The sequence below is a fragment of the Pseudoduganella sp. jia 9 genome, from assembly GCF_055502615.1.
The window spans coordinates 1-57,671 of sequence record NZ_JBUPWE010000025.1 but is presented as its reverse complement, the minus strand read 5'-3'; the positions used below and the strand labels follow the sequence as shown (position 1 = coordinate 57,671).

Genomic DNA, 57,671 nt, shown 5'->3' with positions numbered 1-57,671 from the left:
CGCCAGTAGCGCCACCGCCGAGACCAGCGCGCCGCGGCGCGTGAAGCGGTAGCAGTCGCGGTACAGGTAGAAGCAGCCGCCGGCAAAGAACAGCGAACCCAACCGTACGATGGGGTCGTTCAGCAGCAAGCCCAATGGTGCGAAGGGCAGTGGCAGGCCGAAGGATGCGTACAGGTACGCCGCAAAGCCCGTCACCGTCAGCGCCAGCCACACGCGCCGCTGCCGGATGCCGCCGGACACGCCCAGCAGCATCACCGCCAGGTAACAGGCGAATTCCCGCATGATGGTCCACATCGAGCCATTCACCTGCGGTTCGGGCAGGCTCTCGAAAACCGGCGGGGTGATCGGCCCGTGCAGCACGGCCAGGCACAGCGCGACCGTGCTGGTCGATAATTCCCGGAAATAGCGCCCTGCATCCGCGCCGAGTGGCGCCACGATATACACACAGACCAGGCTGGCGACGATGAAGCCGGGATAGATGCGCAAGACCCGCTTGCGCAGGAACCGGACCGGCACTGGCTCGAGATCCCAGCTTTGCACGATCAGGTAGCCGCTCAGCAGGAAGAAGCCGTCCACCGCAAGCTCGCCGAACGACAGCGTGTGGAACAGTTGCGTCAGCAGCTCGCGGTGACGGTTGCCATCCTGCAGTTCCGGTGCGTGCGACAGCAGCACGAGCAGCGCGAGCAGCAGTCGCAACAGGTTGAAGTTATTCTGATGCCGCAACATCCCCATAAGCGCCTCGAAGTTTTAGTTATAAAATTTATATGCATTTTTTATAACCAAATGTACGTCGGTAGCGGTCGGGAAGCAAGGCGAGGCTGTGGAGATGGCGGCCTGGAACAACAGTGCAGGTGAAAACGCCCGTCAGGCCGAGTGTCGCACCGCCGGGATTTCGGCGCGGGCCGCCGCAGCCAGCGCTGCCGCATCGATACCGATCGCTTTCAACGCCCGTGCCGCGGTACCTTGCGGGCTGGATGCGATCACGGCCGCCACATGCGCGCCCGTCAGCGGTTCTCCGGCCGCGCGGGGCCAGGCGGCCAGCGACCGCATCACCTCTTCCATCGCACCTTTTGCACGATAGACGCCGTTTCCCGGCAGTACCGGTGCATCGTCGGCCAGCAGGGCGGGATCGGCGCCGGCGGCTGCCAGCGCAGAACCATGGGCGGCCGCGATGCCGGCCCGCAGCCGGGATGGATCGGCGCCGGCACGGAGCAGCGCGCGCCGCGCCAGGCCATCAGGCAGGTCGAGCGCCGCCAGCAGGAAATGTTCCGGGCCGGGTTCCGGCTCGCCCATCGCATTGGCCTGCCGTTCGGCACCCTCGCAGAGGGCCTTGATGGTGCGCATGTCGGCGATGCGCTGTTTCAGACGCTGCAGCATGATGCTCCTTTCTAGGATTGAATCAACGGTGCCAGGCGCTTGTGCGCGGCCTGTTTCGATACGCCCAGCGCATCGGCCACATGGCTCCAGGACCAGCCCTGGGCAATGGCAGCCGCCACGGCCTTGCGTTCGAGCTTGTCCGCGGCCAGGCGCAGCGCAACGACCGCCGCCAGCGCTTCAGCGGGATCGTCGGGGCGGGGGAGGGTTTGGAGATCGATCATGCGTCAAGCTTAGTTGACGATGTCAATGGCGTCAACAAAAGATGACGAGCCGGTGGCGAGCCAAAACGGTGACAGGCTCCTTATTTTTGCAACTGGAACCCATTACTGGTTTTGTCACCGGTTGCGGCAATAAAAAACCCCGCGCGCGGCGGGGTTCTGCGGGGATGCCGGAGCTGCTTACTCCGCGGCGACGGCTTCGACCTGGATTGCCAGCTTCACTTCCGGCGCGAAGTTCGGGATGCCGAAGTTGATGCCGAAGTCGGTGCGCTTGAATTCGGCGGTGGCGTTGGCGCCGCACACTTCGCGCTTCAGACGCGCATCCTGCACGCACTTGAAGCGGTCCACTTTCAGCTCGACCGGCTTGGTCACGCCGTTCAGCGTCAGTTCACCGTCCACGCTCACCAGCTGGTCGCCGTTGAACTTGAACGACTTGCCCTTGTAGGTGGCGGTCGGGAATTTCTCGACGTTGAAGATGTCCGCCGATTTCGCATGCGAATTCATTTTCTCGTGGCCGAAGTCGATCGACGTCGTGTCGATCGTGATGTCCAGGCTGCCGGTCTTGGCGGCGCGGTCCATCGTGATCGTGCCCTTCGTGCTGTTGAACTTGCCGCGCCACAGCGACAGTCCTTTGTGGTCGGCCTCGAAGCTCGGATACGTGTGGCTCGGGTCGATGTTGTACGTGGCGGCGTTGGCCAGGCCGGCCATGGCGAGCATTACAACGAGCAGCGTGGATTTCATGCGTTCTCCTTCGGGTTGATGGGTGCTGCAGGGTTACTGCGGAATTACCGCAAGATTACCGCGAATTTACTGCGAGACGACGTGGAACTTGATCGTCACTTCATCGGCCACCATGCTCGTGTCCTTCCACTCGCCTTCGCCGATGTTGTAGGTCAGGCGCTTGATCGGCACCGCGCCGTCGAACACCTGCTTGCCGCCCTCTGTCTTCACGGTGACGGGGAAGGTGACATCGGCCGCCTTGCCCTTGATGGTCAGCTTGCCGGTCACGTTCAGCTTGCCGGCGCCGGCGCTCTTGATCGATGTCGAGACAAAGGTGGCTTTCGGGAACTGAGCGGAGTTGAACCACTCCTTCTTGGCCACTTCCCGGTTGTATTCGGGGTCGCCCATGTCCAGGCTGGCCGTGTCCACTTCCACGGTGGCTTTCGACGCGTCCGGCTTCGCGGCATCGTAGTCGATGACCACGCTGTGTTTCTTGAACTTCGATTCGACCGGCACGTTCATCTGCTTGAACGTGGCGGACACGGAAGTCTTGGCGGGATCGGTCTTCAGCACGGCGGCGCCGGCCGCCAGCGACAGGCCGGCCAGGGAGGCCAGCAGGATCGGTTTCAAATGCGTCTTCATGAGTGAGGCTCCGACAGGTTAGGGAAGCATGCGTTTCAGGACATCGTCCCGATCGACGAAATGGTGTTTCAGCGCGGCGGCCACGTGCATCACCACGAGCGCGGCCAGCGCCATGTTCAGCCAGTAGTGCACCGGTTTCAGCGTCGCTTTCAGGGCGGTATCGGCCTCGAACGCGGCGGGAACCTGCCACAGCCCGAGGTAGACGACCGGCACGCCGGCCGCGGTGGTGTACAGGTAGCCGGACAGCGGCACGGCAAACATCAGCACGTACAGCAGCACGTGCGTCGCGTCCGCGGCCTTCGCCTGCCAGGGCGCGATGCCGGCCGCATGGGCCGGCGGCCGGTTCCGGCGGCGCCACAGCAGGCGCAGCGCGGCCAGTGCCAGCACGGTCACGCCCAGCCATTTGTGCCAGGAATAATATTTCAGCTTGGTCGGCGTGAAGCCGGGAATGTCGACCATCACCAGCCCCATTGTGAAGGCGGCAATGACCAGCAGCGCGATCAGCCAGTGCAGCACCATCGCGGTTCTCGTATAACGTTCCATCTGGAGCACCCCTGTTTTTTAGTACGTATTAGGACTAACGGCTCGTCACTGTAGCAAAGAAACGAAGATGTTGCTGGCCACATGTAAAAACGGCAGCCCTTACCCTACAGGATAAGGAGCTGCCGTCATAGGGGCCGATGGTGAGAGGATACTTAAAGGTAAGGAATGCCTGAACCTTCAAGCCCGTCCAGGGCGCCCTGCATGGCCCGGGATCCGGCCCTGGATCCTGCTCAGATCGCCTTGGCCAGTTGCGCCGCGATGCCCGTGTAGTTCGCCGGCGTCATCGCCAGCAGCAGGTCTTTTGCTTCCTGCGGAATGGCCAGCTTGCCGATGAATTCCTGCAGCGCTTCCCTGGTGATGCCCTTGCCGCGCGTGAGTTCCTTCAGCTGTTCATACGGATTCTCGATGCCGTAGCGGCGCATCACGGTCTGCACCGGTTCTGCCAGCACTTCCCAGCTTGCGTCCAGGTCGGCCGCCAGGCGCGCCGGGTTCACTTCCAGCTTGTTCAGGCCGCGCAGGCAGCTGTCATAGGCCAGCAGCGTGTAGCCCAGGCCCACGCCGATATTGCGCAGCACGGTGGAATCGGTGAGATCGCGCTGCATGCGCGACACCGGCAGCTTTTCGGACAGGTGCTTCAGCACGGCGTTGGCCAGGCCAAGGTTGCCTTCCGAGTTCTCGAAGTCGATCGGGTTGACCTTGTGCGGCATGGTCGACGAACCGATCTCGCCGGCTTTCAGCTTCTGCTTGAAATAGCCCAGCGATACGTAGGTCCAGATATCGCGGTTCAGGTCCAGCAGGATCGTGTTGGCGCGGGCGAAGGCGTCGAACAGCTCGGCCATGTAGTCGTGCGGTTCGATCTGGATCGTGTACGGATTGAACGTCAGGCCCAGGCGCTGTTCGATCACGTTCTTCGAGAATGCCGGCCAGTCGAACGACGGGTAGGCCGACAGGTGGGCGTTGTAGTTGCCGACCGCGCCATTCATCTTGCCGAGGATTTCCACGCCGGCGATGCGCACCACGGCACGTTCCAGGCGCGCGATCACATTGGCGAATTCCTTGCCCAGCGTGGTCGGGCTGGCGGTCTGGCCGTGCGTGCGCGACAGCATCGGCAGGTCGGCATTCGCATGGGCGATGTCCTTCAGCTTCGCGACCAGTCCGTTCAGGGCCGGCACCATCACGCCGTCGCGCGCGGCCTTCAGCATCATGCCGTGCGAGGTGTTGTTGATGTCTTCGGAGGTGCAGGCGAAGTGGATGAATTCGGAAGCGGCCACCAGCTCCGGCACGTCCTTCACCTGTTCCTTCAGCCAGTACTCGACAGCTTTGACGTCGTGGTTCGTGACGGCTTCGATTTCCTTGATGCGCGCGGCGTCGGCTTCCGAGAAGTCGGCGGCCAGCTTGTCCAGCAGCGCGGTGGCGCTGGCCGGGAAGGGCTTGATCTCGGCAAAGCCAGCCTGCGACAGCGCCTGCAGCCACGCGATCTCGACCTTCACACGGTGGTGCATGAAGCCGGCTTCGGACAGGATGGGGCGCAGCTTGTCGGTCTTGGACGCATAGCGGCCGTCCAGCGGGGAAAGGGCCGACAACGTGGAATATGGAGTGGTCATGGTGAAGAGGGAGGCAGGAAAAAGAGCGATTTTACCATCGCTGTGCCCACGTTTTGATCACCGGCCGGCCACGCTCCGGCCACGGGGCCCGATGCTATACTGGGCCACACTCCCATCCGGTGCCTTCCCATGAAACTGATCGGTTCGCTCTCCAGCCCCTATGTGCGCAAGGTGCGCGTCGTGCTCGCGGAAAAAAAGCTCGAGTACCAGATGCAGCTCGAGAATGTGTGGAGTGCCGAGACCAGCATCCACCTCGTCAATCCCCTCGGCAAGGTGCCCTGCCTGGTCATGGAAGACGGCTACGTGATGTACGACTCGCGCGTGATCGTCGACTACCTCGATACGTTGACGCCCGTCTGCAAGCTGTTGCCGCCGAATGGCCGCGAGCGCATGGAAATCAAGAACTGGGAAGCCCTGGCCGATGGCGTGCTCGATGCCGGCGTGGCGGTGCGCCTGGAGCGCACGCAGCGTCCGCCCGAATTGCAGAGCAGTGCCTATATCGACCGGCACCTCGGGAAAGTCGCGCGCGGCCTGGCATCGCTGTCCGACCGCCTCGGCGATACGCCATGGTGCGCCGGCACCCACTACTCGCTGGCGGACGTTGCCGTGGGGTGCGCGCTCGGCTGGTTCGACCTGCGCTTCCCGGAGATCGACTGGCGCACGCCGCACCCGAACCTGGCGCGCCTGTACGACAAGCTGCATGAGCGGCCATCGTTCCGCGATACGCTGCCTCAGGCATGATCCAGCAGGCATGATCCAGCAGGCATGAACCAGCAGGCATGAACCAGCAGCGTGATCCCGCAAACTTCATTCCACGTGGCCACTGTCCGGGCCTGAACCAGGCACAAACCGGGCAGCGCGAACGTCGGCCCTGAATTCATTGCGCTACACTGTGGCGTCACGATAGAGCGGGGCGGCCATGGAACAATCTGTAGCGGTTTTCGGCGAAGCACTGGTGGATGATTTCAGCAGCCAGCGGGTGGTCGGCGGTGCGCCGTTCAACCTGGCACGGCACCTGGCCGGCTTCGGCCTGCCCGTCACGATGGTCACGCGCATCGGCGACGACGACAACGGCGCCCTGATCCGCAACGAATTCACGCGCTATGGCATGTCCGGCTCGGGCTTGCAGTCCGGCACCGGCGAGGCCACCGGCAGCGTTCACGTGGAAGTGGGCGCCGACGGCAGCCACCGCTTCACGATCGTGCCCGACCAGGCCTATGACCACATCGACGGCGTCGCCGCGCTGACCGCCGTGCAGGCAGCCCATCCCGGCATCTTCTGTTTCGGCACGCTGGCGCAGCGCGACCCGGTATCGCGCGCTGCCCTGCACGGCCTGCTGGAGCAGACCGAAGCGGTGCGCTTCCTCGACCTCAACCTGCGCGCCGGCCACGTGGACGAAGCCATCGTATTCGACTCGCTGCAGCAGGCCGATATCGTCAAGGTCAACGAAGAGGAATTGCAGCAGCTGTTCAAGTGGTATTGCCACACCTGCCCGGATACGGTGAACATGGAATGCATTTCGGTCGATACCGAGTGCCGCGCGATGATGCACAACTTCTCGCTATCGGCCCTGGTGGTCACGATGGGTGCGCGCGGCGCGCTGTACCTGTCCGCCGATGGCGCGCACCTGGCCGATCACGGCACGGGCAGCAGCGATTGCTTCGTCGATTCGGTGGGGGCGGGGGATGCGTTCAACGCCGTGTTCCTGCTGGGCAGGCTGCGCGGCTGGACGATGGAACGGACGCTGGCACGCGCGAATGCGTTCGCGGCGGCATCCTGTGGCTACGCGGGCGCGGTGCCGCAGGATTTGTCGTGCTACGCCCGCTGGCTGGACCAATGGGCGCGTGAACCAATGGGCGCGTGAGCCCGTGAATGCGTGAACCCGAGGGCGCGTGACGGCTGACCCGTGCGGGCCAGCCAGGCTGTTACTCGTCAGTGCGCCTCGTCTGCCGGCGCCATCTGCGTCTGCAGGTAGTTCTGGATACCGACCTTGCCGATCAGGTCCAGCTGGGTTTCCAGGAAGTCGATGTGTTCCTCGGTGTCTTCGAGGATCTCCAGCAGCAGGTCGCGCGACACGTAGTCGCCCACTTTTTCCGCTTGTGCGATACCTTCCACTACCGTCACGTGCGCGCCGCGTTCCAGCTTCAGGTCCGCTTCCAGCATTTCCTGGGTGTTTTCACCGATCAGCAGCTTGTGCAGCGCCTGCAGGTTCGGCAGGCCATCGAGCATCAGGATGCGGTCGATCAGCTTGTCGGCGTGCTTCATCTCGCCGATCGATTCTTCGTATTCCTTTTTCGCCAGCCGTGCCAGGCCCCAATGCTTGTACATCCGCGCGTGCAGGAAATACTGGTTGATCGCGGTGAGCTCGTTCGTCAGCTGTGCATTCAGCAAACGAATGACGTCTTTATCGCCCTTCATGGGAAAGCCTTTTCTTGATGTTTGTCGATCGTGGCATTTTGCCACAGATGCGCCACAAACCCAAGGCAAACCCCTTGCATTCGTGGCCAAAATGGTGTAATGGCGTTGCGAAGGCAAATGAAAACTATTATCATTCACGTTTTATGCCAACGCTACAATAAGGAAAACATGTCGTTCATCAAGAGCCGCAAGCATTCGCCAGCCACGCTCGCCGCCATCGCCACCCTGGCGATGCCGCTCGCACTGCATGCTGAAGTCAACGGCGCCAACGCCGAACCCGTCGCCCAGCAAGGCGACAGCAAGATGCCGGAGGTAACGGTCACCGGCCGTGCCGCGAACAACGAATTCCAGATCCCGCAGCGTTCCGCGTCCGAGAAGTTCACGGCGCCACTGCTCGACACGCCGAAATCCGTCACCGTCGTTCCGAGCGAAGTGATCGCACAGACCGGCGCCACGTCGCTGGCCGATGCGCTGCGCACGGTGCCCGGCATCACGATGGGCGCGGCCGAAGGCGGCAACCCGGTGGGCGACAACCTGTTCATCCGCGGCTACAACGCCCAGACCGACACCTATATCGACGGCATCCGCGACAGCGGCTCGCAATCGCGCGAAGTGTTCGCGATCGAGCAGGTCGAAGTCGTCAAGGGCCCGAACTCCGCATACGGCGGCCGTTCGTCCGCTGGCGGCGGCGTCAACATCGTCACCAAGACGGCAAAGCTGGACAACTTCTACAACGGCAGCGTGGGCTTCGGCACCGACAACTACAAGCGCGTGACGGCCGACGTGAACCGCCAGATCGGCACCGACTCCGCGTTCCGCATCTCGGTGATGGGGCATGAGAACGATGTGGCCGGCCGCGGCCCGGTGGGCGGCGACCGCTGGGGCATCGCGCCCACGATCGGCTTCGGCCTGTCGGGCCCGACCCAGGTCAACCTGTCGTACTACCACATGGAATCGAACGAACTGCCCGATACCGGCATCCCGTTCAACAACCCGATCACCAGCGGTGTCAACGTGGCGAAGAACGGCAACGGCACGCCGATTTCCGTGCCGCGCGACAGCTTCTGGGGCCTGACCAACCGCGATTTCCGCGACACCGAAACCGATATCGGCACAGTCGACGTCAAGCACGACTTCGGCAACGGCCTCACGCTGCGCAATGTGACGCGCTACGGCAAGACCAGCCAGGACTACGTGTGGACACAGCCGGACGATTCGAAGGGCAACGTGGTGCTGTACGGCACCGTGTGGCGCCGCGCCAATACCCGCGTGACGGATACGGAAACGCTGGCCAACAGCACCGCGCTGTCCGGCGAAGCCCGCACCGGCACCCTGAAGCACAACTTCAGCACCGGCATCGAGTTCTCGCGCGAGCAGACCGACCGCGGCACCTATCTGTTCACGCCAGGCACCAACAACCCGCTGACGAAGACGTTTACCTGCCCGACCTCCGGCGCCGAGACGCTGTACAACTGCGCGCCGCTGGCTGGCGCCAACCCGGACGACCCATGGGCGTATAACCGCGCGCTGTCGCCGGCGCAGACGAGCGTGCGCACCAACACCCGCGCCGCCTATGCGATCGACACGATCGAGTTCACGCCGCAGTGGCTGGTGAACGTGGGCGTGCGCTGGGACGACTTCACGTCCACGCTGAACGTGCCGCAATACACGCTGAACGGCACCACCACCGCCGCCCAGCACGCCGAGGTGAATTCCACGTTCACGAACTACCAGGCGGGCGTGGTCTACAAGCCGGCCGCGAACAGCAGCGTGTACCTGTCGTACGGTACGTCGTCAACGCCGCCGGGCAACGATGGCGGCGACGGCCTCGATGCATTGACCGCCGTGGTGCAGAACCTGAAACCGCAGGACAGCAAGAACTTCGAGCTGGGCACCAAGTGGGAAGTGCTGTCGCGCCGCCTGTCGCTGTCGGCCGCGATCTTCAAGAGCGAAATGAACAATGCGCGCGTCACGGCGCCGGACGGCACCACGCAAAACGTGGGCAAGAAGAGCGTGCGCGGCGTCGAATTCGGCGCATCGGGCAGCATCACCACCGCATGGCAGGTCTTCGGCGGCTACACCTGGCTCGATGGCAAGGTCGACGACAACGGCTTCGTGAACACCGGCACCAACGCCGCGCCGGTATGGGCGGCATCGCCGTTCAATGGCAACGTGTTCCCGACCACGCCGAAGCACAGCGCCTCGCTGTGGACCACCTACAAGGTGTTGCCGAACCTGACGGTGGGCGGCGGCTTGAACTCGATGTCGAAGGTGTACGCCAACGTCAACAACAACAAGTGGGCGCCCGGCTATACCCGCTTCGATGCGATGGCGAACTACATCGTCAACCCCAACGTCAGCCTGCAGCTGAACGTGCAGAACCTGTCGGACAAGCTGTACTACGACAAGGTCTCCTCGCCGCACTACGCGGGCGTGGCGGCCGGCCGCAGCGCATCGCTGACCGCCAGCTTCAAATACTGAGGAACCAGCGTGATACTGCACATCCCCGGCGTACTGACACCTGAACAAGTCCGGCAATTCCGCGACCGCCTGGCCGAGGCGGACTGGATCGACGGGCGCGCCAGCGTCGGCTCGCAGGGGGCGGCAGTCAAGCGCAACCGCCAACTGGCGGAAGGTTCCCCGCTGGCCGTCGAGCTGGGTGGCATCGTTGCCCGCGCCCTGACGGCCAACCCGCTGTTCTTCGCCGCGGCGCTGCCGCTGCGCATCCTGCCGCCATACTTCAACGGCTACGCCGGCGGAGAAACCTATGGCGACCATATCGACGGCGCCATCCGCGTGGCGTCGCCCGGTGTCGCGCCGCTGCGGGCGGACGTGTCGACCACCGTCTTCCTGTCCGACCCGGAAGAGTATGACGGCGGCGAACTGATCGTCACCGACGCCTATGGCACGCACGAAGTAAAGCTGCCGGCCGGCGACGCGATCGTGTACCCGTCGACCACGGTGCACCGCGTCGAGCCGGTGACGCGCGGCGAACGCCTGGCCTCGTTCCTGTGGACGCAAAGCATGGTACGCGACGACTGGAAACGCACGATGCTGTTCGAGCTGGACCAGAACATCCAGTCCGTGCGCGCCGCCCACGGCGACAGCCCGGCCACCGTCGGGCTGACCGGGCACTATCACAACCTGTTGCGCATGTGGGCGGAGACCTGAACCGCAAAACCGGGGACGTACCCCTGTTATCAAGAAAAACTGGGGACGTACCCCTGTTTCCAAGAACTATTGCCTGGAAACAGGGGTACGTCCCCAGTTTTGATATCAGGACAGCTTGAAGTTGATCGGTACCAGCACGTACACCGGCACCGGCTTGCCATCTTCCATATAAGGTTTGAACAGGCTGCGCAGTGCCGCCTGGCGGCCGGCCTCGTCAAGGTTCTGGGAACCGGAGGTTTTCTGCACCGTCGCCTGTTCCGGCGTGCCCTTCTCGCTGACCAGCACGCGCAGGGTGACGACACCGGTTTCGCCCAGCCGCCGCGAGATCGACGGGTACACCGGCTGCGGCTGGCGCACGTATTCGACGCCCGTCACCAGCTTCGGCGCGGCCGGTGCCGGCGGCGCTGCCACCGGCGGTGCCGGTGGGGCGGGCGCGGCGGCGACGACCGGTGCCGGTTCGGCCGGCTTGACCGGTGCCGGCGGCACGGTGATCGTGTTTTCGATGACGATCGGCAACTGCGGAATGACCGGCGTGAACACGGGCGGCGGCTTGATGGCCACTTCAACCACTTTCGGCGGCGCGGGTGGTGCCGGCGGCGCCGGCGGCGCGACGAACCTCACGTCGACGATCTGCGGCATCTTCTTCACCACATCCATCACCATGCCGTTCTGCATGGCCCAGAAACCGGCCAGGTGGAGAGCGACGATGACGGCGATCTTGCCGGACTTGTTGCGGCTGCTGCCGAGCGTGAAATCATGGGCCGCTTCAGTGGGCGCGGCAGGCGGTTTGGACGTGAGTCGGGGCAGGCTCAGAGAATCCAGCCCGAGCCGCGACACGCCAGGCCCTGGCAGGCCGGGCAGGGTTTGCATGAGTATCCTCAGGTAGTGAGGGTGGGGCGCTTCAGCACCGTTTCCTGGATGGGCGCGGCCACATGTTCATTCAACACTTCAACGGCATAGTCCAGGCAATTACCGCAGCACGTGGACACACCCAGTGCCTCGCGCAGCCCGTCCATGGTGCTGATACCAAGGTCGATGGCTTGACGGATTTCTCGATCGGAGATGTTGTTGCAGACGCAAACGATCATTGAAACACCTTCTGGCTGAATAACAGGAACCCGCACGGAGGCGGTCTCATCAAGAAAGCTGGCCGGGAACCTGGCTCGAATTTCCGGTCCGAAGACCTGGTTCCGCGCCTATGGCAAAGCTGCCAATCTTAACGCCTTCTTAATGAGAATCATTATCATTACGGTTCCTATTCTGCCGCAACAGCGCGTACAATGCAAGCGTTACCTGCAAATACAAACCATTCGCATTTGCCTCTATAATGAACAGATTGATTTTCCTCAGAGAACTGCCATGACACCTGCCCCCTCCCTGATCAATCTCGACGCCCTGGCGACCGGGAAAAGTGGCACGGTGGTCCATGTCGCGCCGGGTAATCCGGCCGATACCGAGGATGGCGCCGACCTCGCGCGCCGCCTGATGGAGCTGGGCTTCGTGCCCGGCGAAAAAATCCGCATGCTCAAGCGCGGCATGCCCGGCGGCGAGCCGCTGGCGATCCGGGTCGGCAACTCGACCTTTGCATTGCGCCGTTTCGAAGCGGCCCTGGTCGCGGTCCAGCCTGAATAAAACGAGGTCCTAGATAGCATGGGTGTTACCGAAAAAGTGGTGCAGGCCGTGAGCCGTGCGCCGATGATTGCTTTGCTGGGCAATCCGAACTGCGGCAAGACCGCGCTGTTCAACCGCCTGACGGGCGCGCGCCAGAAAGTGGCGAACTACGCAGGCGTGACGATCGACCGCAAGGAAGGGCATTTCACGTCGCCCGCCGGGCATGCATTCAAGGTGCTGGACCTGCCGGGAGCGTACAGCCTGAAGGCGCACACGCCGGACGAGGAAATCACGCGCGACGTGGTGGCCGGCCTGCGCGCCGGCGAGACGCCGCCCGACCTGGTGGTGTGCGTGGTCGATGCCACCAACCTGCGCCTGAACCTGCGCCTGGTGCTGGAAGTGCAGCGCCTCGGCCTGCCGATGATCCTGTGCCTGAACATGATGGACGTGGCACGGCGCCGCGGCATCGAGATCGATGCCGACAAGCTGGCCCGCGAACTGAACATGACCGTCGTCGAGACGGTGGCGGTGCAGGGCGGCGGCGAGAAATCCCTGCTGCGCGCGCTGGACGAACTGGGGCCGGTGCCCGCCACGAAGGCGCGCCCGCTGGCCGCCATCGAGGCGGTCTCGGTCGAGGAGACGCAGCGCGAAGTGCGCCGCATCCTGGGCGTGGCAACCAACAATATCCAGGGCAGCGACACGGGAACGGACAAGATCGACAACGTGGTGCTGCACCCGGTCGCCGGCCCCGTCATCCTGGCCGTGCTGATGTTCCTGGTCTTCCAGGCGGTGTTCAGCTGGGCCGAAGCGCCGATGGAAATGATCGAAGGCACGTTCGGCGCCATCGGCGAAGCCGTGCAGGGCCTGATGGCCGAAGGCGTGCTGCGCAGCCTGCTGGTCGATGGCGTCATCGCCGGCGTCGGCGGCGTGATCGTGTTCCTGCCGCAGATCCTGATCCTGTTCTTCTTCATCCTCGTGCTCGAGGATTGCGGCTACCTGCCGCGCGCCGCCTTCCTGCTCGACCGGATGATGGGCGGCGTCGGCCTGTCGGGCCGTGCGTTCATCCCGCTGCTGTCGTCGTTCGCCTGCGCGATTCCCGGCGTGATGGCCGCGCGCACGATCCAGAACCCGCGCGACCGGCTGGTGACGATCATGATCGCGCCGCTGATGACGTGCTCGGCGCGCCTGCCCGTGTATGCGCTGCTGATCGCCGCGTTCATCCCGGACCGCGAAGTGGCCGGCATCTTCAACCTCCAGGGCCTGGTGCTGTTCGTGCTGTATTTCGCCGGTATCATCTCGGCGATGGTGGTGGCCTGGGTCATGAAGCGCACCATGGGTGCCAAGCGCAAGCACGCGCTGATGATGGAGCTGCCGAACTACCACGTGCCGAACCTGCGCAACCTGGCCATCGGGCTGGTGGAGCGCGCCAAGATCTTCCTGCTGCGCGTGGGTACGCTGATCCTGACGCTGACGATCCTGCTGTGGGCACTGTCGAGCTTCCCCGGCGCGCCGGAAGGCGCCACCCAGCCGCCGATCTACTACAGCGTGGCCGGCATGATCGGCCGCGCGCTGGAATTCGTGTTTGCGCCGATCGGCTTCAACTGGCAGATTTGCATCGCGCTCGTGCCCGGCATGGCGGCGCGCGAAGTGGCCGTCGGTGCACTGGGCACCGTGTATGCGCTGTCCCAGACCGGCGACGAAGTCGCCACGGCGCTGGCGCCGCTGCTGGCCAGCACGTGGTCGATGGCCACCGCGCTGTCGCTGCTGACATGGTACGTGTACGCGCCGCAGTGCCTGGCCACGCTGTCGGTGGTCAAGCGCGAGACCGGCCACACCCGTTATGCGCTGATGATGGCCGGCTACATGTTCGGCCTGGCCTACGCCGCCTCGTTCATCGTTTACCAGACCGCCCGCCTGCTGGGGGCATGAGGAGTTCGCCATGTGGCAGGAACTGATCGTTGCATTGATAGTCATCGCCGCCGTGCTGCAGGCGTGCCGGAAATTCCTCCCTGCCGCGCTGCGGCAGCGGATGGTCTACGCGCTGTCGAAGAAAGGCTTCGACCAGGACCGGTTGGCAAAGCTGTTCAAGGTGCAGTCGGACTGCGGCAGCGGCTGCGGCTCATGCGGCTCGTGCGAGACCACGCCGGCGCCGATCGATACCTCGGACGACGGCGGCGCCAAGCGGCGCGTGATCATGTTGAACGTGCAGCGCTGAACATGCAGCGCTGAACGACCGGCTGGCCGGCGCCAGCGCTTCGGTTGGCGAGGAAGCATTCAACGGACCCGGGTTTGCCCCGGGTTTTCTTTTTGGTACACCAGCAGCGATTCGATACCCCAGGCGAGCGCGATTACACCAGCCATCCATGCCGCATTCGATCGCAGCAATGGCCAGGATGCCATTGCCACGACACCGGCGCCCATTACGCATTTGATCATCGTATTACTGGAGACGCCGAAAATGCTGTCCGACCCGGGCCCCATGGCGGCAATGCGCCACTCGAACAGCAGCCCCGCAATGCTGTAGGCAAGGTGCGCGAACAAGGTGCCGATCGTCAACGGCAGCAGGTCGCTGTGGAACGGAAGAGTGCATAGCGCAGCAATCAGCACCACTTCGCCCAGGTAGAACACGGTACGCTTGCGGAAAGGTTTCATGGACGGCGCCTCGTCGTGGGATCGTTATCATTCTAATCCTCGAGGCACCGCCAGACCCGCGGCCCCCGAAAAAAAACGCCACCCGAAGGTGGCGCGAAGTCTGAAGGATAAAGCGATGAAACTCGTTGCGCGCCTTAGAAGCGGAAGTTCGCCGTCAGGCTGGCCGAGCGCGGGGTGCCCGGCGTGTAGCGGTAGCCGCTCTTGTTGATGGCCGCGACGTATTCCTCGTCCGCCAGGTTGTACACGTTCAGGCGCAGGTCCACGTTCTTCGTGATGGCATAGGATGCCATCGCATCGGCCACCCAGTAGCTCTTCGAGAAGGCCGGGGTGCCGACGGCGCCGTCGGTGCCGCGCAGCAGCTTGCCGTTATAGCGCACGCCGCCGCCGACCGTCAGGCCGAACGGGAAGCTGTACGTGGTCCAGCTGGTGAAAGCGTTCTTCGGCGTGTAGGTCAGGGAATCCTCGCCGTTGGCGGTAACCGCGCGGCCCGATTCCACGCTGGTCTTCATGTGCGTGTAGCCGGCGCTGACCATCCAGTTCGGCGTGATCTGGCCCTGCACGCCCAGCTCGATGCCCTCGACGCGCTTCTTGCCGGTCTGGAAGTAGTTGGCGGCATTGGTCGGATCCTGCTCGACTTCATTCTTCACGTCGGTACGGTACAGCGCCGCGGTGAAGGCCAGCTTCTGCTCCAGCAAATCCCACTTGGTACCGATTTCCTTGGTAGTCGTTTCCTGGGGATCGAATTGTGCGTTGGCGGCGCTGCTGGCCGACGTGGACAGGCTGAACGACGCGCCGCCCGGTGGCTGCTTCGAGCTGGCAACGGTGGCGTATACGCTGCTGTTCGCGGTCGGCTTGTACAGCACCGACAGCTTGCCGGTGGTCAGCGTGTCGCTGTCGGACAGCACGGTCGGCACGAACACGTTGTTGGTCAGCGTGGTAGCCACGTAGTCCAGATTGTAGTGGTCCACGCGCACGCCGCCGTTGACGATCCACTGTTCGCCGATCTTGACGGTGTCGAACAGGTACAGCGACTGCGTGTCGGTACTTCCCTGGGAAACGGCGCCCGTGCGCACCGGGTTCAGGCCGGTGATCGGCGCGCTCGGGTTCGGCGCATACAGCGGCGTATCGGTCAGCGTGCCGCCGCCGGTGCGGCCGAACGAGGTCTGCTTCTCGTCCACGAACTCCAGGCCACCCACGATCGTGTGCTGCAGGGCGCCGGTTGCCACGTCCCACGTCATTACGGTCTGGTTGGCAACGATGCGGTTCTCCACATCCTTGAATGTGCGGTTGTTACGGCGCAGCAGCCACGTCGACGGGTCAGCCGGGTTTGGCGTAATCAGGTTGGAGGGTGTCACTGCGCCGGTGGTGGCGTTGGTGGTGGTGGCGTTGGCCATCAGGAAGGTCAGCAGGTAATCCTGCTTCGTCTTGCCGTAGCGCGAGGTATTCTGCAGGCGCAGGTTCGGCGAAAAATCATGGTCGATACGCACAGTGGCCATGTCGGCCGTTACGTCGTCATGGTCCGTCACGTGGCCATAGAAGCCTTTCGGGTCGACCATTGGTGCGCTGTTCAGGAATTCTCGGCGCAGCGCCGGATTGGCGTTGCGGCTGTCCGGGCTCGTGTAGCCGGGCAGGCCGATGGTCGGTACGCCGCCGTCGGGAATATTGTCCTGCTTGATGTGCAGGTAGGACAGGTGCGCGCGGGTCTTGCCACCCAGGCCGAAGGCAACCGTCGGCGCCACGCCCCAGCGCTTGTTCTTCACCACGTCGCGCGCGGCGCTTTCGGAATCCTGCGCCATCACGTTCAGGCGGAAGGCGATGCCGCTTTCCGCGTCCAGCACGCGGTTGATGTCGGCCGTGGCGCGCTTCTGGCTGCCGCTGCCGCCGGTGATCGAACCGCCGATGGCGTTTTCCAGGTTGGCCTGCTTCGACTGCAGGTTGATCGAGCCGGTCGGTGCGCCGCGGCCGGTGTCGGTACCGGCAGGACCTTTCAGTACGTCGATCTGTTCGATGTTGAACACGTCGCGCGAGATCGAGCCGATGTCGCGCACGCCGTCCACGTGGATGCTGGTGGACGTGTCGAAGCCGCGCAGGAAGATCGCGTCACCCGTGTTGGTGTTGCCGTTTTCGCCCAGGAAGAAGGTGCCCACGCCCGGCGAATTGCGCAGCGCCTCGGTCAGCGTGGTGGCGTTCTGCTGTTCGAACAGTTCCTTCTTGATCACCGTGATGGTCTGGGGCGTATTCACCAGCTTTTCCGTGTACTTCGGCGACGACGCGCGTTCCGCCTTGAAGTCGTTTTCCTTGCCTGCTTCGGCGACGACTTCGGCCATTTGCTTTTCCTGCGGATCGGCCGCGTGCACGGCGGCGGCCGGCAACAGCAGCGAAGCCAGCACAGTGCTCATCTGCAAACGGGTAGGGTGTTTACGACTCTTAATCTGGGTCATTTCTCAACAGGTCCGTGTAAGTTTTTGTAAAGACTGTCGAGTGTAGCAATTGTGGCAAAGTATGTAAACGAGAATTGTTATCATTCGCATTCTTTACAACAGACGAATGGCGCGGCGTGATGGTGCTTCCCTGCCAGATTCCGTTGCGCCAGGAAATGCCGCCTGTGCCTGGCAGCAGTGCTAAGCTGCGCTTTCAGCCAACTTGCATCGAACTAGCCCAACATGATCACTGTCCACCACCTGAACAATTCCCGCTCGCAGCGCGTGCTGTGGCTGCTGGAAGAACTGGGCCTGCCATACCAGGTCGTGCGTTACCAGCGCGATGCGCGCACGATGCTGGCGCCGCCGGAACTGAAGGCCGTGCACCCGCTGGGCAAGTCGCCGGTGATCGCCGATGGCGACTGTGTCGTGGCCGAATCCGGCGCAATCATCGAATACCTGATGGACCATTACGACCAGGGCCGCCTGCGGCCGCCAGCGCGCACGCCGGAGAAGCGCCGCTGGACGTATTTCCTGCATTACGCGGAAGGTTCGATGATGCCGCCGCTGCTGATGAAGCTGATCTTCGACCGGGTGGAAACGGCGCCGGCGCCGTTCTTCGTGAAGCCGATCGCGCGCGGCATCGCGCAGAAGGTGAAGGGCAACTACATCCTGCCGCAGATCCGCCAGCACCTCGATTACCTGGAGGGGGAGCTGGGCCGGCACGAATGGTTTGCCGGCGATGCGTTCAGTGCCGCCGATATCCAGATGAGTTTTCCCCTCGAAGCGGCGGCATCGCGCGGCGGGCTCGATGCGGCGACCCATCCGAAGCTGGCGGCATTCCTCGAACGCATCCATGCGCGGCCAGCCTACCAGCGCGCGCTGGAGCAGGGCGGGCCCTACGAACTGCTGCGTTGAGGGGTGCGGTAGAATCGGGATTTTGCCATGGGACGCCTGCTTGCCATCGACGGCCTGAACATCGTGCGGCGCGTATACGAAGCCAGCCCCGAACCCGACTCGGACCTGAAGGCCGAGATCGCGCTGCGCCATGCCCTGAATTCCTTCCGCACGCTGGTCAACGGTCACGAACCCACCCACGTGCTGCCCGCGTTTGATTTCGGCGGCCGCACCTGGCGCCACGACCTGTATGGCGGCTACCGCGAATCGCGCGCACCGATGCCGGCACCGCTGCGCGAGGCATTGCCGGGCTTTTACGCGAAGCTGGAAACGTTCGGGCTGCGGCCGGTATCGCTGCCGGAAGTCGAGGCGGACGACGTGATCGGCACCGTCGTCATGCGCTGGCTGGGCCAGGGCCGGGGCGAGGCCGTGGTGGCCACCACCGACAAGGACCTGCATTGCCTGATTGCCCACGGCGCCCGCGTGTGGGACCATTTCAAGAGCGAATGGCACGACCACGCCTGGGTGGAGAACAAGTGGGGCGTGCCGCCCGCCCAGTTGCCGGACCTGCTGGCCCTGATGGGCGATGCCACCGACAGCATTCCCGGCGTCTCGAAAGTAGGCTTGAAGACGGCGGCGAAACTGCTGCGCACCTACGGCACCCTCGATGCGATCATGGCCGGCGCCGGCATCCTGAAGGACGCGGTCGGCGAGGCACTACGAAAGGAGCGGGAGATGCTGTATCTTTCCCGTCAGCTCGTGGAACTGAAGACAGACGTCACGGTGGGCGTCAGCTGGAACATGCTGGCATGGGAGTCATAATGGAAGAACGACAATGCTGAAGGCAGTGATCATCGATGGCAGCGCAGTGGCGCGCGGCCTGCTCAACACCGTACTGATGGATGGCGGCTACGACGTCGTCGGCCAGGCGCACACCTGCGCGGCCGGCGCCGCGCTGCTGATCAAGCTCAATCCGCAGATCGTCTGCATCAACCGCGACCAGGTCGAGCAGGACATTCCCGCCGTCGAGGCGATGCGCCGGCAATGGCCGAAGGCGCTGATCTTCATGGTCTCCAGCGAGTTCGATGCCGCCACCGTGCAGAACGCCCACGCGATGGGCTTCAACGGCTTCATCGTCAAGCCGTTCAATGCGGGTACCGTGCTGAAGACGATCCGCAACACCGTCATCGCGATGGTCAAGCGGCAGCAGAAGATGCAGGCGGACAGTGGCGGGCAGGAGCCGGCTGCAGACAAGTAAATTCTCTAGAAATTAGGGACAGACCCTGTTTTCCAGGAAATAACAGTAAAAAACGGTGACAGGCACCAGTTCTCAGGAAATATTCCAAAAGAACCGGAGCCTGTCACCGGTTTTGCAGTAACTTTCGAGACTCAGGCGGTGCGCGGGCCGGCGATGATGCCGCCGCCCAGGCATACGTCGCCGTCGTACAGCACGGCCGACTGCCCTGGCGTCACGGCCCACTGCGGGTCCATGAACGACAGCGCGAAGTCCGAGGCGCCCTGCGGCGCCACGTCGCAGGCCACGTCGGCCTGCCGGTAACGGGTCTTGGCGGCGATGCGTCCCGCTTCGGGCGGCACGCCGGCGATCCAGCTGGCCTGGTCGGCGGACAGGTCTGGCGACAGCAGCCACGGGTGATCGTGACCCTGCACCACCCACAGCGTGTTGGTGGCCACGTCCTTGCGCGCCACGTACCACGCGTCGCTGCTGCCGTCGGCCTTCTGGTAGCTCTTCACGCCGCCGATGCCGATGCCCTTGCGCTGGCCCAGCGTGTAGAACGACAGGCCCACGTGCTCGCCGACGGTCTTGCCGTCCGGCGTCTTCATCGGCCCCGGTTTGTACGACAGGTAGCGGTTCAGGAATTCGCGGAACGGCCGCTCGCCAATGAAGCAGATGCCGGTCGAATCCTTTTTCGCGGCGTTCGGCAGCTTCAGCTTTTCGGCGATCTGGCGCACTTCGGTCTTCGGGATCTCGCCCAGCGGGAACAGCGTCTTTGACAACTGCGCCTGGTTCAGGCGGTGCAGGAAATAGCTCTGGTCCTTGGTGTGGTCGACGGCTTTCAGCAGTTCGTGGGTGCCGGTGGCGGCGTTGTGCCGCACGCGCGCATAGTGGCCGGTGGCGATCAGGTCCGCGCCGAGCAGCATTGCATGGTCGAGGAAGGCCTTGAACTTGATCTCGGCGTTGCACAGCACGTCCGGGTTCGGCGTGCGGCCGGCCTGGTATTCGCGCAGGAATTCGGCGAACACGCGATCCTTGTATTCGGCGGCGAAGTTGACGGCCTCGATATCCACACCCACCACGTCGGCCACGCTGGCCGCGTCGATCCAGTCCTGGCGCGTGGAACAGTACTCGGAATCGTCGTCGTCTTCCCAGTTCTTCATGAACAGGCCCACCACTTCGTAGCCCTGTTCCTTCAGCAGCCATGCCGACACCGAGGAGTCCACACCGCCGGACATGCCGATCACGACTTTTTTCTTGCTCATTTCATCCATCCGATCTTCATCGCGCTTGCAGTCACACTTCCTCGTATACCGAGACGTGCGTATGCAGCAGTTCGAGCGGGGCGCGCTTGCCCGCCAGGTATTCGTCGACGCACGTCATCAGCAGGGGGCTGCGGTGGCGCTCGCGGCAGGCGGCGATTTCGTCGCGTGTCAGCCACATCGTGCGCAGGATGCCGTCGTCCAGCGGGCGGTCCGGGTAGTACTCGCCCGCCTCGCCGCAGAACGCAAAGCGCAGGTAAGTCACCAGTTCGCCGGTCCGGGCCGAGCGGTAACGGGACATGTACATGCCGACCAGCGCCGTCGGCGTGAAGTCGTAGCCGGTTTCTTCCAGCGTTTCGCGCACCACGGCCTGCTCCAGCGATTCCAGCGGATCCAGGTGGCCCGCGGGCTGGTTCAGGCGGATGCCGTCACTGGTCTCTTCTTCGATCAGCAGGAATTTGCCGTCGCGCTCGATGACGGCGGCAACGGTCACATTGGGTTTCCAGGTACGCGGCATGAGGGTCATCCTTGAAAGAGCCGGTATTTTAGCCTGTTCCGCCAGGACACATGTGACTGCCGCGTGACAGCACACCTCGCTTGTTGTACGCAAGTCTAGGTTGTCTTATCAAAAACATTTTTCAACAAGATTTCCGTGCTAGTGTTGAGCCAGTCTCGTAGTCACTCCATCAACAAACACGGGAGGCGGTTCATGAGGATAGGAATACCGGCCGAAACGCGGCCGGGCGAAACACGCGTGGCCGCAACGCCCGAGACGGTCAAGAAGCTCGCCGGCAAGCACCAGCTGATCGTGCAATCCGGTGCCGGCATGGCCGCTTCCATTCCCGACGATGCCTATGCGGCCGCCGGCGCCACGATCGGCAGCGCGGCCGATGCCTGCGGCGCCGAGATCGTGCTGAAGGTGCGCGCGCCGGATGACGGCGAGCGGGCGCTGATGCAGCGTGGCGCCGTATTGATTGGCATGCTGAACCCTTTCGATGCGGACAACATCGCCGCGATGGCCGGCGCCGGCCTGTCCGCCTTCGCGCTGGAAGCCGTGCCGCGCATCACGCGGGCGCAATCGATGGACGTGCTGTCGTCCCAGGCCAATATCGCGGGCTACAAGGCGGTGATGGTGGCGGCCAATACCTACCAGCGGTTCATGCCGATGCTGATGACGGCCGCCGGCACCGTGAAGGCGGCGCGCGTGCTGATCATGGGCGTCGGCGTGGCCGGCCTGCAGGCGATCGCCACCGCCAAGCGGCTGGGCGCCGTGATCGAGGCTTCCGATGTCCGCCCGCCGGTGAAGGAGCAGGTCGAGTCGCTGGGCGCCAAATTCATCGACGTGCCGTTTCTCACCGACGAGGAAAAGGACATCGCCCAGGGCGCCGGCGGCTATGCGCGGCCGATGCCGGCGGACTGGATGCGGCGGCAGGCCGAGCTGGTGCACGAACGCGCCAGGCAGGCCGACATCGTCATCACCACCGCGCTGATCCCCGGCCGCAAGGCGCCGGTGCTGATCTCGGAAGAGACGGTGCGGGCCATGAAGCCGGGTTCCGTGATCGTCGACCTGGCGGTGGAGCAGGGCGGCAACTGCCCGCTCTCCGAGCTGGGGAAAACGGTGATCAGGCACGGCGTGGTCATCGTCGGCGAACCGAACCTGGCCTGCCTGGTGGCGGCCGATGCCTCCGCGCTGTATGCCCGCAACGTGCTCGACTTCCTCAAGCTGATCATCGACAAGGACGACCGGCTGGCGATCGACCGCGAGGACGAGATCATCAAGGCCACCCTGGTGGCGCACGCCGGAGAAGCACTAAGAAAATAAGTTGTCAAATAAGGGGGAGCGTCATGGAAGCGAGCCACACCGTCATCGAAACAGGGAGAGCGTCGTGGAAGTAAGCCACACCGTCATCAACTTGATCATCTTCGTGCTGGCCATCTATGTGGGCTACCACGTCGTCTGGAACGTGACGCCGGCGCTGCACACGCCGCTGATGGCGGTCACCAACGCGATATCGGCGATCGTCATCGTCGGCGCCATGCTGGCAGCCGGGCTCACCGAAGGGCTGGTCGGCCAGGTCGCCGGCACCGTGGCCGTGGCGCTGGCCGCCGTCAACGTGTTCGGCGGCTTCCTCGTCACCCGCCGCATGCTGGAAATGTTCCGGAAGAAGGACAAGAAAGAGGGAGGCAAATGATGGCCTTCATCTCGATGAACCTGGTGACGATGCTCTACCTCGTTGCCTCGGTGTGCTTCATCCAGGCTTTGAAGGGCCTGTCTTCTCCCGCCAGCGCCCGGCGCGGCAACGCCTTCGGCATGGCCGGCATGGCGATCGCCGTGCTGACGACTATTGCGCTGATCGCCAGGCTGCAGGCCGGCAGCACAGCCTCTGGCGGCATGGGGTTCGGGCTGGTGGCCCTGGGCGTGATCGTCGGCGGGGCCATTGGCGCCTACCTGGCGAAAACCGTCGAAATGACGAAGATGCCGGAACTGGTGGCGGCAATGCACTCGCTGATCGGCCTTGCCGCCGTGTGCATCGCCGTGGCCGCGGTGTCCGAGCCGCAGGCGTTCAATATCGCCGCGCCGGGCGAAGCCCTGCCGCTGGGTAACCGCATCGAGCTGTTCATCGGCACCTTTGTCGGCGCGATCACGTTCTCCGGTTCCGTCATCGCGTTCGGCAAGCTGGCCGGCAAGTACAAGTTCCGCCTGTTCCAGGGCGCGCCGGTGGTGTTCGCCGGCCAGCACGTGTTGAACCTGGTGCTGGCGCTGGTGATGGTCGCGCTGGGCCTGGCCTTTGTGTTTGCCGGCGGCGTGGAGCCGGCGTGGACGCCCTTCGTGGTGATGACGGCGATCGCGTTCGTGCTGGGCGTATTGATCATCATCCCGATCGGCGGGGCCGACATGCCGGTCGTGGTCTCGATGCTGAACAGCTATTCGGGCTGGGCGGCCGCCGGCATCGGCTTCTCGCTGAACAACGCGATGCTGATCATCGCCGGTTCGCTGGTGGGCTCGTCGGGCGCAATCCTGTCGTACATCATGTGCAAGGCGATGAACCGCTCGTTCTTCAACGTGATCCTTGGTGGCTTCGGCGGCGAGACCGCGGCGGCGGCTTCGGGCGGCGCCGCCCAGGCCGCGCGGCCGGTGAAATCCGGCTCGGCCGACGATGCGTCGTTCCTGATGAGTAACGCGGAAACGGTGATCATCGTGCCCGGCTACGGCCTGGCCGTGGCCCGCGCCCAGCACGCACTGAAGGAACTGGTGGAAAAGCTCACCGAGCACGGCGTCACCGTCAAGTACGCGATCCACCCGGTGGCCGGCCGCATGCCGGGGCACATGAACGTGCTGCTGGCCGAAGCCGAAGTGCCGTACGACCAGGTATTCGAGATGGAAGACATCAACGGCGAATTCGCCCAGGCCGACGTGGCATTGATCCTGGGCGCCAACGACGTCGTCAACCCCGCCGCCAAGGACCCGAAATCACCGATCGCCGGCATGCCGATCCTGGAAGCCTTCAAGGCCAAGACCGTGATCGTCAACAAGCGCTCGATGGCCTCCGGCTATGCCGGGCTGGATAACGAGCTGTTCTACATGGACAAGACCATGATGGTCTTCGGCGACGCCAAGAAGATCATCGAGGAGATGGTCAAGGCGGTCGAGTAAGCCCTCCAGCCATGGCCGGGCTGGCGTCCACTCCGGTGCGCGCCAGCCCGGCCTTGCGCATTCCGGCAGCAAAATTTTCTCGTTGTAGCGCATGAATTCCTGTATGATTTCGCCAAAATGGTAACGTTTCCATAAGGCGGATGTGGACGGGAGGCAGGCATGACGGATTCGATTTCGCGGCGCTGGCTGACGGTGCATGGGCTGATACCCTTGCCGGCGCGGTATGCCGCCTGCCTGCAGGCGCGGCGTGCCTTCGGGGACGAACCGCCCGCCGGAAGCTTGGCTGCCTCCACCAGGAACCAGGAACCAGGAACCAGGAACCAGGAACCAGGAACCAGGAACCAGGAGCCAGGCAATGGGCACGCGGGTAATGTCCGGGCGACGTCGATACAGTATGCTTGCGTCATTCAGGCACGATAGGAAATCGTAGTGGCAACCATCAAGGACGTGGCCCGGCTGGCGGGCGTGGGGCTCGGCACCGCATCGCGCGTGGTCAGCGGCAAGGGCGCGGTAGCGCCGGCCACGCACGCCAAGGTGCGCGCGGCGATCGATGCGCTGGGCTTCCGGCCGTCGCACGCGGCGCGGGCGCTGCTGTCCGGCTATTCGAAGATGATCGGCGTCTACATCCCCATTCTGAAAGGCACGTTCTACACGCCGATCCTGCAGATGATCGACATCGAACTGCGCGCCAACGGCCTGCACATGGTGGTGGCGTTCGGCGTGGGGCGGGGCGATGCGCTGCGCCAGGCTGTCGAAGGCATCGAGTTCCTGCTGGAACGGGGTTGCGACGGCATCATCTCGATGAGTAACATCCTGGGCGACGAGGACATCGCCGCACTGGGCGCGCGCGGCGCCAACATCGTCGTCGTCAACAATGCAACCAGCGGTCTGGGCGAGCAGGCCTTCCAGGTCGATCACCGCAAGGGCGGCGCGCTGGCCGCGGAAACGCTGCTGGAACAGGGCCACCGCCAGATCGCCGTGATCGCCGGCCCGGCCGACGCGCCGGACAACGTGGAGCGGATCGACGGCTTCCTCAAGGGGCTCAGGAAGGGCGGCATCGAAACGGACGGACTGTGGATCGCCGAGAGCGACTTTTCGCCGGAAGGCGGATTCGCCTGCGCGAAGGAATTGCTGGCATCGGATTACGCGTTCACCGCGCTGTTTTGCGCCAACGACGAGATGGCCGTCGGCGCGCTGTCGCACTTCCAGGAAGCCGGCGTTGCGGTGCCGCGCGACGTGTCGGTACTCGGCTACGACGATACGCCCAGCGCCGAATTCTCGGCACCGCGGCTCACCTCCGTGCACATTCCGTGGCGCGATGTGGTGAAGGCAGGCCTGAACGCGCTGCTGAACCGCTGCTACGACGGCGATCGCCCGGTGGCGCGCCGTTATCCGCTCAGCGTCACGCACCGCGCGTCGCTGGGCCCGGCACCTGCGGCCAAGGCGCGCAGGCGCGCCGGATAAGACTGTGCGGCAGAAGGTACAGGGCGGCGCGCCCGGGTGGCGCGCCATTTTTTCGCGAGATTGTGGAAAGCTTTCCATTCATTGAGGAATCAGGAGGAGACGATGCGGAAACAGTCGATGGCGGCACTGATCGCCACGGCCGCGCTGGTGCAGCCGATGCAGGGCGCGCAGGCGCAGGCGCCACTGCCCCTGCTGCACACCGCCGGCACGAAGTGGCTGGATGCCGATGGCCGGCAGGCGATCCTGCGGGGCACCAACCTGGGCAACTGGCTGATCAACGAGTTCTGGATGATGGAGCTGGACAAGACCAGCGGCGTCGACGACCAGTGCAAGCTGGAGGCGCTGCTCGACAAACGCTTCGGCTATGCCGAACGCGAACGCCTGTTCAAGGTCTTCCGCGACAACTGGATCACCACGCGCGACTGGGACCTGATGCAGCGGCACGGCCTGAACGTGGTGCGGCTGCCGTTCATCCACAGCGTGATCGAGGACGAGAAAAAGCCACGCACCCTGCGCGCCGACGCCTGGCGCTACCTCGACGATGCGATCGACCAGGCCGAGAAGCGCGGCATGTACGTGGTGCTGGACCTGCACGGCGCCGCCGGCAGCCAGGGCATCGAGCACCACAGCGGCTGCGCCAGCCGCAATGAATACTGGAGCGTGCCGGACAACCAGGCGCGCACCGAATGGCTGTGGCAGCAGGTCGCGCAGCGCTACCGGGACCGCGGCGCCGTGGCCGGCTACAGCGTGCTCAACGAACCATGGGGCACCGATCCCGACACGATGGCGGCCAATGTGCGCAAGCTGTACAGGGCGATCCGCGCGGTCGACCCGCACCACGTGATCATCCTGCCCGGCCATGTCAAGAATGGCATCGATGCCTACGGCAAGCCGGCCGATCATGGCATGACGAACGTGGCGTTCGAGATGCATCCCTATCCGGGCCACTTCGGCTGGGGCAAGCCCGGGCTGAAAGTGCACAAGGACTGGCTGACCTGTTCTCCGGGCGAGGGCGACACCGTCTGCAAATGGGACGAGCGGCTGCGCCGGCTGGACACCGCCTTCTTCATCGGCGAGATGCAGCCGTGGGCCATGATGGGCCTGGAGCTGGGCGGCCAGGTCGCACGCGCCTCCTTCGATACCTATGCGAAGTACGGCTGGGCCGCCACCGCCTGGTCGTGGAAGGTCGTCACGCAGCAGGGCGGGCAGGGCGACGGCAAATGGGGCTTCGTCACGAACGCGGCAAATGCGTCCCCGGCAGGCAAGGTAGCGCCGATCGATTTCGCCAGCGCGCCGAAAGCCGACATCGAAGCGCTGTTCCGCTCGTTCGGCACGCAACCCTACGAACTGCACCAGCCGCTGCAACGCTGGCTCACCACGAACAATCCCCGCGATATCCGGGAAATCCATGACCAATAACGTACCCGACACCACACTGGCGCGCGGCGATTTCCCCACCGGGTTCACCTGGGGCACTTCCACGTCGTCGTACCAGATCGAAGGCGCGCGCCATGAAGACGGCCGCGTCGACTCGATCTGGGACACGTTCAGCGCCCAGCCGGGCCGCATCCGCGACGGCTCCAGCGGCGCCATCGCCTGCGACCATTACCACCGCTGGCCGCAAGACCTCGACATCGCGCGCTCGCTCGGCACCAATGCCTACCGCTTCTCGATCGCCTGGCCGCGCATCTTCGGCACCGGCGGCACGCCGAACGCGAAAGGGCTCGACTTCTACGACCGCCTGGTCGACGGCATGCTCGAGCGCGGCCTGCAGCCGTGGCCTACCTTGTACCACTGGGACCTGCCGCAGGCGCTGCAGGACCGCGGCGGCTGGATGGCGCGCGACATCGTCCACCGCTTCGCCGACTACGTGGATGTCGTCACGCGCCGGCTGGGCGACCGCGTGCCGCAATGGATCACGCACAATGAGCCGTGGTGCACGGCGATGCATGGGCATATGGATGGCATGCATGCACCGGGCATCCGCGACGTGGCGTCCGCCTTGCAGGCCAGCCATCACGTGCTGCTGTCGCATGGCCTGGCCGTGCCGGTCATCCGCGCCAACGTGCCGGGCGCCCGGGTCGGCGCGGCGCTCAGCCTGCACCCGATCCGGCCGGCCTCCGGCAGCCCGGAAGACATCGCCGCCGCCAGCCGGCATGACGGCTTGCGCAACCGCTGGTTCCTCGACCCGCTGTTCGGCAAGGGCTACCCGGACGACGTGCTCGCTTATGTACGCGACTCGGCGCGGGACGCCGCGCCGCGCATCGAAGCGGGCGACATGGACGCGATCGCCGTGCCGACCGATTTCACCGGCCTGAATTACTACTTCCCCGAAGTGATCGCGGCCGCGCCGGGAGAAGGGCCGCTGCATGCGCGCGTGGTGCATCGGGAAGGCGTGGAACGCACGGCGTTCGGCTGGGAAGTGGCACCGGACGGCATGGCGCAACTGCTGCAACGCATCCATGCGGAATATGGCCCGAAGGAGATCCACGTGACCGAGAACGGCTCCTGCTACGACGACGTGCTGGAGGACGGGCAGGTGCATGACCGGCAGCGCACCTCGTACCTCATGCGGCACCTGGCCGCGCTGAAGGACACCATCGCGCAAGGGGTGCCGGTGGCCGGCTACTTCGCGTGGAGCCTGCTGGACAACTTCGAATGGGCGGAGGGCTACACGCGCCGCTTCGGCCTGACCTACGTCGATTTCGCCACGCAGCAGCGCATCCTGAAGGATAGCGGGAAGTGGTACCAGTCCTTCCTGGACGGCACGCCGGCCGCATGAGATCCCCGCGGCGTCGGCCGCGGCAAGCCTTGAATTCAACAGAACGATACGGAGATACGGAGAGACGATGAAGCGACGCCTGACCATTCTTGCTGCCGCCGCGCAGCTGCTGACCGCCAACGCCATGGCGGCTCCACTGGCCGACTGGCCGCGACTGAAAAGCGCCGTGGCGCCCGATGCGCAGCTGGAGGCGCGGGTGAGGGAAATCGTGGCCGGCATGACGCTGGAACAGAAGGTCGGCCAGATGACGCAGTCCGAAATCAAGACCACGAAGCCGGACGACGTGCGCAAGTACTACCTGGGCTCCGTGCTGAACGGCGGCGGCAGCTGGCCGAACGGCAGCAAGTACGCCACGCCGGCCGACTGGGTGAAGATGGCCGATGCGTTCTACGATGCGTCGATGTCGACCGACATGCGGCACAAGATTCCGGTGATCTGGGGCATCGACGCGATGCACGGCAACAGCAACGTGCTGGGCGCCACGCTGTTCCCGCACAATATCGGCCTCGGCGCCGCGCGCGATGCGAAGCGCGTCGGCGAAATGGCGGCGGCGGTCGGCCAGGCCGTGCGCGCCACCGGCATCAACTGGGTGTTCGCGCCCACGCTGGCGGTGGTGCGCGACGATCGCTGGGGCCGCACCTACGAAAGTTTTTCCGAGGATCCGAAGATCGTTGCCGACTATGCCGGTGCCTATGTAAAAGGCTTGCAGGGATCGCTGGAGGATGATGCCAATGTCGTCGCCACCGCCAAGCATTACGTGGGCGACGGCGGCACCGACCAGGGCAAGGATCGCGGCGTCAACCAGGCCACGAAGTCGGACATGATGAACATCCACATGGCCGGCTACTACCCGGCGCTGGAAGCGGGCGCGCAGACCGTGATGGCGTCGTACAACAGCTGGACCGATGTCGCCGCCGGCAAAACCTACGGCAAGATGCACGGCAACAGGGAATTGCTGACCGAGGTGCTGAAGCAGAAGATGGGCTTCGACGGCTTCGTCGTCACCGACTGGAACGGCATCGCCGAAGTGCCGGGCTGCCGCAACGACAGCTGCGCGCAGGCGATCAATGCCGGAATCGACATGGTGATGGTGCCGGACGACTGGAAGAGCTTCATCGCCAACACGGTGCAGCAGGTGAAGGATGGCACGATCCCGATGGCCCGCATCGACGATGCCGTGACGCGCATCCTGCGCGTGAAGCTGCGCGCCAACCTGCAGAAGCCATCGGCATCGCGCCACGCCGGCAAGATGGAGTCGATGCAGGCGCGCGAACTGGCGCGCAAGCTGGTGCAGGAATCGCTGGTGCTGCTGAAGAACGATGGCAATGTCCTGCCGCTGGCACGGGGCAAGAAGATCCTGGTGGTCGGCAAGAGTGCCGACAATATGTCCAACCAGAGCGGCGGCTGGACCCTGACGTGGCAGGGAACCGACAACAGGAACAGCGATTTCCCCCATGGCGACACGATCCTGGCCGGCCTGAAGGAAGCGGCACCGAACGTGACGTTCAGCGCGGATGCCGCCGGCGTCGACGTGGCCGGCTACGACGTGGTGGTGGCCGTGATCGGCGAAGGCCCGTACGCGGAAGGCGACGGCGACATCGGCCCGGCCGGCAACCTGCGCCACAGTGGCCGCTACCCGGAAGACCTGGCGGTACTGAAAGCCGTTGCCGGCAAGGGCAAGCCGGTGGTGACCGTATTCGTCACGGGCCGGCCGCTGTATGCCAATGACCTGCTGAACCTGTCGGACAGCTTCGTGGCGGCATGGCTGCCGGGCTCCGAAGGCAAGGGCGTGGCCGACGTGCTGCTGCGCGGCGCCGACGGGAAAGTGAATGCACCGTTCACCGGCAAGCTGTCGTTCTCGTGGCCGAAGAGCCCCTGCCAGGCACCGCTGAACGTGGGCGACAAGAACTATGCGCCGCTGTTCGCCTATGGCTACGGCCTGGAATACGGCAAGGCGAAGAAGGTCGGCAAGCTGGCCGAGGACAACAGCACCGCGCCATGCGGCAAGACCAATGCGTTCCCGGTGTTCAACCAGTCCGACCGTGCCACCTTCCCGCTGTATGTGCAGAGCGGCGGCGAGCGCAAGGCGCTGGGCGCGGACCTGAACGCGACGCATGTGCTGCCGACGCTGAAAGTGGAGGTCGCGCAGATCACCACGCAACAGGACGCGAAGAAGGTGACGTGGACAGGGCCGGGATCCATCGAAGCACGTGCCGCAGCGCTGCGCGCACTGCCGGCGTATGCCACGAAGGATGGCGCGCTGGTGTTCGACACGATCGTCACGGCCGCGCCGCAGGGGCCGGTGCAGGTATCGGTCGGCACTTCCTCCGTCGACCTGGCCAGCGAGTTCACCCGGCTGGCCGGGCAGGGCAAGAAGACCGTCAAGATCCCGCTGGCCTGTTTCAAGGGCGCCGACCTGGGCAAGGTCGACACGCCGTTCCGCGTGACGGCGCAGGGCGGCCTGGTGGCGGCGTTCGCCAATATCCAGGTCGTCGGCGGGGCCGGTGCCGACGCGGATGCCGTCGCCTGCGTAAAATAGTCGCCCTTTCCAGGAAGGAGTCATCATGCAAGCTCATTCACAGGCGGCGCTCGCGCCCGGCGCCGACGGCGCGAACACTTCCGGCAACAACACGGGTCCGCTGGTCATCGTCACGATCCTGTTCTTCATGTGGGGCCTGCTGACGTCGATGAACGACGTGCTGATCCCGCACCTGAAGGCGGTCTATACGCTGACCTATGTGCAGGCGATGCTGGTGCAGTTCTGCTTCTTCGGCGCCTACCTGCTGGTTTCCGTGCCGGCGGGGATGCTGATCCGGCGGCTCGGCTACCAGCGCGGCGCGGTGGCCGGCCTGGTCGTGGCGGCCATCGGCTGTGCGCTGTTCTACCCGGCCGCCACGTCCGGCTACGGCGTGTTCCTGTTTGCGTTCTTCGTGCTGGCCGGCGGCATCACCGTGCTGCAGGTCGCCGCGAACCCGTACGTGACGGTGCTGGGCGATCCGCGCACGGCGTCCAGCCGCCTGACGCTGACGCAGGCGTTCAACTCGCTGGGCACGACGGTGGCGCCGGCGCTGGGCGGCATGCTGATCCTGTCCGGCGGCATGCTGGGCGCCGAGCAGCTGGCGGCATTGCCTGCCGCCGAACAGCTGGCGTACCGCGCCCGGGAAGCGGCCAGCGTGCAGGGGCCGTACCTGGTGCTGGCCGGCGCGCTGCTGTTGCTGGCCGTGCTGTTCGCGCTGGCGCGGCTGCCGAAGATCGATGCTTCAGCTGGTGATGCGGCGGCGGACGGCGAATCCGGCGGCCGGTTCGCCGACCTGTTCGCGCACCGGCATCTGGTACTGGGCACGCTGGGCATTTTCCTGTACGTCGGCGGCGAGGTCTCGATCGGCAGCTTCCTGATCAACTTCCTGGAAGACCCGAACATCGGCGGCATGACGGCCGCGCAGGCCGCGCACTACGTCAGCCTGTACTGGGGCGGTGCGATGGTGGGCCGCTTCATCGGCTTCGCCGTGATGCGCAAGGTCAGCCCCGGCAAGGCGCTGGCGTTCAACGCCGCGGCCAGCATCGCATTGATCGCCATCGCGATCCTCGGCGGCGGCAAGGTGGCGATGGTGGCGATCCTCGCCGTGGGACTGTGCAATTCCATCATGTTCCCGACCATCTTCAGCATGGCGCTGCACGGGCTGGGCAAGCAGACCGGCCAGGCTTCCGGGCTGCTGTGCATGGCCATCGTCGGCGGCGCGCTGGTGCCGTTCGCGCAGGGAGCGCTGGCCGATACGGTGGGGGTGCAGCTGTCGTTCATCGCACCGGCGGCCTGCTATGCGTTCATCCTGTACTTCGGCCTGAAATACGCAAACCTGCACAAGCAGTAACGCCAAAAAAAACTGGGGACGTACCCCTGTTTCCAGGAAATTTCCTGGAAACAGGGGTACGTCCCCAGTTTTGGCTTTAGCGGCGGCCGTACATCATCAGCTCGGCCAGGACGGAGCGCGCGGGGCTGAACAGGTCGATGGCGGCCAGCGACAGGCCGAGCGCCGGTTGCAGCGGCGAGGTGTTGGCGAAGATGCGCGCCATTGTGTCGGTCAGGCGCACCGTGATGTCGCGATCCTGCCGGCGCAGCGTGGCGAAGTCGGCGAGGTTGTCCGGCGTGGCACCGCGTGCCAGCAGCCGGGCCAGCACGGTGGCGTCGCGCAGGCCCAGGTTCAGGCCCTGGCCGGCCACCGGGTGCAGCGTTTGCGCGGCGTTGCCGATCGCCGTGGTGCGTGCCGTGCCGTGCACGCCGGCGTTCAGGCCGAGCGGGAAGGCCAGGCGCCGGGTGGCGTGCGTGAAGCGGCCCAGACGCTCGCCGAACGTGGCGTTCAGCCGCGCCAGGAAGGCGGCATCGTCCAGCGACAGCAGTTGCTGCGCCGTTTCCGGCCGCACGCACCAGACCATTGAATACGCCTCTCCCTGCGGCAGCATCGCCAGCGGGCCTTCGTCGGTAAACCGTTCGTAGGCGCGGTGCGCGACCGGGGCGCTGGCTTCCACCTGGGCGATGATGGCCGTCTGGCCGTAGTCGCGCATGGTCTGCTTGTCCGCCTGTGCGCCGAACAGGCCGCCCTCGGCCTGCACCGCGATCGCGGCCACGATAGTATGGCCATCGTCCAGCGCCAGGCGCACGTGGCCGGCCGTTTCTTCCAGGCCGGTGACGCGCGCCGGCCGCAGCGAGACGATGCCCAGGCGTTCGGTCACGCCGGCCAGCACGTCCACGATGTCGCCGTAGCGCGTCACGTAGCCCAGTGCGGGCACGCGCTGTTCGTCGCGCGTGATCATGCTGCGGCCGAACGCGCCCTTGCGCGACACGTGGATTTCATGGATATCGGTGGCCGGCACCGGCCAGGCGCCGACCAGCCCGAGGATCTGCCGGCTGCCCCAGGACAGCGCCAGCGTGCGCGGGTCGTCGCGCGCCGCGTCCAGCGGCTTCGCGTCGATCAGCGCAATGCGCGACGGTGCCATGCCCCGCTGTGCCAGCAAGGCTGCCAGCGCCATGCCGGCCGGGCCGGCGCCGCAGATCGCCACGTCGTAGTCGGCATGCATGGCATCGCTCATGTTCGTGCTCATGTTCCCTCCGCCATCAGGCGCTCGATATCGTCCACCGTTTTCGGTACGTCGCCGGTCAGCACGCGTGGCGTGCCATCGGCCACCACCACGTCATCCTCGATGCGGATGCCGATGTTCCAGTACCGTTCCGGCACGCCCGGCGCCGGCCGTACGTAGATGCCCGGTTCCACCGTCAGCACCATGCCTTCGGCGAGCGGCCGCGAGGGCTTGTCGGGATGGTCGGTGAGGCGGTAGGCGCCGGTGTCGTGCACGTCCATGCCGAGCCAGTGGCTGGTGCCGTGCATGTAGAAAGCCGTGTAGGCCTTGCTGGCGATCACGTCGTCCAGGCTGCCCGCGGTATCGCGGTCCAGCAGGCCGGTGTCGAGCATGCCTTGCGCCAGCACGCGTACGGCGGCATCGTGCGCCGCGTGGAACGTGTTGCCCGGCCGGATCGCATGGAAGGCGGCGGCCTGCGCGGCCAGCACGAGCTCGTACAGTTCCCGCTGCGGCGCGGTGAAGCGGCCGTTGACCGGAAAGGTACGCGTGATGTCGGATGCATAGCCATCGAGCTCGCAGCCGGCGTCGATCAGCACCAGGTCGCCGTCGCGGGTTTGCCGGTCGTTGCTGTTGTAGTGCAGGATGCAGCTGTTGGCGCCGGACGCGACGATCGGCGTATACGCCGGGAATTGCGCACCGTTCCTGCGGAACTCGTACAGCAGTTCCGCTTCCAGCGCGTATTCGAACACGCCGGCGTGCGCCGCCCGCATCGCGCGGCGGTGCGCCGCGGCCGAGATCTGGCCGGCGCGCAGCATGGTCGCCTGTTCGCCGGCATCCTTGACGACGCGCATCTCGTCGACCAGCGGCACCAGGTCGCGCAGCGCCGGCGGCGCGGTGATGCCGGTGCGGCCCTTTGCCCGCACCGCGCCGAACCAGCGGCGCAGTTGCACGTCCAGTCCTTCATCGCGCGCCAGGCGGCAGTACAGCGCGGGCGCGCCGGCCAGCAGCTCCGCCATTTTTTCATCGAGCATGGCGATCGGGTACGCGGCATCGACGCCGAATTCGGCTTGCGCCGCCTCCGGGCCGTGGCGCAGGCCATCCCAGATTTCGCGTTCGACATTCTTCTCGCGGCAGAACAGGATGGCGCGGGCCGGCTGCTCGCCGGACGCGGCAACCATGACCAGCGCGCTTTCCGGCTCGGGAAAGCCGGTCAGGTAATAAAAACTGCTGTCGTGGCGATACGGATATTCGCTGTCGCCATTGCGCACGCTTTCCGGAGCGGTGGCGAGGAAGACCACGCTGCCCGGCTCCAGCCGCGCGAGCAGGGCGGTGCGCCGCGCGGCGAACTTGCCACCCGGGCCACTCATGGCCGCTTCACCCCGAATGCCGCGTTCAGCCCGTCCAGCTGCGCCGGAGTGCCGATATTGTCCCAGTCGCCCTCGTAGACTTCGCCGCCCAGCTGGCCCTTGCCGGCGTAGTCGCGCAGCAGCTTGCCCAGGCCGGCATGCTGGCCGGGCTGGATGCCGTCGAACATCTCCATCCGGTAGACGCCGATATTGGCGAACGTCCACGTCGCTTGTTCCCGGGGCGGATAGCTTACCGTGTACATGTTCAGGCCGAAGTCGCCCTGCGGGTGGAACGGCGGGTTCTTCACGAGCCAGATCCAGGCGATGTCGCGCTGTTCGACCGGGTGGGCATTGCCCCACAGGTCCTTGTCGTGCAGGACGTCCTTCACTTCGCTGAAATCGAAGTGCGGACACCAGATGTCGCCGGAAATCGCCAGGAACGGTTCTTCGCCCAGCAGGTGCCGCGCGTTGGCGATGCCGCCGGCGGTTTCCAGTGCTTCCCGCTCCGCGGAATACAGGAGGGTGGCGCCGAAGCGGCTGCCGTCGCCCAGGTAATCCTCGATCATGTGGCCGAGGTGGGCGTGGTTGATGACGATCTCGGTGAACCCGGCACGCACCAGGTTCAGCACGTGCCATTCGACCAGGGGCCGGCCGCGCACCTTCAGCAGCGGCTTGGGGCAGGTGTCCGTCAGCGGGCGCATACGCTCGCCGCGGCCGGCGGCGAAGATCATGGCTTTCATGGCGTCCTCAGAACGTGTAGCCGACGGCGGGCTGGCGGTTTTCCAGCGCGTCCAGCAGCTTGACCAGCGGCTTGAGCTCGCGGTAGCGGTTGGCGGTGCGGCGCACGTATTCCATCACCGTGGGCAGGTCGCCCAGGTACAGCGGCTTGCCGTCGCGGTAGTTCAGGCGGCTGAAGATGCCCAGGATCTTCAGGTGGCGCTGCAGGGCCATGTATTCGAAGTCCCTGTAGAACGCGTCGAAGTCCTTGCTGACCGGCAGGCCGGCCGCTTTCGCGTGCTGCCAGTAGCGGATCACCCAGTCCAGCACCAGTTCCTCGTCCCACGAGACATAGGCGTCGCGCAGCAGCGAGGCGGCGTCGTACGTGATGGGACCGTACACGGCATCCTGGAAATCGAGGATGCCGGGATTCTTCTCGTCCATCCACATCAGGTTGCGCGAGTGGTAGTCCCGGTGCATGTATACCTGCGGCTGGGCCAGGCAGTTGGCGACGATGTGGTCGAATACCTTCTGCAGCTCGGCCGATTGGGCCTCGGTCAGCGTGGTGTTCAGGTGCTTGCCGATGTACCACTCGGGGAAGATGTTCAGCTCGCGCAGCATGAAGGCGCGGTCGAATTCGGGCAGCACGCCGGGCTGGCTGCGCAGCTGGATGTCGACCAGCGCGGACAGCGCCTCGGCATACAGCGTGGCGGCATTGTCGTGGTTCAGCGCCTGCAGGTAGGTGGTCGTGCCCAGGTCGGACAGCAGCAGGAAGCCCTGGTCCAGGTCCTGCGCATGGATCACGGGCACGGAAACGCCGGCCTCGGCCAGCAGTGCGTTCACCTTCACGAAGGCTGCGGTATTCTCGCGCTCCGGCGGGGCATCCATTGCCACCAGGGTGGCCCCGAAGTTGGCGCCAGGGCGTGCCTGTGCAGCCGGCAGCACGTCGAAGCGGAAGTAGCGGCGGAAGCTGGCGTCGGCCGATGCGGGGCGGGCCGAAGCGGTGTCGACGATGTCCAGCCCCTGCAGCCAGTTTTTCAATTGAAGCAGGCGCGCGTCGCCGTCGGCGGGTGCGCCGCTGGATGATATTGTGTGCAATAAAGACATGAAGTACGGCCCGAGCAAACCGGATATTGACAAAGGAATCCCATATAATAAGGGATTCAAATCAAAAAATCGCCTGCATGGTGTTCTTTATAGTGCGTCGCGTATCCTGCCTTCCATGAGCCTGGCCCCACCCTTCAAGAAACGCTGGGCGTATGCCATCTCAGCCCTGATCGCCGCCTGCGCGGCACCCGCCCATGCCCAGACCCAGCCCAGTTCTGGCGTTGCTGCCGGGGCGGGTGCGCTCCGTGCCGACGATCCGGATGCGCCGGTCACGATCCATGCCGAGGAAATCAGCGGCCGGCCCGAGCGGGAACTGATCCTGACCCGCGACGTGGAAGTGGTGCAGGACAAGATGCGCGTCACCGCCGATGCCGCCTGCTACCGCCAGGTGGAATCCGAGCTGGAAGCAAAGAGCAATGTGCGCCTGTGGCGCTTCGGCGATTACTACACGGCCGACGAGTTCCGCATCAATACCGAGACCGGGGTGGGCTACATGCTGCAGCCCACCTACAAGCTGGAAATGAACAATGCGCAGGGCAAGGCCCAGCGCATCGACTTTCTGTCGGAAGACCGGGCCAAGGTTGTCAACGGTACCTACAGCACGTGCGAAGGGCCGAACCCGGACTGGTACGTGCGCTCGAGCACGCTGACCCTGGACCAGGGCCGCGACGTGGGCGTGGCCGCCGGCACCGTGGTGTATTTCAAGGATGTGCCCCTGATCGGCACGCCGGGCATTTCCTTCTCGCTGTCCGGCGAGCGGCGGTCCGGCTGGCTGCCTGCCGTGCCGGGCTTTTCCTCGCGGGGCGGGGCAGAACTGACGCTGCCGTATTACTTCAATATCGCACCTAACCGCGACCTCACCGTGTCGCCGCACTACATCAGCCGGCGCGGCCTGCAGATGGGCGCGGTGGGCCGCTACATCGGCGAGACGGCCGCCGGCAGCTACGAAGGCCGTACCTTCGTCGAATACCTGCGCAACGACAAGGAAAAGGGCATCGACCGCTGGCAGATCCAGTCGTCGCATTCGCAGGCGCTGGCCAAGGACTGGTCGTATGGCTGGAACGTGCGCGCCGCATCGGACGAGGATTACCCGACCGACTTCTCGAAAACCGTGGCCGGCAGCGCCGAGCGCCAGTTGCTGAAGGAGGCGCGCACCGACTACCGTGGCGAGATCTGGAGCCTGACGGCGCGCGTGCAGAAGTACCAGGTGCTGCAGGACCCGGATACGGCAACGGTCACGCCGCGCCCGTACGACCGCCTGCCGGCGGTGAATTTCCACGCCGGGCAGTACGATATCGGCGGCTTCGACTGGTCGGTGGACGCCGAGGCGACCCGCTTCCACTACGCGACGGAAACGATCTGCCCGGGTGCCAATATCGGCGGCATCGCCTGCGTCAACGACGCCAGGATCAACGGCGACCGCATCGTGGTGCAGCCGCAGATCAGCTTCCCGATCATCAGCCCCAGCTACTTCATCACGCCGAAGCTGATGCTCAATGCCAGCGCCTACCAGCTCGACAGGTTCGGCGAAGAGGAATCCCGCTCGGTCACCAAGGCGATTCCCACGTTCTCCCTGGATTCGGGGCTGGAATTCGAGCGCAACACGAAACTGTTCGGCCGCGCCGTCACGCAGACGCTGGAACCGCGCCTGTTCTACGTCTACACGCCGTACCGCGACCAGACCGACATTCCCGTGTTCGACACGGCCGATGCCACGTTCAACTTCACCCAGCTGTTCTCCGAGAACCGCTTCGTGGGTTCGGACCGTGTTGGCGATGCGAACCAGGTGACGGCGGCGATCGTCTCGCGCTTCCTCGAGGAATCCGGCGCCGAGCGCCTGCGCCTGGCGTTCGGCCAGCGCTTCTACTTCAACGACCAGCGCGTGCAGCTGACCAGTTCGGAGCCCGTCAGCACCGGCCGCTCCGACCTGCTGCTGGCCGCCACCGGCCGTATTTCCGAGACCTGGGGCGTGGACAGCGCGGTGCAGTACAACCAGGGCGACAAGCGCGTGGTCAGCTCGAACCTGAACGTGCAGTACCAGCCCGGCCAGCGCAAGGTGTTCAACGCTGGCTACCGCTTCCTGCGCGACAGCTTCAAGAACGTGGACTTTTCCACCCAGTGGCCGATCACGGACCGCTGGTTCGGCGTCGGCCGCATGAGCTATTCGCTGCAGGATCACCGCATCCTGGAAAGCCTGATCGGCCTCGAATACAACTGCGACTGCTGGGTGTTCCGCATGGGCGCGCAGCGCTTCGTGACGACCACCAATAAAACGTCGACGCAGGTGTTCTTCCAGCTCGAGCTGAACGGCCTGTCCAAGTTCGGCATCGGCAACCCGCTGGAAGTGCTGAAGAACAGCATTCCGGGTTACCAGCAACTGAATCCGGGATATCGCCGCTGAGGCCGGGCCGCTGACGGCGACATGGTCGCCGTCACTTGCTGTTACACTTTCCGCGGCACGCACCTGCTATCCTTCACCATTTTCCACCTGACCTGAAAAGCGTTTGCATTATGTTCAGTAAGCACCCGATCACTCTCGCAACACTGCTGTTGTGCGCCATGACTGCCGGCGGCGTGGCCACGGCGCAGGATGCGAAGCCAGCCGATCCTGCCAATGCCGCTTCACCCGCAGCAGCGGCACCCGCAGCTGCAGTGCCCGCAGCAGCGGCGCCCGCGGCCGCGGCGCCGGCAACCCAGGCCGCGCCGGCCGCGCAGCCGAAGGGTTTCACGCCGCCGGGTCAGTCCAGGAATCCCGAAATCGACTCGATCGCCGTGGTCGTCAACGAAGACGTCATCACGCGCCGCGAATTGTCCGAGCGCGTCGGCGTCATCGTGCAGCGCATGAAGCAGCAGAACGTGCAGTTGCCGGACAGCGCCGCGCTGCAGCGGCAGATCCTGGAGCGCATGATCGTCGAGCGCGCCCAGCTGCAGATGGCCAAGGAAATGGGCGTGCGCGTCGATGACACGATGCTCGACCGGGCGATCGCCCGCATCGCCGAACAGCAGAAGTTGTCGGTACAGCAGCTGCGCGACCAGATCGAGAAGGATGGCACGTCGTTCGCCAGCTTCCGCGAAGAGATCCGCGAGGAGATCATCACCACCCGCCTGCGCGAGCACGAGGTGGATGCCAAGATCCAGATCTCGGAAGCGGAAGTGGACAGCTTCCTGGCCGCGCAGGAAGCGGCGGCGGCCGAGCAGCAGGAGCTCAACATCTCGCAGATCATGGTGCGCATTCCCGAGAACGCCGCGCCGGACGTGATCGCCCAGCGCCAGCAGCGCGCCGAGGACGTGATGCGCCAGCTGCGCACCGGCGGCGATTTCTCCAAGGTGGCGGCCACGTATTCCGATTCGGCCGACGCGCTGCAGGGCGGCGCCGTGGGCTGGCGCCCGGCCGACCGGATCCCGCCGGTGTTCGCCCAGGCGCTGGAAAAGCTGCAGCCGGGGCAGGTCACGCCGATCATCCGCAGCGTCACCGGCTTCCACATCCTGAAGCTGGTCGACAAGCGCACGCTGGCGCAGGCGCAGGCCGAAGCGGCCGTGGAGCAGACGCACGCGCGGCACATCCTGCTGAAAGTGACGCCGGCCACCAGCGCCGAAGACGCCAAGCGCAAGCTGGCCGACATGAAGGCGCGGCTGGACAGCAAGGCATCCACCTTCGAGGAACTGGCGCGGCTGTATTCGACCGACGAATCGGGCAAGAAGGGCGGCGACCTGGGCTGGCTGTACCCGGGCGACACGCTGCCGGAATTCGAGAAGGCGATGAACGAGCTGAAGCCGGGCGAAGTATCGGGCCCGGTCGAGACGGCGTTCGGCTACCACCTGATCCAGGTGGTGGAGCGCAAGTCCGAAGACATGTCGAAGGAAAAGAAACGCAACGAAGCGCGCATGGCGCTGCGCGAGCGGAAGATGGTCGAAGCGGCGGAGGATTTCCAGCGCGAGGTGCGTGACCGCGCCTACGTGGAGTACCGCAGCGAGGACCTGCGCGCCGAAGCCGCGAAGTAAGGCGGCCGATGAGCGTTTCCTTGCCAGCGCGCCGTCCGGGCGTCCGTCCCGCGATCGCGATCACCACCGGCGAGCCGGCAGGCATCGGCCCCGAGATCTCGATCCGCGCCGCCTGGGCGATGCGCGAGCGCGTCAACTGCGTGCTGCTGGGCGACGCCGCCTTCCTCGCCATGACGGCGCAGGCGATCGATCCGGAGATCCGCGTCAGTGCGCTGTCGCTGATGGCGGTGCGCAACGGCGGCCTGCCCCATTTCGGGCCGGACCGGCTGTCCGTGATCGACATCCCGCTGGCCGCCCACGTGGTGCCGGGCACGCTCGACAGCGACAACGGCCGCGCCGTGCTGGCCACGCTCGATGCGTCGATCGAAGGCATCAAGGCCGGCTGGTTCGAGGCGGTGGCCACGGCGCCGCTGCAGAAAAGCACCATCAACGATGCCGGCGTGGCGTTCTCCGGCCATACCGAATATTTCGCCGACCGCACCGGCACCGCGCAGGTGGTGATGATGCTGGCCGGCTCACTGCAGGATGTGCCGGGACTGCCGCAGCTTCGCGTGGCGCTGGCAACCACCCACCTGGCGCTGAAGGATGTGCCGGCGGCGCTGACGATCGCCGGCCTGGGCACGACGCTGGACATCATCGACCGCGACCTGAAATCGAAATTCGGCATCGCCGCGCCGCGCATTCTCGTTACCGGCCTGAACCCGCATGCGGGCGAGAACGGCTACCTGGGGCGCGAGGAAATCGACGTCATCACGCCCGCGCTGGAAGCGGCGCGGGCACGCGGCATCGACGCACGCGGCCCCTATCCGGCCGACACGCTGTTCCAGCCGAAATACCTGCAGGATGCCGACTGCGTGCTGGCGATGTACCACGACCAGGGCCTGCCGGTGCTGAAATACGCCACCTTCGGCCGCGGCATCAACGTCACGCTGGGCCTGCCGCTGATCCGTACCTCGGTCGACCACGGCACCGCCCTGGACCTGGCCGCCCGCGGCCTCGGCCACGCCGACTGCGGCAGCATGGAACAAGCCATCAGCGCCGCGCTCGACATGGCCAACGCCAGCCGCGGCACCTGAACATTTCTCAGAACCGGGGTCAGACCCCGGTTTTTGGCAATTAATTTCCCAAAATCGGGGTCTGACCCCGGGTTCTGGAAACTTTTACACGAATATATGAAACACATTGCCCGCAAGCGCTTCGGCCAGAATTTTTTGCAGGATGATCGCGTTCTCGGCGACATCATCGACGCCATCGCGCCCGTTCCCGGCGATACGATGGTGGAGATCGGCCCCGGCCTGGCGGCGATGACCGACCTGCTGCTGAAATCGCTGCCGCACATGCACGTGGTGGAGCTGGACCGCGACCTCGTCACGCGCCTGGAAAAGCGCTTCCCGCGCGAGAAGCTGACGATCCACTCCGGCGATGCGCTGAAGTTCGACTTCGGGTCGATTCCCGTGCCGGAAGGCCGAAAGCTGCGCGTGGTCGGCAACCTGCCGTACAACATCTCCAGCCCGCTGCTGTTCCACCTGGCCGAGTTCGCGCCGCAGATCGAGGACCAGCACTTCATGCTGCAGAAGGAAGTCGTCGAGCGCATGGTCGCCGAGCCGGGCACGAAGGCTTACGGCCGGCTGTCGGTGATGCTGCAGTGGCGCTACCGGATGGCGCTGATGTTCATCGTGCCGCCGGACGCGTTCGATCCGCCGCCGAAGGTGGATTCGGCGATCGTGCGGATGATCCCCATCGCCGAGCCGCTGCCATGCGACGAGGCCACGCTGGAAGCCGTGGTGGCGAAGGCGTTCTCGCAGCGCCGCAAGGTGATCCGCAACTGCCTGGCGGGGATGTTTACCGAGCAGCAGATCGTCGATGCCGGCATCGATCCAGGCACCCGCCCGGAAACCGTGCCGATGGAAGCCTACGTGGCGCTGGCCAACAGCCTGAAGCCGGCGCCAGCGCCGGGCCAGTAACCAGAAGGCAAGATCGAGCGCGTCTTCGTTACAATCGCGCAACGTGTTGACCAAAGTAACGATACTTCCCCAGTTGCTTGCACCCGGCTATTTTCCTTGTGGATACAAGGACTTGGCCGCGGTGCGAACCGATCTATATCTTTTTCATATACGTCTTCGGCAATTCTTCATTGGCTGATAACCATTTCAGCCACATAGAATTTTTATCACGAAGTTGATCGAGCGGCTTGCGCGGCAGGCCGACGGCACTTTTCGATAATAACGATACGGAGACTCCATGAAGCTCACCCCCATCGGCGCACTGGTGCGCGCGCTGTTCCTCGTCCCTGCCGCGTTCGCCACGCCATCCGCCGCGCTTGCGCAGCAGGCATCCCAGCAGGCCGAAGCCACGGCCAGCGGCGAGACCGCCGTGCAGCAGGTCACCGTGACCGGCATCCGCGCATCGGTGCGCAGCGCCTTGTCCGTCAAGGAAAATTCCAACAGCATCGTCGAGGTGGTGTCGTCGGAAGACATCGGCAAGCTGCCCGATACGACAATCGCCGAATCGCTGGCCCGCCTGCCGGGCCTGGCCGCTGGCCTGGATCGCGGCAACGCCAGCCAGATCGTCGCGCGCGGCATGGGCGAGCGCTTCATCGGCGCCACGCTGAACGGCCGCGAGCTGGCATCGTCCGAGCCGAACCGCGCGGTGCGCTTCGAGCAGTTCCCGTCCGAGTCGCTGTCCGGCGCGGTGGTCTATAAAACGCAGAACGCCGACCTGATCGAAGGCGGCGTGGCCACCTCGATCGACCTGCAGACGGTGCAGCCGCTGAAATACAAGGGCCGCCAGCTTTCCGTCAAGGCCGATGCGCTGTACTACCCGCTGGCCAACGACGTGGATGCGAAGGCATGGCGCCCGCGCCTGGGCGGCATCTACATCGACCAGCTGGCCGGCGGCAGCGTCGGCGTGGCGCTGGCGGCCAGCTACCAGAAGCAGCCGTCGATCGAGAAACGCAAGAACCACTGGGCCTTCAACGAGAGCAATTCGGTCGACATGAACGGTGACGGCCGCGTCGACAAGACGCCGTGGGGCTTCGAGGACGAGGTCAAGCGCGGCACCAACGAGCGTGCCAGCGTGCTGGGCAAGGTGGAGTGGAAGCTGAGCCCGGATGCGCAGATCACCGCGGACGTCTACTACGCCAAGAACAAGATCCACGAGCCGAGCGTGCAGCACTGGACCGGCGACATCGGCAACTGGGATGGCTGGCAGACGCCGAACTTCTCGAACCTCGACATCCGCGACGGCTACGTGGTGGGTGCCACCGTGCGCGACGTCACCGTCTCGACGCACAGCACGCGCTGGTTCCAGAACATGAGCAATTTCGCCGGTGGCCTGAACGGCAAGTTCAACGTGGGCGACTGGAAGGTCGACGCCGACGTGGCCGTCTCGCGCGCCGACCGCGACAGCCAGTGGGCCGACGTACGCCAGACCAGCGCGCCGGGCACGCTGAGCTGGTCCTTCACCGGCAACGAGCAGCAATCCTATTCGTTCACGCAGGACACTGGCAATGCGGCCATCTTCGGCGCCCCGGCGCTGTACATCGATGCCGACGGCCACGTCGACGACAAGCTGAACTCGGCCCAGCTGTCGGCCTGGCGCCCGGTCGAGCTGGGCCCAGTCAGCCGCATCAAGTTCGGCGCCCGCTTCTCGGACCGCGAAAAATCGTTCCACCAGACCACCTGGAACCTGGCCACCACGGCCGCGTCGCTGCCCGCTTCGGCATTCGAGACGATCGGCGCGGAAGGTTATTTCCCGGCACTGATGCTGAACGATTTCGACGGCACTGCAACGTCGCTGTTCGGCGCCGGCGCACTGTCGCCGGACGGCCGCGCGCAGACCACCACCGACCTGCTGGCCGGCTGGCGCGTGAAGGAACGCAGCAGCGCCGTGTATGCCCAGGGCGACCTGGATGGCGAAATGTTCGGCCTGAAATACCGCGGCAACGTCGGCCTGCGCGTGGTGCACACGAAGCAGACCGGCTACGGCATGGAGTCGCGCAACGGTGCGGCGCCGACGGCGGTCGAAGGCGGCGCGTCGTACACCAAGGCACTGCCGAGCGCCAACCTGATCCTCAACCTGGACGAAGCGCAGGAACACCAGCTGCGCTTCTCGCTGGCGCGTGCCATGTCGCGCGCGCCGATGGACGAGATGCGCGCCTCGCGCTCGCTGTCGATCGACACCACGCCGGGTTCGAGCCAGCCGCTGACCGGCAGCGCCGGCAATCCGGGCCTGCTGCCGATGATGGCCAACCAGGCCGACCTGTCGTACCAGTGGTATTTCGACAAGGGCGCGCTGCTGTCGGCCGGGCTGTTCTACAAGAAGGTAGGCAGCTACATCGGCATCACCAGCGACACCACCACGATCGACGGCCGCCAGGCCACGATCACGCGCTCGATCAATGGCGACGGCGGCTATGTGCGCGGCCTGGAACTGGCGTACCAGCAGGCCTTCACGATGCTGCCGGTACCGTTCGACGGCCTTGGCATGTCGGCCAATTTCTCGTACAACGAAAGCAGTATCAAGGAGTTCACTGCCGGCGACTTCCCGATGGTGGGCCTGATGCAGCGCAATGGCGGCGTCACGCTGTGGTACGAGAAAAACGGCTTCGAGGCACGGCTGCAGGCCAACTACCACAGCCCGTTCGTGCGCATGCCGCGCTGGACTGCCGGCTACCTGGTCGAGAACGACGAGGAGACCTATGTCTCCGCCAACATCTCGAAATACCTGACGCCGCAACTTCAGCTGCACGTGGGCCTGGACAACATCACCAGCCAGCGCGTGATCCACAAGCAGGGCGGCAACCAGTACGTCCAGAACGTGATGGAGTACGGCCGGCGCTACAACATCGGCCTGGCGTACAAGTTCTGATGTCCGATCTCTGAGTGCCGCCAGGCGCCAGATGACCGCCGGTCGCCGCAAGGCACCGGCGGTTTTTTTTCTGCATCTGATTGAAAACGTTTGCAATCAACACCATGATTTTTCGTATATAAAAAACATCGACGCGTCCCGTTCTGGTCGAGCCAAATCTATACTGGCCTGACCAATATGACCTTGAAGGAGGCGAAAATGGAGACAAGACGCAGCGCGTATACGGAAACGAAAGCAGGCAGGCCGTGCAAGACGGCATTCGGCATGGTGGTCGCGGCCCTGTTCATGCAGGGCTGCGGCGGCGAGGCGGGCGGCGATTCCGCTGCCGGTCCGGCTGGCGGCGCGGCCACGGCGGCAAAGGTCCAGGGAGGTAACGCTCCGCAAGCCGCGGCGGCGCTGCTGGCACAAGGCCACGCGGCCAGCGGCTGGGCCTCGCAGGGCGCGGGCACCACGGGCGGCGCGGGCGCCCCGGCCAGCAATATCTATGTCGTGCGCAACTGGGCGCAGCTCAATGCGGCCCTGGCGAACGTCAACAGCCCGACATATGCCAGCGATCCCGCCGCGGCCAAGAAGGAACCCAAGATCATCCAGATCGCCGGCACCATCTACGGCACCGACCTGGGCAACGGCAAGCTGGCCGACGAGGCCTACTACAAGTCCCTCAACGCCACCGCCGCCAAATGGGACTTCAACCTGTACCTGCAAAGCCTGGACACCGCCTTCATGGCCGACCTGAACATCCGGGTGGCCCAGGGCGACCCGGAGGCGATCGCGCTGCGTGCGCGCATTTCGGCGCTGAGCTCCGCGCGCTCCACGCTGCGCAACCTGCAGAAAGCGCAGATCCAGTTCATCATTCCGTCCAACACCACCATCGTCGGCGTGGGCAGCGACGCCAGGGTGGTCGATGGCTATTTCTCGATCAATGCCACGCCCAACATCATCATCCGCAACCTGGAATTCCAGGCGCCGCAGGACCTGACGCCCAGCTGGGACGGCAAGAGCGCCTGGGATTCGCGCTACAAGGCGATCTCGGTGGTGACCGGCAAGCAGCTGTGGATCGACCATTGCACCCTGAGCGACGGCAATCCCGCCGAGGAAATCGTCACCATCAACGGTGTCACGTCGCAGGTGAACCGCTTCGACGGCCTGATCGACATCGAGGACAGCAGCGATTACGTCACCCTCTCGTACAACGTCTTCAAGAACCACGACAAGACCAATATGGTGGGCGGTTCGGGCGACGGGAACGGCGTCAAGGAGCGCGATTTCAACCGTATCACCTTCCACAACAATGTGTGGGACAACATTACCCAGCGCGCGCCGCGCGCACGCTTCGGCCGCATCCACGTCTACAACAATTACTACCGGGGCGATACGTCGGAGACGGCGAAATACCGCCTCGGCTACTTCATCGGCATGGGAGCGGAATCGAAGATCCTGTCCGAATCGAACGCGTTCGAGATCAGCGGTCCCGGCGCCGATGCCACGAAAGTGATGTCGAACCTGAACGGCTACCAGTTCAAGGACGTGGGCTCGTGGATCAATGGCGTGCCGGCATCCGCCGAGCTGGAAGCGGCGGCGAAGGCGGCGCTGGAGAACAACTGGGCCAAGGTGGTGGCCGCCGCAGCCAGCAGCGGCTTCACGGTCGGGCCTTACACCAATGAGCTGGGCTGGACGCCCGCCTACGATTACCGGCCGGGCGCGTCGTTCCAGGAGGTCAAGGCGCACAACCTGGCCACCGCCGGCTCGGGCAAGGTAGCGATCGAGGGGGCGAACCTGGATGTCTCGTCGAGCTTCTCGCTGCTGCGTTCAGGGCTTACCTGGAACCGGATCACCGGCAAGTACAGCGCCTCCATCACGCTGACCAACCACAGCGGCGCCGCGCTGGCCGGCCCGTTCCAGCTGGTGCTCACGCAGTTGCCGGCCGGCGTCACGCTCGACAATGCCAGCGGCATGCGCGACGGTGCGCCTTACGTCACGCTTGAAGCCAGCAGCATTGCCCCCGGCGCCTCGGTCAAGGTGCCGCTGGTCTACAGCAATCCCGGCAAGGTGGCCATCAGCTATGCCAATGCCGTTTTCGTCGGACACTTTTGAGATCGAGGACATTTAAATGATGCAAAATTTAAAGAATCGCCTGGCCTTGTGCCTGGCCGCGCTCGCCTTGCTGGCCAGCCACGCCGTCCACGCCGCGCCGATTTACCACGTCAGCGTCGACACCCGCAGCTTTACCGGCCAGGCCCTGCTGGACTTTACTTTCCTGGCCAACGCCGGGGCCACGCCGGCCAGCGCCATCCTCGACAACTTCAGCGGTGATTTCGGCGCCACGTTCGATGCCTCGCCAGCTGTCACCGGCGCGGTCCCGGCCGGGGTGGTGCTGGGCAACCAGAACGGTGGCGACTATCTGACCCAGTTCGTCCAGCTGGGCGGATTGTTCAGCTTTGATATCCGCTTCGACGGCGCCTTCGACACCACCGAGAACATCGACGCCTCGCTGTTCGCCGCGACGCTGTACAACACCGACCTGAGCGGCTACATCGGCGTTGCCGGCAGCCTGGTCGAATTCGCGCTGGCGCCGCAGGTCAACGGTATTCCGGGCGGAATCACCGTGGCGGCGAGCGAACTGGCGAGCGTTTCCGCAGTGCCGGAACCGTCTTCGCTGCTGATGGTGGTGGGCGGCCTGGGCCTGCTGGGATGGCAGCTGCGCAGGCAATCGCAGATGGTTCAACGGCCATAGAAGGGCAGGAACAAGGGGCAGAAAATCAGGATGGCAATTTTCGCCCCGAAGCGCAGGTGACGGGATTCGACGTGCCCAGCCGGTAGCCATCGGCCTTGACCCAAGCAAGGCCGAGCGACTAAGGCAGCGGCCGTGTCAAGATGTCAGACCTGATCCCGGCCTTGCGTGTGGCGCCTCAGTGGAGTTCGGTCGCCTGTGATTCTTCCCTCTCAGACGCGTCAAGCACTGGCGCTATCTGAACTAAAGCTATCCATTGTTGAGAACCCTCGGATCGAATCGAACCTCGCCATTATCAGAGTAAAACCGGTAACCAACGGCGAGAGCGAGGAACTGAGCCAGATCTGGTCTTGCCGCAGTTAGATGATGCGCATGTACCGTCCTAAGTGACGACACGTTTCCGTCATAACGATCTGTAGTTATCCACCATCCGGACATAAGTGTCGGCGATGGATACCGCACCCCCTGCACATCGTTCCCCTCAAACACTCCATCCGAAATCGCAACCATCTGTGCTGCATTTGGTGGGCAGAACAACGATGATGCTCTGTCACAAACAGTGTGCTGATCTCTCCAGTAACGAAGCGTATTGGAAACCCCTGGAACATACTCGACCGCATCTGGCGTATATTCCCAAAAACACAGGCGCCCCTTGTCGGCAGAAACTGCCTTCGTTATCCAATAGCCGTAGCCCAGCGTTTCACCTGGCTTGATCGAGTGTCCGCCTCTGATGTACTCGGCCGCAAACCGAATGAACTCACGACATTCGCTGCCGAGGCTAATGTCATCGACTGTGGCACAAATCTCGAGGCCGATTTCCGAACGCAAGCCAACAGTGGCAACTTCTAGCCCATCATCAGTTGAAATTATTTTCATCACTCTCTTCTCGAATACCAACTATTTATTCGTCGGCGCCTTTCCAGGTTTCTTTGGCCCAAGGGGGACAGCCTCACCAGCGTTTCCAGCATGGTGGTGTGCGGATGTTCCTCGCGCAAATACGACCGGTTCGCCTCTCTTAATTAACCAAGAATGGGCATGGAAAAAGTATTTCGTGTTTGTGGGTGGCTCTATCAATCAAAGCAGCCAGCCGAGCGCTTGTTGCTTCTGGCATGACAAAACCAGATAGCCGAGGCAAAGGCCGGGTCTGCATGCCCGGCCTCGCCTCGGTTCATTAATAAAAATGCGTATGTCGGAGCGCACCCTCCTCAATATCGAGCTCATCGCGCTCCTGGGCGGCCATGACATAGTCTAAGAACGGCTCAATCGACACCGCTCCAGGAATCTCGACAGCAAGCAGCGCAACATTTTTGTGGAACTCAACCGAGCAACCCAGCAGGCCTAGATCTCCACGAATTTGGTAACTTTTTCCTGGGGCCCACAAAAGTAATCGGAAAGTAGAATTTCCCGAAGGGGTTATTACCTCGCGAAAAAAACAGCATCATCCACTCTTTCCACCGATATTTCATCATTCGAACTTACGCCGCGAATATAAAACGGGATATTATCGACCCTATAATTTCCGTTGGGAAGTTCATATGCCCAAACTATCTCAGTGTCAGTTGGGGGGGTATCCGAACTCATCTTGCTCCAGCCTAAATACTACTTTTCCTCGATTCTGTGTACCAGTCATTGTATTTCTGCCTTTTGTGGATTTCTGCGTGGATTTGGCTTGGGCTCGTCAGACAGCGTTCTGTTGTACTCGCGGCAAGCATGTGTATCGTTGTCCGGGGAGACACAACAAAAACTTACAGAAACTCCACACGGCTCAACACGGCGCAACGATTTCTCAACGATTAATTACACGACGGCTGCAAATAGGATGCATGCCGGCAGCACCACCATGTACCCATTTTGTTCTTGGTATACCCCCGTTTTCCTCACCGTGTTCACGAGGTATCATCATCTTGTAATATTTTTGTTCCCTGACTGGCGGCCGGCCATGCGGCCAATCAGTACTCAAAAACCTCCACGCCACCGGATCATAGTACCGCTGCTGCATGTAACCTAGCCCGCTATCCCAGTCGTTTACATGCCCCGTGAAGCCCAGCGTCGGCACCACGCCCGAAGCGGTATAGCCATAAGGTTCGCGGCGTCACCGTGCGCGAGCCATTGACCGCCACCTTTTCGTTCACCGCATAACCGGTGCCGGACGCCGTGCACACGCGCGACAGTAATGTCGCGTTGGACGTCGACCATGCCAGGGTTACCGCTTGGCCGGCGGTCATTGCCCGCAGAGACCGTGGCCATCGTCTTGGCCGTCGTCCTGAAGCGCAGGTGGAATTGACTGATTCGCTTTAACTTTTTGGGATGTTAGAAGAATATCGAGCAAATTATTCGAAAAATTCCTTTGATTGAGGTGTTGAGTCAACACAGAGCTCAGCCAACTTACTATTGTCGACCCATAGCTTCAATGCCCCAGGTGTTAACTGCGAAGTGCAACATACTGTATCTAGCTCTTCAATAGACCATCCCACTATGCCAAAGTCTTTCAATATTTCAGCAACTCGCCGCTTTATAATTATGAATCGCGGAGCAGGCCAAACAAAAAAGAAATCCGAACCATCCCATTGCGTTTTATCTATCAAATTTGCGCCAGTATTGAAGCAGGAGAAAGCCGCAAATCCACACGCCGAGCAGTGTTCTATTCGACGCACACCAGCAGCTGCGGCTGGCAATCCGCCCCAACCAGTGATCACAATTTCCTGTAAGTGATCCAATGATGTTTCGCCTCCGCGATATCGAGTAGTGACTGGGCGAGCTTCAAATCCTGTGACTCCTTGGGACTTCAATAGTTTGACTGTTTCGGATGTGGCGAGCAACTCCCCATACCATGTCCAAACAATCGATTGCGGCTTAGGGCGGTGACTCAAGCTTACATCCAACTGCCCCAGCCTTGCCCCGCCTCGAGCATGTCCAGGATCTAACGGACACACAATGCGCTCGACAGTATTTTTTTTCGAAGTCCATTCGGCGCGAATTGCCCCGTGTTCAGGTGGGGACAAGAATACAAAGTCATCCATTATTTAACTCCCAACTGTTGAATAAATTGTTTTTCCATCTTGCCAAGTTGATTCAGTATTTCATTTTTGGAGGGATTTGAATTTTCCCTGAAAAACTTCGCCCACTGCGAGTTCCAACTGTTTGGCCCAGTGTGCAATCCATTAGGTTTAAGACGGTGCAGGTCACGCGGGATTTCTACGGTATATTTTTCGATATCGAGTCCCGCCTCCTCGAATTTTTCCTTAAAGCGTCGCGGCAACTTGTGATGCGTTTCCGTTTTATTGCGCGCATCGTCTTGATCATCTGGAGGCAGGGCCCCGCCTGTCGAGCTATTCGAACCAAAGATCGCATTCGCAATTGCTCGTGTAATCGGATCGCCATTGCCTTGCGATGCCGCAGGCATGTACGGATCAGCAGATGGATCCGGACGCTTACGCCTGCCGATAATTACTACTACTTGACGACCATCGGGATCAAGATATTTGTACGGATTGTTTTCAGCGTATACATAACGATTAAAACTTTCGCCGGTGTTCTTATCTGGCGTGAGCGGATCGATACTCAAAAGCCTCCCCGCCACCGGATCATAGTACCGCTGCTGCATGTAAACCAGTCCGCTGTCCCAGTCGTTCACATGCCCCGTGAACCCCAGCGTCGGCACCACGCCCGCAGCGGTATAGCCGTAGGGTTCGTAGGCAGTCCGGCTGATGAGATTGCCCGTGCCGTCCGTCCGGGCCACCGGACTGCCCAGCGCATCGGTGTGGATATACGTGACGTTGACATTCGCGGCGGTCGTCATGGGATCGGCATGGGCCGTCTTCCCGCCGGCACCGCTTGCCGTCCAGGTGCAGTTCGACGGATAGCCTACCCAGGCCGCCAGCGGCGTTATCGAGCGCGAGCCGCTGAGCGCCATCGTTTCGTTGACCTGGTAACCGGTCCCCGATGCCGTGCACACGCGTGACAGCGACGTGGCATTGGTCGTGGACCATTTCATGGTCACGGCCTGGCCGACGACGAGCGCCGGCCGGGTAACGCTGATGGTGGGAAGCGGTGTCGTTGGCGTCGTTGGCGGCGTCGGTGCCGCCGCCGTCGTCATCGTGTGGGTGTAGGTCGTCGTGCCGCTGGCGCCTGTCGCCTTCCAGGTGCAGTTCGACGGGTAATTGACCCAGGCGGCCTGCGGCGTCACCGTGCGTGAGCCATTAACCGCCACCGTTTCGTTCACCGCATAACCGGTGCCGGACGCCGTGCACACGCGCGACAGCGATGTCGCGTTGGACGTCGACCATGCCAGGGTCACCGCCTGGCCAGCGGTCATTGCCGGCAGCGACACCGAAATCGTCGGTTTCGGTTTCGGTGTCGCTGCCGGGGCGGTGACCGTGACCATCGTCTTCGTCGTCGCCCCGAAGCGCAGGTGACGCTCCCACAGCATGCCCCAGTCGTATGCATGGGTACCGGTGGTGGCCGGCGCGGTGACGTTGAAGCTGACGGTGGTGCTGGCGCCGGGAGCCACCGTGGCAGCGCCCATTTCGATCCGCCCCATACCCCAGATGGTGTTGTCGATGGGACTCGACGTGCCCAGCCGGTAGCCATCGGCCTTGACCCAGGTGATGTTCCCGGTATTCTTCAGCGTGACCGATGTGCCGTAGCTCTTCCCGGCCACCATCGAGGTGGGCACGGAAAGCGCCGTGATCTGCGCATTGTGGATGGGGGCCGGTACCACGACGGCAACGGTTCGTCGAAACGTCTGGCCAAACCAGCGTACGTGCTCCACCAGCATCTGGTAGACGAAATCGTAATTGCCGGGGGTGGCGGGAGCCTTGACGCTGAAGGCGAAGGTGAAACTGGCCCCCGGCGCGATCGTGCGGCCGCCCAGGTCGATCCGGCCGACACCGAACTGGTTGCCGGCAGCAAGGTAGCCGAGCCGGTAGGGCTGGACGGCGGCCTGGCGCCAGCTCGTGTTGCCGGTGTTTTTCATCGTGACCGACACGTCATACCACTTTCCGGCCTCCATGCTGGATGGGACCGAGTAACTGGTCACCGCCGCATCGTCGTAGGGATCGTCGCCTTCGCCCGGCGGCGCCTGCACGTTCGGCGCAGGCAGCGTTTGCGCCTGGGCAGTGGCGCCGCCCCCTACCGCCACGCACAGCATGAGTGCCATCAGCAGGCCAAGCACGAATTCGAGCCACGTCGAGTGGCCCGCGCCGGCGTCGGCGCGGCGGGATTGGGGCGCGCGCATCATTTCACCTCCGCGATCGCGTGGTTGTGCAGATAGACGTAGCGGGTGGCCGATTGCGTGCCAACCGTCGAATACAGCAATTGACCGGCCTGGCTGTAGACCTGCACGCGGTTATGGCCGTCCGTGCCGACAATGCTGACGCGTCGTCCCAGGCCGTCGTACTGGTACGTGGCGAGATTCTTCGCAGCCGTCATGCGGTTGGCGAGGTCGAACGTGTAGACCTGCGCGCCACGCGCGGTGATGTTGCCGCGGGCATCGTAGCCATAGGCGAAAGTGAATTTCGCCGGCCCACCGCTGACGGCTTTGAGCCGGTTGGTGCCGGCATCGATGGCCAGCAGCGTATTGCGCGCATTGGCGCCGGCCGACACCGATACGGCGGTCAGGTTGTCCTGCGCGTCATAGCGGTAGGTGGCGGTTCCCCACAGGCTGGACGCGGTCACGCTTTTCAGCCGGTCCAGGCCGTCATACTGCATGGTGCGGCTGGTATTTGCTCCCGCCCCATCGGCAATGCCGCTGACATTGCCGTTCCCGTCATATGAATAGGTGTCCTTCAACACCGCGCCATCGCTTGCCGCGAGCGGCAGGCCGCGCGTGTTTTGCGTGAGCCTGCGGACGATATTGTTACCGTAGACGAAACCGGCGATCGCCCCGCTCGGGTGATACGTGACGTTGGTAGCGTAGCTCCCCACCCTGGTCGGTTCGCCGAGCGCATTGGGCGCGTATCGATGGTGAGGCTGTTGGCGGGATACGCCAGTTTCGCGGCCGAGCCGTTGGCGTCGTATCCGCGGTCGATGTCGTACACGCGCGCGCCATAGGCCAGGCTCTCCCGTTCGAGCAGGCGGCGCTTGTTGTAGGTATAGGTCCATTTCGCGCCGTTCGACGTGATCGTTTCCGGCAGGCCGTCGGCCGTCCAGGTCCGCGTGACCGGCGGGCTGCCGTCGCCGAACGTCGATGCCGTCATGCGGTTGCGCTTGTCATAGCCGAAGGTGGTGCGCGATGCGGTCATGGCTTTCGCCGTGGCCGTGTCACAACTGCCCGCCGAAGCCAGGGCCGCGCCGGTCACGCGCCACTCGATGTTGTTCGCGGCATCGTAGGCCTGCACCGTTGCGCCGGCTTCCGGCTCGATGGTCTTGCACAGGCGCTCATTGGCGTCGTACACATAGCTGCGCGTGACGCTCGAATTGGCGCCGCTGCGAACGATGGTCTTCGCCTTGCCGAACAGATCGCGCGCGATGGCGACCGTCACGTTCTCCGGCATGGCAAGCCTGGCCAGGGCGCCGTCGTCGGGATCGTCGAAGGCCTGGTATTCATGGGTAGTCTGGTTGCCGCGGGCATCGATCTTCGTGGTCCTGAAACCGGCATCGTAGGAATTGCTGGTGTACAGGCTGCCAAGCTCGCTGTCGGCTGTCGTGCCGGTAATGCGGCCCAGGCCATCGTAGGAAGTCGATATCCCGCCGCCCAGCGTTTCATGGCTGCGCTGCGGATACGATTCGAACGTGGTGCGGCCCGCGTGGTCGTGGCGCTGGCGCGTGATGCGGAAGGTATTTGCCTTGTCGCCGCTGTCCCAGCGCTCGACGAACACAGGGCGCCATAGTGCGTCGAAGTAGGTCCTGGCATGTCCGTTGCCGGTCGAGACCAGCTGCTGCCAATGGCCGGCCGGCAAGCCGTTCTGGCTGCTGGTGGCGCGGGTGAACGAGATGCCCGTGGCGGCCCAGGCTACCGTATCGCCCGCAGGATAGGTAATCGATGCGATACGCCCCATCGCATCGTAGCCAAAGGCCGTCGTCGATCCGGCCTCGTTGGTCAGCGACGTTATCCGGCCCAGGTTGTTCACCACGGCACTCTCGCTCCTGCCGTCCGCATAGCCGATGTTCTGGGCGATGCCGCGCTTGTAGTTGCTGAACGTGGTTGTCTGCCGGGCGCCATCCGACAGCGTTTGCAATGTGCCGTCGGCATGATAGGTCATCGACCGTTGCAGGCTGCCGAAGCTGCTGACGCTGGAGAGCGCGGCCGTGGCGGGATCGTAGGTATGCCTGGTCATCGGCTTGCCCTCCACCGTCACCTCCCCGACCTGCCCGATCACCCACTTCGACAGGTTGTTGTCGTAGGTGGTCTTTTCCTTGCGCGAGAAACCCAGGCTGCTCGATCTGGTCACTTCGGTCGGATGAGCGAATGCATCGAAGGTGCTCGCCTCCCAGGTGAACTCCTCGCCTTGCTGCGAGGTGACCCGCCGGTCCACCTCCATGACCTGGGCCGACAGGTAGCCATCGCCGCGCGGCTGCAGGCTCACCCCGAAAGGGGCGACTGCGGCGCGATAGTGCATCGTGATCGAGCGGAGAACGTCGCCGGAACCGCTGGCCACTTCCTTTTTTTGCAGCTGGCCTTCGGTTTCGCGGGACAGGGTGCCGAACGTGTGCTCGGTAATGTCTCCGCCGGGGTTGGTGACGCGGACGGTTTTCTCGGCTAGGCAGGCGCTGCATGGTGCCCAGCTCGACTTCGCCTCCGGATACTGCGTGGTCCATGTCAGCGTATCGAGACCGGGTCCGCCCAGTTGCTTGCTCGTCAGCGCATAGGTGTCGAACAAGCGTGGGTACGTGGCCGTGTACGTTTGCGCCATCACATCGAATCGGCAATTGTTTTGTACGCCGGCACGGCCGTGGCGGGTCGGGGTCAATGTAAATGTGCCGGTTGCCCCGGAAGGGTGCCGCATGGATCCGCTTGCGGCGGTGTCATAAACGATCCCGGGGCCGTCACAGTTGCCGTCTCCCTGGTACGCAAGCCCGACGGCGAGCGGGCTTGCTCCGGCAAGCTGCCATGCCGAGCCGTCCGGTAACGTAACGGTATTGAGCCGGGCTGCGAGGCCGGAGCCGCTGTAGCTGTAGGTCCAGGTTCGCGTACCGTCGGACACGCTTTTCACGGCAGGATTGGTCGAGCCAGGACTGACGTACGTCAATGTCAGCGTCCTTGGGCTGCCCGCTGCATCGGTTCCCACAATGGACTTGAGCTGCCATTTGTTCGCCGTGTCATAGGTATAGCTGACCTTGTTGCCGAAACGATCCGTGATGACCGTTGGCAGGATCCAGACTTCCACGCGGTTCAGTTGCGGGCTTGCGACTATTTCTTGTGGCAGGTTGGTATCGATTCCGGCACTGGCATCGCCTTGCGGGCCGGGTGCCATGCCCATACTCGGCGCCAGTGACGATTTCTGCATCGCGGGCAGCGAGCGCGTCGCCAGCCAGTCGAACTGGTACTGCGTGCCGTCGGGGGAGACGGCAACGAAACCCTCTCCCGTGGCGCCATTGCTGGCGGCCAGCGAGGGCAGGCAGCGGATCTGCCAGTTATTGCGTGTCACGAGCGGATATGCGGCGGTGGGATTACCGGCGGGTGCGGCAATGTAGGACGCCGTACGCACCAGCATTTCCTGGTCGCCCTGGCCGGGGATGTAGAGGAAACTGCCGTGCCAGTATTCGGTGCCAATCCAGGAAGCGGTGCCGCCGCTTGCGGGCGTGGAAATCGTTGGCGGAACGCCGAAACTCGAGCAGCGAGCGCCGGTCCCGTGGGGATTGGTCCAGCCTTTTGCCGATGAAAATATGCCGTGCAGATGCGGAATTTCGAGATCCCAACCGCCAAACAAGGTGCCCGTCTTCGCTTCCTGCCCTGCCACCAAGCGACGTCCGACGGACACCGGAATCGTGCTGTTTCCGGGGAGGCTGACGTCAGTCTGGGAGAACTCGAGCGTCCCCGTATAAAGATTGACCTTGTCGCCGAACAGGTCGTCACCGAGCCTGATGACGGCGTTCGGCGCGCGAATCAGCTTGTTCTGCTCACTGTACGACGTAACGGTTTGCGCGTGCGACGGTACGGCCGCGACGATCGCCAGGATTGTCAGGCCGCGCCGTGCCTCGACTCCAAATTCGGTC

The 57,671-nt window shown here is 64.0% G+C and carries 48 protein-coding genes and 2 pseudogenes (1 of these 50 running past the window's edge); 25 read left to right on the top strand and 25 right to left on the bottom strand.

The window, feature by feature from the left end; genetic code table 11:
• The 7 genes from ACY34H_RS27135 to purB form a co-directional block, all read right to left on the bottom strand.
• Positions 1-726 carry the 5' portion of an acyltransferase family protein gene (locus ACY34H_RS27135; protein ID WP_464980540.1) on the bottom strand. It extends 324 nt beyond the left edge of the window, so the window shows 726 of its 1,050 coding nt (coding positions 1-726); the start codon lies at positions 724-726; its stop codon lies off the left edge, out of view.
• 138 nt (positions 727-864) lie between these two features.
• Complete coding sequence (locus ACY34H_RS27130) at positions 865-1,377, bottom strand: Clp protease N-terminal domain-containing protein (RefSeq protein ID WP_464980539.1); 513 nt, start codon at positions 1,375-1,377, stop codon at positions 865-867.
• An 11-nt stretch (positions 1,378-1,388) separates the two neighbouring features.
• Entirely contained in the window at positions 1,389-1,598 is a 210-nt protein-coding gene (locus ACY34H_RS27125) for a helix-turn-helix domain-containing protein (protein ID WP_464980538.1), read from the bottom strand.
• A 177-nt stretch (positions 1,599-1,775) separates the two neighbouring features.
• A complete protein-coding gene (locus ACY34H_RS27120; protein ID WP_464980537.1) occupies positions 1,776-2,336 on the bottom strand; it encodes a YceI family protein in 561 nt (186 codons plus the stop codon).
• A gap of 66 nt (positions 2,337-2,402) precedes the next feature.
• Entirely contained in the window at positions 2,403-2,957 is a 555-nt protein-coding gene (locus ACY34H_RS27115; RefSeq protein WP_464980536.1) for a YceI family protein, read from the bottom strand.
• Between the two features lie 18 nt (positions 2,958-2,975).
• Positions 2,976-3,500, bottom strand: coding sequence for a cytochrome b (locus ACY34H_RS27110; RefSeq protein ID WP_464980535.1), 525 nt, complete (start codon positions 3,498-3,500; stop codon positions 2,976-2,978).
• 230 nt (positions 3,501-3,730) lie between these two features.
• Positions 3,731-5,104, bottom strand: coding sequence for an adenylosuccinate lyase (purB, locus tag ACY34H_RS27105; RefSeq protein ID WP_464980534.1), 1,374 nt, complete (start codon positions 5,102-5,104; stop codon positions 3,731-3,733).
• A 129-nt stretch (positions 5,105-5,233) separates the two neighbouring features.
• Here purB and ACY34H_RS27100 point away from each other — a divergent pair, with 129 nt between their 5' ends.
• Positions 5,234-5,845, top strand: coding sequence for a glutathione S-transferase family protein (locus ACY34H_RS27100; RefSeq protein ID WP_464980533.1), 612 nt, complete (start codon positions 5,234-5,236; stop codon positions 5,843-5,845).
• A gap of 178 nt (positions 5,846-6,023) precedes the next feature.
• A complete protein-coding gene (locus ACY34H_RS27095; RefSeq protein ID WP_464980532.1) occupies positions 6,024-6,968 on the top strand; it encodes a PfkB family carbohydrate kinase in 945 nt (314 codons plus the stop codon).
• 68 nt (positions 6,969-7,036) lie between these two features.
• Here the strand turns inward: ACY34H_RS27095 and bfr are convergent, their stop codons facing one another.
• Complete coding sequence (bfr, locus tag ACY34H_RS27090; RefSeq protein ID WP_137314992.1) at positions 7,037-7,522, bottom strand: bacterioferritin; 486 nt, start codon at positions 7,520-7,522, stop codon at positions 7,037-7,039.
• Between the two features lie 168 nt (positions 7,523-7,690).
• Here bfr and ACY34H_RS27085 point away from each other — a divergent pair, with 168 nt between their 5' ends.
• Together ACY34H_RS27085 and ACY34H_RS27080 are read left to right on the top strand one after the other, a co-directional pair.
• Complete coding sequence (locus ACY34H_RS27085; RefSeq protein WP_464980531.1) at positions 7,691-10,003, top strand: TonB-dependent receptor; 2,313 nt, start codon at positions 7,691-7,693, stop codon at positions 10,001-10,003.
• Between the two features lie 9 nt (positions 10,004-10,012).
• Positions 10,013-10,693: a Fe2+-dependent dioxygenase gene (locus ACY34H_RS27080; RefSeq protein WP_464980530.1), complete on the top strand. Its 681-nt coding sequence runs from the start codon at positions 10,013-10,015 to the stop codon at positions 10,691-10,693.
• Between the two features lie 105 nt (positions 10,694-10,798).
• On the opposite strand, the gene ACY34H_RS27075 is transcribed toward ACY34H_RS27080, so the two are convergent.
• Positions 10,799-11,563: an energy transducer TonB gene (locus ACY34H_RS27075; protein WP_464980529.1), complete on the bottom strand. Its 765-nt coding sequence runs from the start codon at positions 11,561-11,563 to the stop codon at positions 10,799-10,801.
• A gap of 8 nt (positions 11,564-11,571) precedes the next feature.
• Positions 11,572-11,781 carry a (2Fe-2S)-binding protein gene (locus tag ACY34H_RS27070; RefSeq protein ID WP_137314988.1) on the bottom strand — a complete coding sequence of 70 codons (210 nt, stop codon included), beginning with the start codon at positions 11,779-11,781 and terminating at the stop codon, positions 11,572-11,574.
• Positions 11,782-12,052: 271 nt separating this feature from the next.
• On the opposite strand from ACY34H_RS27070, the gene ACY34H_RS27065 reads away from it, so the two are divergent.
• From ACY34H_RS27065 to ACY34H_RS27055, 3 genes are read left to right on the top strand one after another with little or no spacing between them, the layout of a single operon-like run.
• Positions 12,053-12,325 carry a FeoA family protein gene (locus ACY34H_RS27065; RefSeq protein ID WP_464980528.1) on the top strand — a complete coding sequence of 91 codons (273 nt, stop codon included), beginning with the start codon at positions 12,053-12,055 and terminating at the stop codon, positions 12,323-12,325.
• An 18-nt stretch (positions 12,326-12,343) separates the two neighbouring features.
• On the top strand, positions 12,344-14,233 hold the full coding sequence (gene feoB, locus ACY34H_RS27060; protein ID WP_464980527.1) for a ferrous iron transporter B: 1,890 nt from the start codon (positions 12,344-12,346) through the stop codon (positions 14,231-14,233).
• A 10-nt stretch (positions 14,234-14,243) separates the two neighbouring features.
• The gene (locus ACY34H_RS27055; RefSeq protein ID WP_464980526.1) at positions 14,244-14,519 is read left to right on the top strand and encodes a DUF6587 family protein; all 276 of its coding nucleotides are present in this window, start codon (positions 14,244-14,246) and stop codon (positions 14,517-14,519) included.
• Positions 14,520-14,578: 59 nt separating this feature from the next.
• Here the strand turns inward: ACY34H_RS27055 and ACY34H_RS27050 are convergent, their stop codons facing one another.
• A complete protein-coding gene (locus tag ACY34H_RS27050; protein WP_464980525.1) occupies positions 14,579-14,956 on the bottom strand; it encodes a hypothetical protein in 378 nt (125 codons plus the stop codon).
• A gap of 134 nt (positions 14,957-15,090) precedes the next feature.
• On the bottom strand, positions 15,091-17,397 hold the full coding sequence (locus tag ACY34H_RS27045; RefSeq protein WP_464980524.1) for a catecholate siderophore receptor Fiu: 2,307 nt from the start codon (positions 17,395-17,397) through the stop codon (positions 15,091-15,093).
• 222 nt (positions 17,398-17,619) lie between these two features.
• Between ACY34H_RS27045 and ACY34H_RS27040 the strand changes: the two genes are divergently transcribed.
• The 3 genes from ACY34H_RS27040 to ACY34H_RS27030 are packed head-to-tail and all read left to right on the top strand — an operon-like array spanning position 17,620 to position 19,531.
• The gene (locus ACY34H_RS27040; RefSeq protein WP_464980523.1) at positions 17,620-18,294 is read left to right on the top strand and encodes a glutathione S-transferase family protein; all 675 of its coding nucleotides are present in this window, start codon (positions 17,620-17,622) and stop codon (positions 18,292-18,294) included.
• Between the two features lie 27 nt (positions 18,295-18,321).
• On the top strand, positions 18,322-19,095 hold the full coding sequence (locus ACY34H_RS27035; RefSeq protein ID WP_464980522.1) for a 5'-3' exonuclease: 774 nt from the start codon (positions 18,322-18,324) through the stop codon (positions 19,093-19,095).
• A gap of 13 nt (positions 19,096-19,108) precedes the next feature.
• A complete protein-coding gene (locus tag ACY34H_RS27030) occupies positions 19,109-19,531 on the top strand; it encodes a response regulator (protein WP_464980521.1) in 423 nt (140 codons plus the stop codon).
• A gap of 131 nt (positions 19,532-19,662) precedes the next feature.
• On the opposite strand, the gene mnmA is transcribed toward ACY34H_RS27030, so the two are convergent.
• Positions 19,663-20,781, bottom strand: a complete 1,119-nt coding sequence (gene mnmA, locus ACY34H_RS27025) for a tRNA 2-thiouridine(34) synthase MnmA (protein ID WP_464980520.1) — start codon at positions 20,779-20,781, stop codon at positions 19,663-19,665.
• Positions 20,782-20,803: 22 nt separating this feature from the next.
• On the bottom strand, positions 20,804-21,286 hold the full coding sequence (locus ACY34H_RS27020) for an NUDIX hydrolase (protein ID WP_464980519.1): 483 nt from the start codon (positions 21,284-21,286) through the stop codon (positions 20,804-20,806).
• A gap of 192 nt (positions 21,287-21,478) precedes the next feature.
• Here ACY34H_RS27020 and ACY34H_RS27015 point away from each other — a divergent pair, with 192 nt between their 5' ends.
• The 8 genes from ACY34H_RS27015 to ACY34H_RS26980 all read left to right on the top strand — a co-directional run bounded on the left by ACY34H_RS27015 (position 21,479) and on the right by ACY34H_RS26980 (position 32,539).
• A complete protein-coding gene (locus tag ACY34H_RS27015; RefSeq protein WP_464980518.1) occupies positions 21,479-22,591 on the top strand; it encodes a Re/Si-specific NAD(P)(+) transhydrogenase subunit alpha in 1,113 nt (370 codons plus the stop codon).
• A gap of 64 nt (positions 22,592-22,655) precedes the next feature.
• The gene (locus ACY34H_RS27010; protein ID WP_464980517.1) at positions 22,656-22,961 is read left to right on the top strand and encodes a proton-translocating transhydrogenase family protein; all 306 of its coding nucleotides are present in this window, start codon (positions 22,656-22,658) and stop codon (positions 22,959-22,961) included.
• Positions 22,961-24,424 (top strand): NAD(P)(+) transhydrogenase (Re/Si-specific) subunit beta, encoded by a 1,464-nt coding sequence (locus ACY34H_RS27005; protein ID WP_464980562.1) that lies wholly within the window; start codon positions 22,961-22,963, stop codon positions 24,422-24,424. The genes ACY34H_RS27010 and ACY34H_RS27005 overlap by 1 nt, the downstream gene beginning before the upstream one ends.
• A 429-nt stretch (positions 24,425-24,853) precedes the next feature.
• Entirely contained in the window at positions 24,854-25,888 is a 1,035-nt protein-coding gene (locus ACY34H_RS27000) for a LacI family DNA-binding transcriptional regulator (protein ID WP_464980516.1), read from the top strand.
• 102 nt (positions 25,889-25,990) lie between these two features.
• The gene (locus ACY34H_RS26995; protein WP_464980515.1) at positions 25,991-27,307 is read left to right on the top strand and encodes a glycoside hydrolase family 5 protein; all 1,317 of its coding nucleotides are present in this window, start codon (positions 25,991-25,993) and stop codon (positions 27,305-27,307) included.
• Positions 27,297-28,670, top strand: a complete 1,374-nt coding sequence (locus ACY34H_RS26990; protein WP_464980514.1) for a GH1 family beta-glucosidase — start codon at positions 27,297-27,299, stop codon at positions 28,668-28,670. Before ACY34H_RS26995 ends, ACY34H_RS26990 begins: the two co-directional genes overlap by 11 nt.
• Positions 28,671-28,737: 67 nt before the next feature.
• A complete protein-coding gene (locus tag ACY34H_RS26985) occupies positions 28,738-31,209 on the top strand; it encodes a glycoside hydrolase family 3 protein (RefSeq protein ID WP_464980513.1) in 2,472 nt (823 codons plus the stop codon).
• A gap of 25 nt (positions 31,210-31,234) precedes the next feature.
• Positions 31,235-32,539: a sugar MFS transporter gene (locus ACY34H_RS26980; RefSeq protein ID WP_464980512.1), complete on the top strand. Its 1,305-nt coding sequence runs from the start codon at positions 31,235-31,237 to the stop codon at positions 32,537-32,539.
• 76 nt (positions 32,540-32,615) lie between these two features.
• Here the strand turns inward: ACY34H_RS26980 and ACY34H_RS26975 are convergent, their stop codons facing one another.
• Genes ACY34H_RS26975 through ACY34H_RS26960 form a run of 4 tightly spaced genes read right to left on the bottom strand, consistent with a single transcriptional unit; the run spans position 32,616 to position 36,913 of the window.
• A complete protein-coding gene (locus ACY34H_RS26975) occupies positions 32,616-33,767 on the bottom strand; it encodes an FAD-dependent monooxygenase (RefSeq protein ID WP_464980511.1) in 1,152 nt (383 codons plus the stop codon).
• On the bottom strand, positions 33,764-35,110 hold the full coding sequence (gene pepP, locus ACY34H_RS26970) for a Xaa-Pro aminopeptidase (protein WP_464980510.1): 1,347 nt from the start codon (positions 35,108-35,110) through the stop codon (positions 33,764-33,766). Before pepP ends, ACY34H_RS26975 begins: the two co-directional genes overlap by 4 nt.
• Positions 35,107-35,829: an N-acetylmuramate alpha-1-phosphate uridylyltransferase MurU gene (gene murU / locus ACY34H_RS26965; RefSeq protein WP_464980509.1), complete on the bottom strand. Its 723-nt coding sequence runs from the start codon at positions 35,827-35,829 to the stop codon at positions 35,107-35,109. Before murU ends, pepP begins: the two co-directional genes overlap by 4 nt.
• Before the next feature lie 7 nt (positions 35,830-35,836).
• Complete coding sequence (locus tag ACY34H_RS26960; RefSeq protein WP_464980508.1) at positions 35,837-36,913, bottom strand: aminoglycoside phosphotransferase family protein; 1,077 nt, start codon at positions 36,911-36,913, stop codon at positions 35,837-35,839.
• A 115-nt stretch (positions 36,914-37,028) separates the two neighbouring features.
• Here ACY34H_RS26960 and ACY34H_RS26955 point away from each other — a divergent pair, with 115 nt between their 5' ends.
• The 7 genes from ACY34H_RS26955 (at position 37,029) to ACY34H_RS26925 (ending at position 48,518) form a co-directional block, all read left to right on the top strand.
• On the top strand, positions 37,029-39,314 hold the full coding sequence (locus tag ACY34H_RS26955; RefSeq protein WP_464980507.1) for an LPS-assembly protein LptD: 2,286 nt from the start codon (positions 37,029-37,031) through the stop codon (positions 39,312-39,314).
• A 110-nt stretch (positions 39,315-39,424) separates the two neighbouring features.
• The gene (locus ACY34H_RS26950) at positions 39,425-40,915 is read left to right on the top strand and encodes a peptidylprolyl isomerase (protein ID WP_464980506.1); all 1,491 of its coding nucleotides are present in this window, start codon (positions 39,425-39,427) and stop codon (positions 40,913-40,915) included.
• Positions 40,916-40,923: 8 nt separating this feature from the next.
• Positions 40,924-41,991, top strand: a complete 1,068-nt coding sequence (pdxA, locus tag ACY34H_RS26945; protein WP_464980505.1) for a 4-hydroxythreonine-4-phosphate dehydrogenase PdxA — start codon at positions 40,924-40,926, stop codon at positions 41,989-41,991.
• 96 nt (positions 41,992-42,087) lie between these two features.
• Positions 42,088-42,879, top strand: a complete 792-nt coding sequence (gene rsmA / locus ACY34H_RS26940) for a 16S rRNA (adenine(1518)-N(6)/adenine(1519)-N(6))-dimethyltransferase RsmA (RefSeq protein WP_464980504.1) — start codon at positions 42,088-42,090, stop codon at positions 42,877-42,879.
• Between the two features lie 277 nt (positions 42,880-43,156).
• Positions 43,157-45,784, top strand: a complete 2,628-nt coding sequence (locus tag ACY34H_RS26935; RefSeq protein WP_464980503.1) for a TonB-dependent receptor — start codon at positions 43,157-43,159, stop codon at positions 45,782-45,784.
• A 198-nt stretch (positions 45,785-45,982) separates the two neighbouring features.
• The gene (locus ACY34H_RS26930; protein WP_464980502.1) at positions 45,983-47,878 is read left to right on the top strand and encodes a pectate lyase family protein; all 1,896 of its coding nucleotides are present in this window, start codon (positions 45,983-45,985) and stop codon (positions 47,876-47,878) included.
• Positions 47,879-47,894: 16 nt separating this feature from the next.
• Positions 47,895-48,518 carry an NF038129 family PEP-CTERM protein gene (locus tag ACY34H_RS26925; protein ID WP_464980501.1) on the top strand — a complete coding sequence of 208 codons (624 nt, stop codon included), beginning with the start codon at positions 47,895-47,897 and terminating at the stop codon, positions 48,516-48,518.
• A 246-nt stretch (positions 48,519-48,764) separates the two neighbouring features.
• On the opposite strand, the gene ACY34H_RS26920 is transcribed toward ACY34H_RS26925, so the two are convergent.
• The 7 genes and pseudogenes from ACY34H_RS26920 to ACY34H_RS26890 form a co-directional block, all read right to left on the bottom strand.
• Entirely contained in the window at positions 48,765-49,391 is a 627-nt protein-coding gene (locus ACY34H_RS26920) for an immunity protein Imm33 domain-containing protein (RefSeq protein WP_464980500.1), read from the bottom strand.
• Between the two features lie 295 nt (positions 49,392-49,686).
• Positions 49,687-50,096: pseudogene (locus ACY34H_RS26915) on the bottom strand (DUF4265 domain-containing protein).
• Between the two features lie 205 nt (positions 50,097-50,301).
• Positions 50,302-50,589: pseudogene (locus ACY34H_RS26910) on the bottom strand (RHS repeat-associated core domain-containing protein); the annotation flags it as partial.
• A gap of 256 nt (positions 50,590-50,845) precedes the next feature.
• Positions 50,846-51,535, bottom strand: a complete 690-nt coding sequence (locus ACY34H_RS26905; RefSeq protein WP_464980499.1) for a hypothetical protein — start codon at positions 51,533-51,535, stop codon at positions 50,846-50,848.
• A complete protein-coding gene (locus tag ACY34H_RS26900) occupies positions 51,535-53,754 on the bottom strand; it encodes an RHS repeat-associated core domain-containing protein (protein WP_464980498.1) in 2,220 nt (739 codons plus the stop codon). The genes ACY34H_RS26905 and ACY34H_RS26900 overlap by 1 nt, the downstream gene beginning before the upstream one ends.
• Positions 53,751-54,305, bottom strand: a complete 555-nt coding sequence (locus ACY34H_RS26895) for a hypothetical protein (protein ID WP_464976649.1) — start codon at positions 54,303-54,305, stop codon at positions 53,751-53,753. Before ACY34H_RS26895 ends, ACY34H_RS26900 begins: the two co-directional genes overlap by 4 nt.
• Positions 54,302-57,671 (bottom strand): RHS repeat domain-containing protein (locus tag ACY34H_RS26890; protein WP_464976650.1); only part of this gene is annotated, 3,370 nt, incomplete at its 5' end. The genes ACY34H_RS26890 and ACY34H_RS26895, both read right to left, overlap by 4 nt.

Bases quoted from the DNA above. Each gene is read 5' to 3' on its own strand.
- pepP (WP_464980510.1), bottom strand. From the start codon at position 35,110: ATGAGTGGCCCGGGTGGCAAGTTCGCCGCGCGGCGCACCGCCCTGCTC.
- ACY34H_RS26975 (WP_464980511.1), bottom strand. From the start codon at position 33,767: ATGAGCACGAACATGAGCGATGCCATGCATGCCGACTACGACGTGGCG.
- ACY34H_RS26960 (WP_464980508.1), bottom strand. From the start codon at position 36,913: ATGTCTTTATTGCACACAATATCATCCAGCGGCGCACCCGCCGACGGC.
- ACY34H_RS27110 (WP_464980535.1), bottom strand. From the start codon at position 3,500: ATGGAACGTTATACGAGAACCGCGATGGTGCTGCACTGGCTGATCGCG.
- ACY34H_RS27115 (WP_464980536.1), bottom strand. From the start codon at position 2,957: ATGAAGACGCATTTGAAACCGATCCTGCTGGCCTCCCTGGCCGGCCTG.
- ACY34H_RS27070 (WP_137314988.1), bottom strand. From the start codon at position 11,781: ATGATCGTTTGCGTCTGCAACAACATCTCCGATCGAGAAATCCGTCAA.
- bfr (WP_137314992.1), bottom strand. From the start codon at position 7,522: ATGAAGGGCGATAAAGACGTCATTCGTTTGCTGAATGCACAGCTGACG.
- ACY34H_RS26935 (WP_464980503.1), top strand. From the start codon at position 43,157: ATGAAGCTCACCCCCATCGGCGCACTGGTGCGCGCGCTGTTCCTCGTC.
- ACY34H_RS26950 (WP_464980506.1), top strand. From the start codon at position 39,425: ATGTTCAGTAAGCACCCGATCACTCTCGCAACACTGCTGTTGTGCGCC.
- ACY34H_RS27040 (WP_464980523.1), top strand. From the start codon at position 17,620: ATGATCACTGTCCACCACCTGAACAATTCCCGCTCGCAGCGCGTGCTG.
- ACY34H_RS27055 (WP_464980526.1), top strand. From the start codon at position 14,244: ATGTGGCAGGAACTGATCGTTGCATTGATAGTCATCGCCGCCGTGCTG.
- mnmA (WP_464980520.1), bottom strand. From the start codon at position 20,781: ATGGATGAAATGAGCAAGAAAAAAGTCGTGATCGGCATGTCCGGCGGT.
- ACY34H_RS26955 (WP_464980507.1), top strand. From the start codon at position 37,029: ATGAGCCTGGCCCCACCCTTCAAGAAACGCTGGGCGTATGCCATCTCA.
- ACY34H_RS27035 (WP_464980522.1), top strand. From the start codon at position 18,322: ATGGGACGCCTGCTTGCCATCGACGGCCTGAACATCGTGCGGCGCGTA.
- ACY34H_RS26925 (WP_464980501.1), top strand. From the start codon at position 47,895: ATGATGCAAAATTTAAAGAATCGCCTGGCCTTGTGCCTGGCCGCGCTC.
- ACY34H_RS26990 (WP_464980514.1), top strand. From the start codon at position 27,297: ATGACCAATAACGTACCCGACACCACACTGGCGCGCGGCGATTTCCCC.
- ACY34H_RS27020 (WP_464980519.1), bottom strand. From the start codon at position 21,286: ATGCCGCGTACCTGGAAACCCAATGTGACCGTTGCCGCCGTCATCGAG.
- ACY34H_RS26900 (WP_464980498.1), bottom strand. From the start codon at position 53,754: ATGATGCGCGCGCCCCAATCCCGCCGCGCCGACGCCGGCGCGGGCCAC.
- purB (WP_464980534.1), bottom strand. From the start codon at position 5,104: ATGACCACTCCATATTCCACGTTGTCGGCCCTTTCCCCGCTGGACGGC.
- ACY34H_RS26930 (WP_464980502.1), top strand. From the start codon at position 45,983: ATGGAGACAAGACGCAGCGCGTATACGGAAACGAAAGCAGGCAGGCCG.
- ACY34H_RS27065 (WP_464980528.1), top strand. From the start codon at position 12,053: ATGACACCTGCCCCCTCCCTGATCAATCTCGACGCCCTGGCGACCGGG.
- ACY34H_RS27015 (WP_464980518.1), top strand. From the start codon at position 21,479: ATGAGGATAGGAATACCGGCCGAAACGCGGCCGGGCGAAACACGCGTG.
- pdxA (WP_464980505.1), top strand. From the start codon at position 40,924: ATGAGCGTTTCCTTGCCAGCGCGCCGTCCGGGCGTCCGTCCCGCGATC.
- ACY34H_RS26920 (WP_464980500.1), bottom strand. From the start codon at position 49,391: ATGAAAATAATTTCAACTGATGATGGGCTAGAAGTTGCCACTGTTGGC.
- ACY34H_RS26905 (WP_464980499.1), bottom strand. From the start codon at position 51,535: ATGGATGACTTTGTATTCTTGTCCCCACCTGAACACGGGGCAATTCGC.
- rsmA (WP_464980504.1), top strand. From the start codon at position 42,088: ATGAAACACATTGCCCGCAAGCGCTTCGGCCAGAATTTTTTGCAGGAT.
- ACY34H_RS27030 (WP_464980521.1), top strand. From the start codon at position 19,109: ATGCTGAAGGCAGTGATCATCGATGGCAGCGCAGTGGCGCGCGGCCTG.
- ACY34H_RS27125 (WP_464980538.1), bottom strand. From the start codon at position 1,598: ATGATCGATCTCCAAACCCTCCCCCGCCCCGACGATCCCGCTGAAGCG.
- feoB (WP_464980527.1), top strand. From the start codon at position 12,344: ATGGGTGTTACCGAAAAAGTGGTGCAGGCCGTGAGCCGTGCGCCGATG.
- murU (WP_464980509.1), bottom strand. From the start codon at position 35,829: ATGAAAGCCATGATCTTCGCCGCCGGCCGCGGCGAGCGTATGCGCCCG.
- ACY34H_RS27120 (WP_464980537.1), bottom strand. From the start codon at position 2,336: ATGAAATCCACGCTGCTCGTTGTAATGCTCGCCATGGCCGGCCTGGCC.
- ACY34H_RS27075 (WP_464980529.1), bottom strand. From the start codon at position 11,563: ATGCAAACCCTGCCCGGCCTGCCAGGGCCTGGCGTGTCGCGGCTCGGG.
- ACY34H_RS27130 (WP_464980539.1), bottom strand. From the start codon at position 1,377: ATGCTGCAGCGTCTGAAACAGCGCATCGCCGACATGCGCACCATCAAG.
- ACY34H_RS26985 (WP_464980513.1), top strand. From the start codon at position 28,738: ATGAAGCGACGCCTGACCATTCTTGCTGCCGCCGCGCAGCTGCTGACC.
- ACY34H_RS27050 (WP_464980525.1), bottom strand. From the start codon at position 14,956: ATGAAACCTTTCCGCAAGCGTACCGTGTTCTACCTGGGCGAAGTGGTG.
- ACY34H_RS27045 (WP_464980524.1), bottom strand. From the start codon at position 17,397: ATGACCCAGATTAAGAGTCGTAAACACCCTACCCGTTTGCAGATGAGC.
- ACY34H_RS27085 (WP_464980531.1), top strand. From the start codon at position 7,691: ATGTCGTTCATCAAGAGCCGCAAGCATTCGCCAGCCACGCTCGCCGCC.
- ACY34H_RS26980 (WP_464980512.1), top strand. From the start codon at position 31,235: ATGCAAGCTCATTCACAGGCGGCGCTCGCGCCCGGCGCCGACGGCGCG.
- ACY34H_RS27100 (WP_464980533.1), top strand. From the start codon at position 5,234: ATGAAACTGATCGGTTCGCTCTCCAGCCCCTATGTGCGCAAGGTGCGC.
- ACY34H_RS26995 (WP_464980515.1), top strand. From the start codon at position 25,991: ATGCGGAAACAGTCGATGGCGGCACTGATCGCCACGGCCGCGCTGGTG.
- ACY34H_RS27005 (WP_464980562.1), top strand. From the start codon at position 22,961: ATGGCCTTCATCTCGATGAACCTGGTGACGATGCTCTACCTCGTTGCC.
- ACY34H_RS27095 (WP_464980532.1), top strand. From the start codon at position 6,024: ATGGAACAATCTGTAGCGGTTTTCGGCGAAGCACTGGTGGATGATTTC.